This window comes from Mesorhizobium sp. M0701, from assembly GCF_040320365.1.
Lineage (GTDB): Bacteria > Pseudomonadota > Alphaproteobacteria > Rhizobiales > Rhizobiaceae > Mesorhizobium.
Genome location: NZ_JAMYPO010000037.1, coordinates 1 through 53,894, shown reverse-complemented (window position 1 = coordinate 53,894; position 53,894 = coordinate 1). Strand labels below are relative to the sequence as shown.

The following is a 53,894-nucleotide window of genomic DNA, read 5'->3' as shown; positions in this document are numbered from 1 at the left end:
AGGCGATGGCCGAGGCAATGATGGCGGACGAGGCGCTGCAGCTCGGCGCGGCAATCGACTTCATCGTCGAGAACCGGCTCGACGGCAATCTGCGCAATCATGACTGGTCGGGATTCGCCAAGGGCTACAACGGCGCCGGCTATCGCAAAAACTCCTACGATACCAGGCTTGCCGAGGCCTATCGCAAATGGTCGCGCATCAAGGACACGCCCTGGCCGTCTGCCGGTCCGGCGTCATCCGCGGTCGTCCCTGCAGCCCCGCCAGAGCCCGCTAAGCCAATCGCCGTTCCACAAGCGACCGCTACGCCCTCTGTGCCTCCTGTGCCTGCCGCCAGGCCCGGCTTCTGGGCAGCGCCGATCGCCGCCATCCTCAAACTATCAGCCATCCTCAAACTGTTTGGAAGGAAATGACATGTGGACCCGGATCAAGAGCTTTTTCCGCGACAGCGAGACAATATTCTGGGCGCGGCTTCAGGCGGCCATCGGCGTCATCGCGGCCATCGTTACCTATGTCGACCCGCAGGTTCTTTCGCCGATCATCCCGGGGGAATGGTTCCCCTGGTTCCTCGTCATCAACGGCGTTTTGACCGAGTTCCTTCGCCGTCGCCGCGCGGAGGATCTGTGATGGCAGCGCTTCTCAGCATTCTCAGCGCCATCCTCGGCAACAAGGTCGTCATGACGGTATTCGCCGCTGTGGCCGGCGGCATCGGCCTTTATGTTGCGGGCGGCATCAACCGGGCGAAGAAGGAGGCGGTCAAACAGGCCGAGGCAAAAGTCGCGGCCGCCGAAGACCGCCTGGAAATGAGGCGCGAGGCCGCCGCCGAAGAGCGCAAGGCCGCCGGCATGGCCGATGCGGCAGCAAGAGCGGAGGCTGCGAAATGGGCAAAGCGCTGATCCTCTGCGTGGTGCTCGCCGGCTGCACGACAACCGCACCGGCCGGCAATCCGCGCCAGGTCTGGTGCGACCACAACCAGCCGCGCCGGCCATCGGCGGCCGTGGTCGCCGCCATGACCCGGCCAGAGCTCGACGAGATGAACGCCTTCAACGGGCAGGGCGCCAGATGGTGCGGTTGGACGCCATGATGCACGAATTGCTCGATGTTCTGGGCATCAAGGCACCGGTGTTGGTCGCCGGCTTGTCCGGCGGCATTTTGCGGGCCTTGTCGCGCCATCGCTACAAAGTCCGCGAAATGGTGGCCTCGCCGATCTGCGGCGCGCTGGCGGCGGCCTATCTGACGCTGCCGGTCGTGCATTATTTCCGCGCCGCCGGCCTGCCCATCCCTTCTCCGGACGACGACACCACGACGCTGGCCGCGGCTTTTCTGATTGGCGTCTCGGCGATGTGGATTTCGGACATCGTCTTCGAGGTTATCGTGCGCCGGTTCGGGCCGGTGAAGGAGGAATAAGCCGCCCAAGCCCGACGAAATAGTGACGTTCGGTTGGAGCCCGCCGCGCCGCAAGGTGCGGCGGGCTTTTTGCATTTTCCCTCGCATTCTGTACGATCTGCCTCTGCGCGACGGCGGCTCGATCCGGCGCTGCCCGAGCAAGATGCGGGTTAGGCATGGGAGATGGTGTCATGCTTGCCAAGGTCCTGACACAAGCGGCGGTCCTGACAGCCGGGGCGCTTCTGTTTGCCGCGACGGCCCACGCCCGGCCGGACAGCCGCGCGATGACGTGCGAACAGGCACAGCTTCTGATCCAGAGGCGTCGCTCGGTGGTGCTGACCACCGGCCAGAACACCTACGACCGTTACGTCCGCCAATTCGGCAATGAATGCGACTGGCCGCAGGTGCCGCGCGCCGCTTATATCAAGACGCGTGACGGTCAATGTCCGGTCTATCGCTGCCAGGATCCGGTCTTCGACCTCCCGGACTGAAAGCAAGGGTTTTTCATCCGGCCGCCGATGCAGAATGCGGAAGGCGGTGGCTCATTCCTCGTCGAAAGCACCACGTTCCCGTTCGAGATCGCGCGAAATGACGCGTTCATCGGTGTCGTCCGGCAAGGCCTCGTCGCTTTCCTGGTAAGCGTTATCGTCGTCCTCCTCCGGCAGTTCGCCGCTTTTCTCGACGTCATAGCGAATATCGCCGTTTTGCGGCACGCCGTTAGGGAGGATTCTCCCGCTCCGGATGGCATCCCAGTCCTGCTGCTGGATCGTCGGGCTCTCCGTCTCGTCGTCGGTTCGTTCTTTCCTGCGCGGTTCCATCGCCGGTTCTCCATAATGTCAGCGGCCCTGAATTGGCTCAGTGGTTGAACTCATAAGTCTGGCGGCCGGTTCCGTGCCGCTGCGGTCCGGGCGCATTGCCGCACGACGGAACCAATCGCGCCTGCCCGCCTTCACATTCAGAAGATACTGGCGCGAAAGGAGCTCGATATGAGACCGCTCATTTTCTTGCCGTATATGCTAGGTGCGCTGCTGCTGGCGGTGCCGGCGGCCGCGCAGCCGGGCGAACAGGCGCAATCCGACCGCTGCAAAGTCGAGCTGCCGGACCAGAACAGCGAGCAGCAGAAGCCGGCCGGCAACAATTTGTCCGATACGCTCGAGCCATGCGGTGGGGTCCTGAAGCCCCCGCCAACGGGCGATCAGGGCATGGCGGCGCCACCGCCGGACGAGGGCAGGACCCCGGTGATCAAGCCCGGCGAGGTGCCGCCACAGCCGCCAAAGCATTAGCAGCGACGAGCGGCAACTTCGCGCCGCTTGCGCCGGCAGGTTTGTTGCACTCGCTTAGGAACATTAGCTTGTCCTAAATGTTATTTCAGACGCAGTAGATATCACCCCCCTCCGGTATCGCTGCTGATCGGGAAACCGATCGGCCCGCGTCTTGCGACGCGGGCCACCGCAGTTCATTCGCAGTCCATTCGCCGCACCGCACGGGCACTTCACCGCTGTTCGATTAGCCGCCACTTACGGAACAACAAGGTGGCGTGGGCGTTTGCCTAGAGGGTTCGCCGCTTCGACCGGAATGCCGCGTCGCAATTGTAAGGGCGAGGCCCGTAAAAACAGGAGTAGACGATGAAAATCCACCTTGTTCCTGCTGCGGCGGGATTGGCGTTGCTTGCCGGCGTCGGCGTGGCCACCGCGGACCAGGTGATTGTCACGCCCGAACAGCAGACGGTCATCCGCGAATACGTCCACAAGCACCCGCTTGCGTCGATCAGTCTTCTGGGGGTGGAGCTCAATATCGGTTCCACGTTGCCCGATACGGTCGAGCTGCAACCGATCGATGTTCCAGACGTGCGGTACAGATACGTCGTCGTCGGCAATCGCACCGTGCTCGTCGACCCAGGCACCCGCAAGATCGTGCAGGTCATCGAGTGATCGGCGTTGCCAAACCGCGAACCGGGTTTGGAAAGGTCACGGTCTAATAACCAAATCAGAGCTCCATCCCGAGCGATCGGGATGGAGCCCTTATCGTCTCGAAACAAGGAAAGGAGCCATTCCCATGCTGCCGCATGTCGAGCCGGTCAACGTGGCCGCCGCCGTCGACAAACTGCTTGCTGAACGAGGCGATGGCCTGCTGTCGATGAAGGCGGCGATAGCACTGTTGCGCGAACGCACCGGAACCGAGCGCTCGGACGCGGACCTTGAAGGGCTGATCATCAAGAAGGCGGCGCTCCTCGGCGTTGCTGTCCTGTGTGACAGAGAGGTTCAATAACGGTGTTGCCTGCCGCTCATGACGCGGGTCGAAATTTCAGCTAGAACAAGGTTGCTTACGCATGAACCGAGCCGACGGAGGTATCAGTGACGGACAGGCAGGAACGGATTCGCCAGCGGGCACACGCGATCTGGGAACAGGCAGGCAGGCCCGATGGGGCACATCAGCAGCATTGGGATCAGGCTACCGCCGAAATCGACGCGGAAACCGCCGCGCCGGGGACCGCCAGCCGACCGAAGCCGAAAGCACGCCAGCCTAAGCCGGCCGCCGCCAAGGAGGAAACCAAATCCAAGGCGCGACCACGCAAAGCGTGAACTCGAGCGGATTTGATTCCATCGCTGGATCTCGCCGTTCGGTTGGACGGGACCAGTCCTAACCGGTCCCGCTGCCGTAAGCCCACCCGCGATTGTAAACCCGATTGTCGCGGCTAACTACTTACCGCAATTGTTGTCGTTGACAGTCGGTGAAACCGTCCCGGCAGGCTTGTTGGACGCATCGGGTTGAGCTCCTTGCGGGGTTGCAGGGCAGTTTTCATCCGCATTGGAGTTCGTGGCACCCGTCGTACCCGTCGTGCTGCTGGTCGTGCCAGGGTCAATACCGTTCGGCTTGGGCTGGACGACGATGCTCTTCTCGCTGCCAGGCGCATTGTTGTCCGAGCCGGCGTTCTGGGCCATCGCCGCGGTCGCCAGACCGGCTGCAAGTATGGAGGCTGTCAGGATTTTCGTAAGCATGCTGATCTCCATCATTCGGTTATCATCATGTGGCGACTACGGAGAAAACAACCCGGGTGATGGAAGGTTCCTGCAAAAATGACGCAGCACGGTGAAGCAAACCCGCGCAGCGCGGACCTTCTCGGTCCATTGTTCTATTGCCGTATGTAGGTTTGATGTTGTGGTTTGCAGATTAGGAATTCGCCTTCTTTTGGCCGCCGACCGTCGCGACGTTCATCTGTTACGGCGCCGTCAGCTCACACTCGCATCGCTTCAATCGGTAGAGGCCATCCCAAAGTAAAACTTTCGGAAAATTTCACTACAAATTTCACGCGGCTGTTCTTTGAAAATATACCATGGAGCCAGCGAGTTGATCGGCAAAGAAACCGATTATATCCTTGCAAATTAGTAGGTATGCAACCGGCGATCTCGCGGGCTGTTCAGCGCAACTACAGCAAGGAGAGTGTTATGACCACCATAATCAAAACAATCACCGATGCGGTGGCAGGCGGCGCAGTTATTTTCATGCTCTCGATGCCCGTGAATGCGGCGGACGGAATTGCCGTTGGTGTTGGAACATCCATCGGCGGCAACGGCGGCATCAAAGCCGGCCTCGGCGCGACGGTTGGCGGTCGCGGCGGCATCAACACCGGTGCCGGCGCAACGGTTGGCGGCAGCGGCGGCATCAAGGCAGGCCTCGGTGCCTCGGTGGGCGGCAGCGGCGGCATCAACGCCGGTGTCGGCGCGACGGTTGGCGGTTCCAGTGGCATCGCCGCGGACGCCGGCGCATCGGTCGGGGGCAGAAGCGGCATCAACGGCGGTGCCGGCGCGACGATCGGCGGTCCCAGTGGCATCGCGGCGGGCGCCGGGGTAGGTATCGGCAGCGGCGTTAACGCAGGTGCCGGGGTCAGGGTCGGCAGTGGCATCAATGTCGGCGCCGGTGTCGGGATCGGTGGTGGAAGCAATCCGTCCAACCCGGGCAGCCCGTCCAATCCCAGCAATCCCAACAATCCCAGCTTGCCCCAGGTCGTTGCCGACATGTCGGGCGACAAGTTGGCCAGGATGAAGAAGCGCTGCGTTGACGTGCTCAGCAGCGCAGGCACTTACGACAGCGATCTGCGCCAATTGTGCCTGCTGATCGCCCGCCGCTAAGGCGAATACATCGGAAGAAATGTCGGACCGGGCCGAGAGGCCTTCGTCCACCAAACCTCCTGCAGTCCAAAGCCCGCCATTGCGGCGGGCTTTTTTGCCGAGCACGTGGCGGCAGCATGGCGGGGGCTCACACGAGCACGCGCCTCAGTGTGTTTGACGGCCAGGATCCGGCGAAGCGGACGCTCCGTCTTCCAAGGCGTCCCAGCCCACGGCGGGGCTGCTTTGCATCAGCTGAGGGCACGCAAACTCCGCCAGATCGGTTTCCGCGAAGCCGTCGAACTCGATAGCCGCCCCGTAGAGCTGGGCTGCTTGCATGACGAGCCATTCGATGTCTTCGCGCGCAACATTCTCGGCGAGGTTCTGCAGTCGCGCGGCTTCGGCGACAGCAGTCAGATTGATGGCAATCCCGGACCGCAATGTAGCCCGAACTCGGGAACTGACGTCTTCGTGCAGGCGAACCGAAAATCCGTAGCGCATGGAAAAACCTTCCCTTCAGGAGCGGTTTGTCCCTCGTGTTCCACGATGCGCCCAGGATTCGCGACTGGCAAGCGAAATTCCTTAAAACTCGTTTTATGTCAAATAGTTAGCGTATTTTGTTGATTGCCCATTTGATGCTTGTTCCGCTTCATCGGACTTCTGCATGACTCGCTGATCTGAAGGCCTTGACGCATTCTGCTCACGTACCTAACTATACAGAAAATTAGGAACATACTAACTCAGCTGCATTTAGGCTGGTATGACTGGAGGCCCGAGATGTCCGAACTGGAACGCCCGGAACGATTGCAGATCATGCTGACCGCCGATGAACTGGCGGCGTTGGAGAACTGGCGCTTCGACAAGCGCATGCCGAGCCGGTCGGCCGCGGTACGGGAACTTTTGAGGCGAGGCCTCACAGCCGATGGTTTCCTGACGGCAGCGCATGGGACCAAGTCGCGCGACTTCGGCATCCTGCCGCATTCTGCAGATGGTGACGGGGCAGTCGAGGGGTCTTCCAGCAGCGAACAGTGACATCTCCAGCGACCCCGTTTGCCCGCCGCACCTCGTATGGCCTTCATGGCCTCTGGGTACCATCAAGCAGCTTGGTCTATCTGTGTGGCCCTCCGCGGTCGGTTGACAGAGCTGGCGTTGCAGATACATTGCACAGGACTATACAGGTGCAATGAACAGGTATGCCTATGGTCCGCCGCGTGGTCCCATCGTCTCCCGGTACGGGCAAGCCCGAACAGATCGCCACGGTTCTCGAACATGAAATCCGCTCCGGTGTTCTGGGCTTCGGCGACCGGTTGCAAAGCGAGAACGAGCTCGTCCAGCGTTTCTCCGTCAGCCGCAACACCGTTCGCAAGGGCCTCGAGGAACTGTCCAGCCGCGGGCTGATCACCACCAAGGTCGGCATCGGCTCTTTCGTCACCTTCGATGGCAAGCCCGTTGATGACTCAATCGGTTGGTCGCGGGCGCTCGCCAACGCCGGCGCAAATGCCGAGACGCGGACGCTGCGGCTCGAGGTGATCGAGGACCCCGATCTTGCCGCACTGCTTGGTATAGAAAACCCGTTTTTCATCGCTGTCGATCGGGTGCGCACCAATGCCAGCGACGGCCACGCTATCTCCATTGAGCGCAGCCGCCTGCCATTGTCACCCGAACTGGAGGACGTGCCGTTGCGCGGCCTGCGCGAAGGCTCACTCCACCAGACGCTGCGCGGCGCCGGCCTCATTCCCGACCATGGCGAGGAATGGGTCGGCATTGAAATGCTCAACGCCGACGATGCCGCAATCCTCGGCTGCCCGCAAGGCACGCCGTTCCTGCGTGGTCGCCGGTTAACCCGCGCCGCCGATGACCGGCCGATCGAATATGTGACCAGCCTGCTCAACCCGGCGCATTTTGCGCTGCATATGAGGTTCTGAGAGATGCCGGACGACACCGGGAGCATAACCGATCGGGCTATGGGAGCGCTTGTGGGCGGGGCACTGGGAGATGCGCTGGGAATGCCGACGCAGCTTTTGTCGCCGGCGCGGATTGCCGAACTCTACGGTCATGTCGAGGACTTCATTGCTCCTTTCCCCGACCATCCGGTGTCGAAGGGACTCCCGGCCGGGACGATCACCGACGACACAGAACAGGCGCTTCTGCTTGGCCGTATCCTGGTCGAATCCGGTAACCGGTTCGACCATGCGAGGTGGGTCAGCGCGCTGCTCGACTGGGAACGCGATGTCAAGGCGCGCGGCAGCTACGATCTGCTGGGACCATCAACCAAACGCGCCATCGACGCGATCAATAACGGTATGCCAGCCGAGGAAGCGGGACGCAGCGGCGACACAAATGGTGCAGCCATGCGCATCGCGCCGGTCGGCATCATGATGCCGCCAGAGCCGCTTGACGCATTGGTCGGCAAAGTGGCCGAAACTTGCAGGGCGACGCACAACACGTCAATCGCAATCGCTTCGGCCGCAGCGGTCGCTGCCGCCATCAGTCGCGGCATCGCTGGCGGTGACTGGCGCGCCGCTTCCGACAGAGCCATCGCCGGGGCGAGGCACGGGGCAACGCTCGGCTATTGGGTGACCGGCGGTGACATCGCCGCGCGCATTGGGTGGGCGCAGAAGCTCGTACGCGGCAAGGAGACGAGTGACGCGATCCGGCTGATCACCGATCTGGTCGGCACCGGCGTCGCCAGTCAGGAGTCCGTTCCGGCTGCATTCGCGGTGCTGGAAGTCGCCGGCGGCGATCCCTGGCAAGCGGCAGTCATCAGCGCCAATCTCGGTGGCGACACCGACACGATCGGCGCCATCGCGGCCGGCATGGCCGGTGCCTGCACCGGCTTTTCCCGATTGCCACAGAAACACATCGCCCGGATCAAAGGCCTAGACATTGGGCGGGTGCGCGCGCTCGCCGCCGACTTGGTCGCCCTGCGGGCGGCGAAGAGCAGGTCCGGCAAGGATGCGGCAGCATGAGCGGGCGTCTCGTCCATATCGGCAGCGCGGTGGTCGACTATGTCTACCGCATCGATGCCTTGCCGGCACCGGGCACGGAGAAGACCGCGTCAAGCTATGCACAAGTCGCTGGCGGCGGCTTCAACATGATGGTCGCGGCCAGCCGCACCGGCATGAAGGTGGTGTTCGGCGGCCAGCTCGGCAGCGGACCCAATGGCGACTTCCTGCGCGCGGCCTTAGCAACTGAGGGAATCGAGACACTCACGCCGCCATCGGCGGTTATGGACAGTGGCAATTGCGTCGCCATGATCTCGAGCGATGCCGAGCGCACCTTCGTCTCATGGCCTGGTGCGGAGAGTGTGCTCAGCCTTGACATGATGGCGCTCATCTCGGTCGCACCGGGCGACTGGGTGTTCACCTCCGGCTATACGCTTAGCTATCCGGGAAGCCGAGAGGCGCTTGTCGACTGGATCGAGGTGCTGCCGGCGGAAATTCCTTTAGTCGTCGATCCGACGCCGATCATCTCAGACATTCCGCGCACCATTCTCGACCGGGTGCTGGCGCGCACGAGCTGGCTGAGCTGCAACGCCACCGAAGCGGCTGAGATCGCCGGCACCGGCGATGTAGAGGCTATTGCTGCCCGGCTGCTGGCCAGCCACTGCCCCAACGCGGCAGGCGTTGTCGTCCGCGCTGGCGCAAAAGGCTGCTTCGTGCGGCTGGCCGACGGCACCGCCCAAGATGTGCCCGGGTTCAAGGTCGCGGCGGTAGACACTAACGGCGCCGGCGACACTCATATCGGCGCCTTAGTCAGCGCGCTGTCGCACGGCGTGTCGCCGTTCGAAGCGGCGCGTTACGCCAATGCGGCGGCGGCGCTCTCGGTCACCCGCCATGGCGGGTCGTCGGCGCCGAACGACCAGGAGATCCAGCGATTCCTCAGCCATGACGATCGACCGACGACCGTGCATGGCCGGAAGCAAGAGGCCCATTTGTGACAGCCTAATGGGATAACAAGCCCGCCAACCGGGCAATAATGAGAGGAACGAACATGCGCATGCCCAAACTGACTGCTTTTCTGACGGCAACCGCTGTCTTCGCTTCGGCGCTTACGCTGGCCGCCAGGGCCGACGAGGTGCACGTACTCAACTGGAAGGGCTATGGCGCCGACGAGCCGTGGGCCATAGCCGCCTTCGAAAAGGCAACCGGCAACAAGGTCGTCAACGACTTCTTCAATTCCGAACAGGAAATGCTGACCAAGCTCAGGACCAATCCCGGCCTTTACGATGTCGTCATGATCAATGCCGCCTTCAACGATCAGGCGATGGCGGAAAAGCTCATTCAGCCGATCGACACGTCCAAGCTGCCGAACTATGCCGACATCAGCAAGGACAAGGCCGGATCATCGATGCTTGTCCATGACGGCAAGGTCTATGGGGTGCCGTGGGTTTGGGGGCTGACGGCGCTCGCCATCAACGACAAGTCATTCGACAAGCCGCCGACCAGCATCGCCGAAATGTGGGATCCCGCCCACAAGGGCCGCGTTACCATCCGTGACGATGCCGTCGAGGCCGTGCAGTTCGGCGCCATCGCTACCGGCCAGAACATCAACGACGTCAAGGACATGGAGGCGGTCAAGGCGAAGCTGACCTCGCTGATGCCGCAGATCAAGACGTTCTGGAGCTCGGAGAACGACTGGAACCAGATGGTTGCCTCCAACCAGATCGACATCGGCACCTATTGGAGCGGCTCGGCCGACCGCGCCAAGACGCATTTCAAGCTGCCGGTCTCGCTGGTCATTCCCCAGGAGGGTGCCGTCGCCTGGCTTGACGCCTTTTCCATTCCGGTTGGTTCCAAGAACGTCGCCGGGGCGCAAGCCTTCATCAACTACATGATCGACCCGAAGTTCTATGTCGAATGGGTCACCAAGGTCGGAGCCCCGGTATCCGCCAACACCAAGGCTGTAGAAGCACTTCCCGGGGATGCGTTCAACCGCAAGGTGATGGGTGACCCGGCAGTCGCCAAGCGCATTCAGTTCCAGGCGCCGATCACAGACGCCCAGCGCGAAACCTATCTGTCGCTCTGGCAGCAGCTCAAGGTCGACGTGAAGTAACAGCAGAAGCCGGGATCAGCCGACCAAACATGTCGGCTGATGCTTCCCCATCCTGGGAGGAGGATGTCATGGCAGCACAGGTTGCGGCCGCGTCGCGCAGCGGATTGAGATCGGCCTTGCCGCTGCTGGCGCCTGCCTATCTCTGGCTGACGGTTGCGATCTTCCTGCCGCTCTCAGCCATGGTCTTCTTCTCCTTCATGACCGACCTGCCGCTGTCGGGAAAGCCGTGGGCATTCACGCTTGAAAACTATGCCGCCTTCTTTTCACAAAGCCTTTATCTGACATTGCTTTTGGCCTCGCTGCGCCTCGGCCTCGAGGTGACGCTGTGGTGCATCGTCATCGGTTATCCCGCCGCTTATGTGCTGGCCAAGGTGCTGAAAGGCCGCAGCCGAGAGGCGATTTTCCTGCTCGTCATCCTGCCGTTCTGGTCGAACGGGCTGGTGCGCATCTTCTCCTGGGCGATGGTGCTGCGTGAAGGAGGCATTCTCGACACCGCGCTCAACGCCGTGCTGCCGTTCAAGATCAACATCGACCTGATGTATTCTTATCCGGCTGTCATCATCGGGCTGGTGCACTCCTACGTGCCTTACATGGTGCTGACCTGCTACTTGACCCTGCAGGCCATCGATGACTCGCTGATCGAGGCCGGGCGCTCGCTCGGCGCCTCGCGGCTGCAGGTGCTGAAGCGGCTCATCATTCCGCTGTCGATGCCGGGGCTAGTGGCGGGCGCAGCCCTCATCTTCGTCCCGGTCGTTGGCTCGTTCATGGAGCCGCGCATCCTTGGCGGCCGTATCGGCACCTTTTATGGCACTGTCATCGAGGACCAGTTCGTCGCCGTGTTCAACTGGCCGCTGGGTGCTGCGCTCTCCTTCATCCTGCTGGCCGTCGTGCTGGTCATCCTGGCGGTTGCCTCGCCGGTGCTGAGGAGGGCTACGTGATGGCGACGACACGGGTCCTCGAATGGCTCGGCCGCCTCTACATCTGGCTATTGCTTGCCTTCCTCTATGTGCCCATCATCATTATGGCTCTAATGTCTTTCAACGTTTCGCCCTTCTACCAGCTGCCGTTCGAATGGACGACGGAATGGTATGCTTCGCTGTGGCAGAACGACCAGCTCATCTCAGCAACCTGGAACAGCCTCGAGATCGCTGTCATCACCACCATCATTTGCGTGGTGCTTGGCTCGGCGGCGTCACTGGCGCTCTACCGTTATGAGTTTCGCGGCAAGAAATTCCTGCAGGCGCTGCTGTTTCCGCCAATCGCCATTCCGTGGCTGATTACCGGCACGGCGATGCTGATCTTCTTCTTCGGCGTCGGCATCGGGCGCGGCCTGTTCGCCATCCTGCTCGGCCACGTCGCGCTTGCACTGCCCTATGTCATCGTCGTGGTGTCGGCGCGACTGCAGACCTTCGCGCCCGAGTTGGAAGAGGCGGCGCGCTCGCTCGGCGCCAATCAATGGCAGGTGACGAACCGCGTCACGCTGCCCTGGATCATGCCGGGCGTCATCGCCGGAGGGCTGTTCGCCTTCGCCGTGTCCTTCGACCAGTTCGTCGTATCCTACTTCCTGTCGACGCCCGGTCAGACGACGCTGCCGGTCGAAATCTACGCCGCGATCCGCAAGGGATTCACACCAGAGATCAATGCAGTCTCGACAATCATCATTGTCGTGTCGATGGCACTGATGCTGCTGACGGCGCGCTCCTTCAAATTCGGCGGAGAGAAGTAATGGCTGGCGTCCAAGTAGCGAACGTGTCGCGCGCTTTCGGTGCCCATAAAGCGCTGGACGATGTGTCTATCGATTTCGCCGATGGCGGCTTCTATGCCCTGCTCGGGCCGTCAGGCAGCGGCAAGACCACGCTGCTGCGACAAATCGCGGGCTTCGACTTTCCCGATTCCGGCCGCATCACCATAGGTGGTGAGAGCGTCGAACGGGTGCCGGTCGAAAAACGGCGCATCGGCATGGTGTTCCAGAACTACGCCCTGTTTCCCAACATGAGCGTTGCCGGCAATGTCGCCTTTGGCCTGTCGGTGCGCGGCGAGCCCAAGGCGGTGATTGCCAGCGAGGTACAGCGCGCACTCGACCTCGTGCAACTCGGCAGGCTCGGCGGCCGCCGGCCGCATCAGCTGTCCGGCGGCCAGCGCCAACGGGTTGCGCTCGCTCGCGCGATCGTCATCCGGCCGCGCGTGCTGTTGCTTGACGAGCCACTCGGCGCGCTGGACAAGGCGCTGCGCGTCGACATGCAGATCGAGCTCAAGCGCATCCAGCGCGAGATCGGCATCACCACCATCTTCGTCACCCACGACCAGGAAGAAGCGCTGACGATGAGCGACCGCATCGGCATTCTGCGCGATGGCAAGCTGGTGCAGGAAGGCTCGCCCGAGGAGATCTACGATCGGCCGAAGAGCGAGTTTGCCGCCACTTTCCTGGGCGACGCCAACATCCTTCGCGGCGACAGCACGGGCAACGGCATCCGACTGCCTGACGGAACGGGGATTGCCGCAGGCGCGGGGGCTACGCTTGTCGCCGGCATGAAGGCGAGCTGCGCCGTGCGGCCCGAACGAATCCGCATCGCCACCAATGCCGGCGTTCCGGACCGAGCCCATGCCAACATGCTCACGGGGCGGGTCTCCAAGCGTATCTTCGCCGGCAACAACAGCACGTATTTTGTCGATCGCGATGGCCAGACAATCAAGGTCATCGTGCAGAACACCGGCATCGAAAAGCTGGCGGAAGGACAAGAGGTGGTGCTGCGCTGGTCGCTGGAGAGTACGGTGCTGATCGCCGCGAGCTAGCAGATTCAATCCTTCAGTCTTGCCAGACGCCCCGCAGTCGGGGAAAGCATGGTTGGGCAAACTCCGAAGCGGAATACTCGATGCCCCTTGAATTGAATGCCGGCGACCAGTCGATGCTGCATGGCGAGCAAGGCTCGGCAGCCGCTGCCGCCATGAAGATCCTGATTGCCTTTTCGAAGGCGGTCGGGGCGCGCAAGTTGCTGGACATTGCCGGTGCCCATATCGACGGCTGCCTCTATCACGGCCAGGCCAGCCTCGATTTCGTCGAAAGGCTGATCGAGGGCGGCGGCCGCGTTCGGGTGCCGACGACGCTGAATGTCGGCTCGTTCGATCTGATCCATCCCGGGCTGGTGAAGATGACGGCCGCGGAAGAAGTGCCGGCGCGCCGTCTGATGAAGGCGCATCTGGAACTCGGCTGCCAGGCGACCTTCACCTGCGCGCCCTATCAGACGCGGTTCCGGCCAGGGTTTGGCGAGCAGATCGCCTGGGGTGAATCCAACGCCATCGTCTTTGCCAATTCGGTGATCGGCGCGCGGACCAACCGCTATGGCGATTTCGTCGATTTGTGCTGCGCAATGACCGGGCGCGCGCCGGCATGGGGGCTGCACCTGAGTGAAAATCGACGAGGCCAGGTCCTGTTCGAGCTGACCGACGCTGCCTTAGAGCCAACCGACGCTCTGTTTGTCGGGGTTGGGCTGATCATCGGGCAAAGGGCTCGCGACCGCATTCCGGTGATATCGGGCCTGCCGCAGCCGCGCGACGAGGACCAATTGAAGGCGCTGGGGGCGGCGGCGGCAACGACGGGTGCCGTGGCGCTGTTTCATGCCGTCGGCATCACGCCGGAGGCGAAGACGCCGGATGAGGCGTTGCACGGCCTGGCGCCGGAGGAAAAAATCCGGATCTCTCGCGCTGACATCCACCATGCGCTGGCCAGGCTGTCGAGCGTCCCCGATGGCGTGCAGCTTGCAGCCGTGTCGTTAGGCACGCCGCATTTCTCCTATGACGAGTGGATGCGCCTGTTGCCGCTGCTGCGCGAAGTCGGTCCAGGCAAGGGTGTCCCAATCTATGTCAACACAGGGCGCGCGACGCTGACGCGGCTGCAGGAGGAAGGCGCACTGGCCGGCATGGAAGCCTTCGGCCTCGTTCCGGTCACCGACACCTGCACCTATGTCACGTCGATCCTCGAGCGTCTCGATGGCGTGGTGATGACCAATTCGGGCAAATGGGCGCATTACGCACCTGGCAATATCGGTGTCTCGGTGGCCTTCGGTGACATGGAAGACTGCGTCCGCTCGGCTGCGGCCGGCCGCGTCGTGCGAGGCGCGCCATGAAGACGCCGGCCAGAACCGGTACATTCCACCTTTCCGGCTCGGCACAAGGCCCAGCGCTGGTGCTTTCGCAGGCGCTCAGCTTCTGGGGCGGGATCGACGTCGAAACGGGCGACATCATCGACCATTCGCATCCGGACCTGGGCGGCAATATCGCCGGCAAGATCCTGGTGATGCCGAGCGGGCGAGGGTCGTCGTCCTCGTCTTCGGTTCTGGCCGAAGCGATCCGCAGAGGCACGGCGCCGGCCGGCATTATCCTGGAGCGGCCGGACCCGATCCTTGCCGTCGGCGCCATCGTTGCCGAATTCCTCTACGAAATCAGCATGCCGCTGGTTGTCTGCGACATGTCAGGCATTGTCTCCGGCGACCGGATCGCAATCGGTCTGGGCCAAGATGCGCAAGCGATGGTGAGCAAGCTCTAGCCGGCCATCAGTCCCGCCGTGCCCCGCCGCCAGTAGGCTGCGGCCAGTGTTTCGTTGCGGCCGAGCGCCAGCGTGCCGCGCCAGTGTTCGCGCACCGTCCTGGCGGCAGTCGCTTCCGCCGCGAACCGGCCGAATGCCGAACCGGCCGGCCATGCGACCAACCTTACCCACAGGAGCGAAATGGCATGGTCGGCCGTGATAGCGGGCAGATGCGCTGGTTTCGATCGGGCAGCATGGCGGTTATGCTGCCGCTGGCGCTGTCTGTCCTTGCGCCGTCTTGCGGGTTCAAGGCGCTGGCCGGCGAGACGGTCGTCGCCGGCGGCGGAGACGAAGGCGCTGTTGGTATTGGGCGGCGCATCTATGATCGGCTTCGGCCCTCCGTTCAGATCTCCGGAATGCTTTCCCTGAAGATCACCTGCAGCCTTGGCTGGTGCAATTCGTAAGGCAAGCCCCTGACCGCATGGCTCAAGGTGTTGAGCGCTTCACGGGCTTCGACGCGCGGGTTCTGGTCGATGACCGCGTCGAGCGTGCCGTCGAGCAGAAGCTCCTTGGTGCCCTCCGTTACCTCATGGCCGAGAAAGACCGTCGACAGCGCGCGCCCGCGCTCCTTGAGTGCGCGGGCGATGCCGGTGTTGCCGGCGCCGACATTGTAGATGGCGGCCAGGTCCGGGTGCCGATCCAGCAGGGCGGAAGCCTCCGAATAGGCCTTTTCCCGATCGTCGAGCATTTCGCGCATCTCGACGATCTGCAGATTGGGCGATTCTTCCGTCAGTATGTGGCGGAAGCCCATCTCGCGCTCCTCGTGGCCGCGATAGGAGAGCGAACCGGCGAACAGCGCGACCTTGCCCGGACGCCCGGCACCCATGAAGCGGTTGAGAAGGTAGCCGGCGAGCCGGCCGGCGGCGCGGTTGTCGATGCCGATATAGGCAACCCTCGGCACATGCAGGATGTCGGAAGCGATGGTGACGACCTTGACGCCGCTGGCCGAAAGCGAGCGGATCGCCTCGCGGACCGTCGGATGGTCGAGCGCGATCACGCCGACGCCTTGCGTCTGCCCGTGCAGTTCCTGCAGCAGACGCGCAAGCCGGTCCGGATTGAAGCCTTCGATGGTAGCGACGCGGACGTCGAGGTCCGGCCGCGCCTGCGCCTGCGCCTCGATCTGGCGGTGCAGCATCTTGATGAAGGAATTGGTGCCGGCGGGCAGGGCGAAATCGAGCCGTATTACCTCACCGCGCAGCGCGTTGAGCGAGCTCGGATTATTCGAATTTTCAGCGATATAGCCAAGCCGCTGCGCCGTTTCGAGCACGACCTCGCGGGTGCGCGCCCGAACCCCGGCGCGGTTGTTGAGCACACGGTCGACCGTGGCGGCCGAAACGCCGGCCTCCCGGGCTATGTCTGTCAGGGTGGACCGCACTGTCGATCACCTCATTCCAAAACGCGCCAGGGGCGCATCGAGATCACGCATTTCATGGGTCCACCGTCGGAGAGCGGCTTCATCGCCGTCCGCGATTCTGATGGGAAATGATGTAACCGGCCTTGGCCGATGCGCTAGCCGCTGCGCTACACCAAAATGCCCAAGCAGACCAAAGCGGGGAGGTGGGCAGCCGGGCTCCCTCAAATTCAAGCACCGGCTTCAGTGTGAGAGCCTTGATAAACGCCATCCTTCCCCTCCCATGAGATGTTATGAGGTGTATTGATTATTTATGATGTTGACAGGCTTCGTATAGTGACGTCAATATCCATCATAAGGGCCGTGGAGGAACAAGGCCCTGAGGGAGGAGTTCCAATGTCGAATTTGATCCGCGTGTCGCGGCGCCGTTTGCTGGCGTCCGGTGGAAAGGCGGCAGTCCTTGTTGCTGCCGCGGGTATCGCACCGAAATTCATTCGCCCGAGCCGTGCCTATGCGGCCGATGCCCTGGCGCCCGGCATGATCGGTGGCCCGACGGGCTTCGACGGCTCGGAACGCTATCAATATGGCGCCGACACGCCCGAGGGTCGCGCCATCGAGGCAGCCAAGGCGATGAAGGGCGCCGGCAAGGCGCCGGCCAAGATCGTGCTTGGCCTGTCCGACGGCTCGATCGGCCAGCTAACCCAGCCGTTTCCGGCCGGCGCGCCGTCGATCAAGGATCTCTGGGAGAAGGAAACCGGCATTCCGTTGGAAATCGTCGGTGTGCCAAACGGCCAGGAATTCACCAAGACGATGCAGGACATCTCCACCAAGGGTGGGGCGTATGACATCTACGCGGTCGAATGGAACCGCCTTGGCGACCTCGCCGAAACCGGCGGCATCCTCAAGCTCGACGACTTCGTCGCGCAATACAAGCCGGAATGGGACGATCCCGAGCGCGGCTATGTCGACGGCGCCAAGGGCGTCTCGCTGCTCAATCAGTATCGCGGCTCGACCTATGGCGTGTCACTGGATGGCGACTTCCAGACCTGGGTCTACCGTACCGATCTGTTCGGCGACGCAAACGAGAAGAAGGCCTTCTCCGACAAATACGGTTATGAACTGGCGGCGCCGAAGACGTGGAAGCAGCATGACGATATCGCGGCCTTCTTTCAGCGCCCGGACAAGGGCCTGTTCGGCTCGACCGATCTGCGCAACCAGGGCTGGGGCTACACCAACTGGTATCAGCGTTATGTCTCAATGGCTTCGCCCAATCAGTTCTTGTTCGACGATGCCGGCAAGCCGCTGATCAATTCTGAGCAAGGTATCGCGGCGACCAGCGAGTACATCGCTTCGCTTTCGCACCATTCGCCGGATGCGATCTCCTGGGGCTGGCCGGAGCAGTACGGCAATTTCGCCAAGGGCGGCGCGGCCATGACCTGCGCCTTCTCCAATCTGCCGAAATTCCTCGACAATGCCGGCAACAAGGATTCAGCTGTCACCGGCAAGATCGGCTCGATGCTGCCGCCCGGCCGCGAAATCGACGGCAAGCTGGTCAGCCGGTCGGTGCTGTGGCTCAATCTGTCGGCGTCGGTGTCCTCGCAAGCCAAGAATCCGGAGGCCTGCTACCTGTTCCTGCAGTGGCTGGGCTCAAGCCGCATCTACGCCTGGATGACTGCCAATCCGGGCGGCTACTTCGATCCGTTCCGGCTATCGGATTTCTCGGATCCGCTGGTTCGCCAGACCTATCACGCCTACCACATGGACGTGGTGCGAGAGACGGTCGCCCGCACCGTGCCCACCATCAACTATCCCGGCGCTACCGCCTTCCACAACGCGCTGGACGAGAACCTCGTCGCCGCGCTGACCAAGGCCAAGACAGCCGAGCAGGCGATGGCCGACACCGAGGCCGAGTGGAAGAAGATTGCCCGCCGCACCGGCGAGGAGAAGCTTCTCGAAGCCATCAAGACCAACAAGGAGGCCTGGCCGACCGTCCTCGATCCGATCGCCTGATCCTTCCAGGATCCTACCAAGAAGGGGAGGAGCGGTCGCTCTTCCCCTCGGCAACGAAGGGCCCAGCAAAGCCGCAAGATGAAGCGTTCAGTTCCTTTCGAGATATTCCGCTATGCCGCGATCCTTGCGGCGATGGCGGTGACGCTGGTGCCGATCCTGTGGATGGTGTCGATGGCGTTCAAGCCGATCGCCGAATGGTCGGCGACCGGCGCCGACCTGACATGGTGGCCGAAGAACCCGACACTCAGCAATTTCCGCTTCGTCTTCGGTGAATCGACCAACAATCTGATCGTCGCCCTCGACCGCACAGCTTTGAAGCCGATCCTGTCGTCGCTGCTGTCGGCCACATTCGGTACGGCAATCGCCATGTCGGCGGGCACCGCGGCGGCCTACGGGCTGTCGCGCTTCGGCTCGGGCCAGAACCTGCCGCTGGCGCTGATCCAGCTTCGCCTGTTTCCGCCGATGGCGGTCATGACCCCGGTGATGATCATGTGGGCCTTCCTCAATTTCACCGACAGCTGGTGGGGGCTGTCGTTGATCTACGGCATCGTCACGCTGCCTTTCGCCTTCTGGCTGATGAAGACCTTCTTCGACGACATGCCGCGCGAGATCGAGGAGGCGGCACTGGTCGAGGGCTGTTCGCGGTGGCGCGTCTTCATCCGCATCACGCTGCCGATGATGCGCGCGCCGCTGGCCAGTGCCGCGCTGTTCGTCTTCATCCTCAACTGGTCGGACTATCTGATTGCGCTGCTTCTGACGACGCGCGAATGGGTGACGGTCCCTGTCTACATGGCCTCGCTGTCCTCCTCGATGACCGGCCAACTCTACGGCGCCAAGGCAGCCCTCGGCCTGATAGCCGCAGTGCCGCCTGTCATCATGGGCATCGCCATCCAGCGCCATCTGGTGCGCGGGCTGACCTTCGGGGCGCTCAAGCAATGAGCGCGGTGACTGCGACGATTTCGGAGGGCGACATGCAAGCCTCCAAAGCGGCGTCGGTGCTGCCGGACGAGGGCGCAAAGCTCGGCTTCCGGCTGACGCTGCCGGCGCAGATCCTGGTGCTGTTCATCGCCGTCTTCCCGCTCCTGATGCAGCTCTACATCAGCCTGACCGACTGGTCGCCGCTGTCGGGCACCGGCTGGTGGAACGCCTGGTCGATGTGGAACAGTTTCGCCAACTACACCGACCTTGCCGCCGATGCGCGCTTCTGGAGTGCGCTGAAGCGCACGGCCATCGTCATGATCGTCTGCGTGCCGGCGGAGTTCCTGCTCGGCTTGGCGCTCGCGACACTGTTTGCCGACGAGTTCCCCGGCAAGCGGATCTTCTACTCGATCCTCTTGATGCCGATGATGGTGGTGCCGGCGGTGGCCGGCTACATGTTCTTCATGCTGTTTCAGTCAGGCGGCCCGGTCAACGACATCCTGTCGGCGATCTCAGGCTTTCCCGTCACCATCGCCTGGCTGTCGGACCCGACGCTGGCGCTCATCGCCGTCATGGTCGCCGATATCTGGCAGTGGACGCCGCTGATGTTCCTGATCCTGCTTGCCGGCCTGGTCGGCGTGACTGAGGACCAGATCAAGGCGGCGACGCTGCTCGGTGCCAACCCTAGGCAGCGCTTCATCACCATCGTGCTGCCGAAGATGAAGACGATCATCGTCATCGCGCTGGCGATCAGGGTGATCGAGAACTTCAAGATATTCGACACGCTTTACATCATGACCGGCGGCGGTCCCGGCGTCGCTACCGAAACCATCTCCGTCTACATCTACAAGCTCACCACCCAGGACCTGATCTGGGGCTATGTGGCGGCAATCGCGCTGGCCATACTGATCGTGCTGTCCATCGCTGCGGTGTTTGCCATGAAACGCATGGCCCGGGTACGCGAGGTGGCGGCATGAGCACCATCCACCTGCAGAACCTGGTCAAGAAATTCGGCGACTTCACCGCGCTGAAGACGATGGACCTGGCCATTGCCGACGGCGAGTTCATGGCGCTGCTCGGACCCTCGGGCTGCGGCAAGTCGACGACGATGAACATGATCGCCGGCATGGAAGGGCCGACCAGCGGCAAGATCCTGTTTGGCGAGCGCGACATGGCCGGCGTGCCGATGGGGCGGCGCGGCGTCGGCTTCGTCTTCCAGAACTATGCGATCTTCACTCATATGAGCGTGCGGCAGAACCTCGCCTACGGGCCGAAAATGCGCGGCGCACCAAAGGCCGAGATCGGCCGCCGTGTCGGCGCCATTGCCGAGATGCTGCAACTGACGCCGCTGCTCGACCGCAAGGCGGACAGACTGTCGGTCAACATATTGCAGCGGGTGGCGATCGGCCGTTCGGCGATCATGGAGCCGGCGATCTTCCTGCTCGACGAGCCGCTGTCCAATGTCGATGCCGCCTTCCGGGCGGTGATGCGGACCGAATTGAAGCAGTTGCAGCGGCAGTTCCGGCAGACCATGGTCTACGTCACCCACGACCAGCTCGAAGCGATGACCATGGCCGACCGCATCGCGGTGATGGACCACGGCGTGCTGCAGCAGGTCGGCACGCCGCTCGAGGTCTATAACAATCCGGCCAATGTCTTCGTCGCCCGCTTTATCGGCGCGCCGGGCATGAACCTGCTCAAGGGCAGGCCGGCGGAAAGCGACCGTGGTCTGGTCATCGATCTCGGCCCGCTCGGCGTGACACCGCCGCTGCCGGTCGAGATCGCCGATGCCGTACGCAGGATGCGCGGCGAGGTGTTTTATGGCTTTCGACCGGAGCAGGTGACGCTGGCTGAAGGTGGCCGTGGCCTGTCCATGCCGGTGAGTTTCGTCGAGCGGATCGGCGCGCGCACCATCATCCACCTTGGCGACGGCGAGACTGCGGTGAAGGCGGTGTTCGACAATGATGTCGGGCTGGCGATCGGGCAGACAGCTGTCGTCGCGCCGGCGGCGGAGGCGGTGCGCGTCTTCGACGCCGCCACCGGTCTTGCATTGAGAGCAGGTTGAGATGGCCGATATCGTTTTCCATAATGTGACAAAACGCTACGGCAACACGCTGGCCGTCGACGATGCGTCATTCGCGGTCGACGACAACGAGTTCTTCTGCTTCTTCGGGCCGCCGCTGTCGGGCAAGTCGACGATACTGCGTCTGGTGCTCGGGCTGGAAACCCCGGACGCGGGCGAGATCCTGATCGGCGGAAAGCCGGTCAACACAGTGTCGCCGGCCGACCGCAACGTCGCCATGGTGTTCCAGAATTTGGCGCTGTTTCCGCATATGAGCGCGCGCGACAACATCCGCTTTCCGCTGGTCGAACGCCGGGTCGCCGAAGCCGAGATCGAAAAGCGCGTCGCCGACGTCGCGGCCAAGCTGCATATCGGCCATATCCTGCACAAGCCGCCGGCACAGCTTTCCGGAGGTGAGCGGCAGCGCGTGGCGATTGCCCGCGCGCTGGTGCGCGACCCCACCGCCTATCTGATGGACGACCCGATTTCGGCGCTCGACGCTCGGCTGCGCGAGGAGACGCGGGTCGAGCTTAAGCGCATCCAGCGCGAGCTCGGCAAGACGCTGATCTATGTCACGCACGATCAGGAAGAAGCGATGTCGGTCGCCGACCGAATGGCCATTCTGGAGAACGGCAAGATCAGGCAGATCGGCGCGCCGGCCGAGATCTATGACCGGCCGGCCAGCACCTATGTGGCGCGGCTGCTCGGGTCGCCGATGATGAACATATTGAAGTCGGTGCACGGCGCTGAAGGCGTGGAGGCGGCGGAAGGCACAGTCCGTATCGCGGACAAGGCTGCGCCGGCCGATGCCGTCGAGATCGGGCTCAGGCCGGAAGACATCAAGGTCAGGTCTTGGTCGGGTGGAATGCCGGAGGGGGGCGCGGGCCGCCCGGCGCGAGTGTTCGAGGTCGAGCCGCTCGGCGGCTACACCGTGGTGACGCTCGCCGCCGGAAAGACGCGTCTGCGGGCGCTGTTACGCGGCCAGCCGGACATCAGGCCGGACGCGATGGTGGTGATATCCTGCGAGCCGGGCAGGGTGCATTATTTCGGACAGAGCGGGGGAGCCTTGGCGCGATGACGGCGGCTGCAAGGAACTAGCTTCGGGAGGAACATATGGCAAGCCAAGAAATGGTGGGCAACGGCTTCGAGCCGGACGTTAAAGTCCGCACCAGAGAATACAGGATCGGCTGCGTTGGCGCCGGCATGATCATGGCCGAATGTCACCTTGCCGCCTACAAGGAAGCCGGTTTTCCGGTGGTGGCGATTGCCTCGCGGACCAAGGCCAGCGCCGAGAAGGTCGCCAAGCGCTGGGATATACCGACCGTCCACGACACGCCGGAACAATTGATCGAGGACGAAAATGTCGAGATCATCGATCTTGCCTTTCCGCCGGACCAGCAGCCGGCGCTGATCCGTCATGCGCTGAAGCAGAAGCATATCAAGGCTATCCTGGCGCAGAAGCCACTGGCGCTGTCGCTCAATGAAGCCGTCAAGCTGCGCGACGAGGCGGCCAGGGCCGGCAAGGTCCTCTCGGTCAACCAGAACATGCGCTACGACCAATCGATGCGCGTCTTGAAGCAGATCATCGAGAGCGGCGCGCTCGGCGACATCGTCTTCGCGCAGATCGACATGCATGCGATCCCGCACTGGCAGAGCTTCCTCGAGGACTATGACCGGCTGACGCTCGCCAATATGAGCGTCCACCATCTCGACGTACTGCGCTTTCTGTTCGGCGATCCCCTGGAGATCACCACCCTGACCCGCAAGGACCCGCGCACCCGCTTCGATCATTCGGACGGCATCACCGTGTCGACGATAAAGTTCCCGTCGGGCGTGCTCGCCGTATCGCTTGAGGATGTCTGGTCCGGTCCGCGCCAGGAGGGCTACAAGGACGACCAGCACATCAATTGGCGCGTCGACGGCACCAAGGGCGTCGCCAAGGGCACCATCGGCTGGCCGACTGGCGCTGCCTCGACGCTGACCTATGCCTCGACCGAGACCACCGGTGGTGAATGGGTGACGCCAAGCTGGGACACGATGTGGTTCCCGCATGCTTTCATCGGCGTCATGGAGCAACTCCAGCACGCGGTTAAGACGGGCGAGCCGCCGGCGCTCTCGGTCGCCGACAACGTCAAGACCATGGCGCTGGTCGAAGCCGGCTATCGCTCGATCGACATGGGCCGGACAGTCAAACTTTCCGAAATATCAACTGACTGAATTACTTACAGGGAGGACTTCACACCATGATGCAGGCAGGTATCTTCACGGGTTATTTCCCGTATGGCCTCAAGGAAACCGCGCAGAAGATCCGTGCGCTCGATTTCAACACCGTGCAGCTCGACCTACATTTCAGGGATATCGACCTTTCCGCCGGACAGATCACCAAGGACAAGGCCAAGACTGTCCGCGATACGTTCCGCGACCACAATCTGCCGATCTGCTGCGTATCGGGCTACACCAACATCATCCATCCGGATATGGCCGAGCGCGAGCGGCGCGTCGGTTATTTGAAGGAGATCATCCGCAATGCGCGCCATTTCGGCACCCCTTACGTGATCTCGGAAACCGGTACCTACAACACCGAGTCCGACTGGGTGCATCACCCGAAGAACAAGACCGAGGAAGGTTTTGAGGAATGCCGCAAGGTCATCGCCGACCTTGCCCAGACCGCCTATGACCACGGCGCGGTCTTCCTGCTCGAAACCTATGTCAACAATGTCGTCGGTTCGGTCGAGGAGACGGTGAGGATGTTCGCGCAGGTCGACCACCCAGGCCTCGGCCTGCTGATGGACCCGACCAACTATTTCGAAACGCACAACATCGACAGGATGGACCAGATCCTGAACCAGGTGTTCGACACATTGGCCGACAAGATCAAGATTGCCCACGCCAAGGACGTCAAGCGTTCCGGCGGCGACAAGTCGGAAAAACACGCAGACATCGGCGACGAGGACGCGCTGGAGAGCCACACCTTCCGCGGCGTCGGCGAGATCGAGCTGCCGGCCCCCGGCCTCGGTTCGCTGAATTACGACCTCTATCTCAAGCGGCTGGCCGAAAAGCATCCGAACATCCCGGTCATCATCGAGCATCTTTCGGAAGACGACGTGCCCCGTGCCAAGAAATTCCTCGACGGAAAATTCCGCGCCAACGGACTGTGATGGCGCGGTTCGGCTACGAAACAAGGGAGGAAGAGAAATGTTGAAATTCGCGTTGAAAATCGCTGCCGCGGCGACGGTTCTCGCCGGTGTGGCGCTGGGTACACCGGCGCTGGCGCAGGACGCCCAGAAGACGTTCTACCTGCTGTCGCATGGCGGCCCGTCGGATGCCTTCTGGATCGACTGGAATGCCGGCGCGACCAAGGCCTGCGACCAGCTCAAGGTGACCTGCAAGATCTCGTTCAGCGGCGGCGACATGGCGGCGCAGAAGGAGGCCTTCAACTCGGCCCTTGCCGCCAAACCGGACGGCATCGCCACCACCTCGGCGCAGCCCGGCCTGTGGACCGAGGAGGTCAAGGCAGCCAAGGCGGCCGGCATCCCGATCGTGTTCTTCAATACCGACGATCCGGCAACCGGCCGGCAGGCCTATGTCGGCGCCGACCTTAAGGAAGCCGGTGTCATCTGGGCGAAATATCTGGTCGACCACAAGATGGTGAAGCAGGGCGACAAAGTGTTCCTGCCGGTCGAAGTGCCGGGCGCCAGCTACCAGCAGCTCGAGACCGAAGGCATCGCCAGCGTCTTCGATCCGCTCGGCATCAAATATGATGTGGTCGATTGCGGCACCGATCCGGCCGGCATCATCGCCAAGATGACCGACTACATGGTCGCCAACAACCCGCCGGCGATCATCGCGCTCGGCGATTCCGTCGCGGCCAGCGTCAAGCGGGTGTTCGACGGCGCCGGCGTGCCGCCCGGCAAAATCCCGGTCGTCGGCTGGGGCAATTCGAAGGAAACGGCCGAGTCAGTGAAGTCTGGGTTCATCAACGCGGCTGCCTGGCAGTTCCCGTCAGCGCAGGGCTTCATGCCGGTGGCGCTGCTCGGGTTGGCCGCCGCTGGCGAACCGATCGGCTACGACATCCACACGTTCAGCCTCTACGACGCGTCGAGCGTCGAACCGATCCTGAAACTCTACAACAAGTGATTGAAATTGACGCTCGCCGCGCAGGCGGCGGGCGTCACCTTGAAATATGGTCGAAACAGTCATGACAATTGCCGCAGAAGAGGAAATGCCGCGTGCCAAACGCAGGTCGAGCCTGATGCGCTCGCCGCAGTTCTCTTCGCTCGTCATCCTGATTGTCCTGCTGGCGGTGTTCGGGATCGCCGACGCCAATTTCCTGTCGCCGCTCAACATCTCCAACATGATGGCGTTCCTGCCCGAGCTCGGCATCATCGCGCTCGGCATGACGCTGCTTCTGACGGCGGGCGAGTTCGACCTTTCGGTCGGTGCCGTGTTCGGGCTAGCGCCGGTCGTGGTCATGCTGCTGGTGCAGAACGGCGGGTTTGATATTGGCGTCGCGCTGTTGGCCGGCCTGCTGCTCTGCATAGCGATCGGTGCGATCAACGGCCTGATCGTCACCAAGATCGGCATCTCCTCCTTCCTGGTGACACTGTCGATGTTGCTCGTCGTGCGTGGGGCAGCGCTTTACATCACCCAAGGCTTTCCGCTGAAATCCTGGAACCAGCCAGGCTTCTTCGTGACGCTGCTGGCCGGCAGCTTCAATATCGGAACGTTCCGTTTCTATACCTCGCTGTGGTGGTTCATCGGCCTGTCGCTACTGGCGATCTATGTGCTGCACTACGCCAAGCTCGGCAACTGGATCAGCGCTATCGGCTCGAACCGTAACGCCGCCGTAGCGCGCGGTGTGCCGGCCGATGCGGTCAAGATCTGGCTGTTCATCCTGACCTCGGTGCTGGCCGGTCTCGCCGGCATGATCAGCGCCTTTCGCATCTCTGCCGCCTCGCCGGTGGCAGGCACCGGGTACGAGCTCGAAGTGATCGCCATGGTGGTGGTCGGCGGCACCGCGCTGACCGGTGGACGCGGCACCATTTTAGGCACCATCGTCGGCGCGCTGATGCTGCGCAGCATCCGCAACGGCATCGTGCTGATCGGCGTGCCTGGGCTCGCCTATAACATCTTCGTCGGCGTCATCATCCTTGCCATGCTCATCCTGCACGCTTTGCTGCAGAAGAACGCCGCCAGGAGCTGACGATGGAAGTGCTTCGGCTGCAGAACCTGCAAAAATCCTTCGGCAGCGTCCGCGCCCTGAAGAACGCGTCCTTCGCGCTCAATGAGGGCGAAGTGGTGGCCTTGCTCGGCGACAACGGCGCCGGCAAATCGACGCTGATCAAGGCGATCTCCGGGGTCTTTCCCGTCGATCGCGGCGAGATCTATGTGCGCGGCCAGAAGGTCTCCATCGGCTCGACACGCGATGCGATGGATCTCGGCATCGAGACCATCCACCAGGACACCTCGCTGGCGCCCGATCTCAGCATCGCGCGCAATCTTTTCCTCGGCCGCGAGCCGGTCAATCTCAAATGGCTTGGCGTGTTCGCGCCGCTCGATCTCGCTCGATTGCGCGATGCTGCGTCGGCTCTATTGAAGCGCGTCGGCATCTCGAAGAAACTCGACGCCGATGCGCTGGTCAGCACGCTGTCAGGCGGCGAGCGTCAGTCGATCGCCATCTCGCGCGCCATGCAGTTCGCCGCCAAGGTCATCATCCTCGACGAGCCGACCAACAATCTCGGCGTCGAGGAAACGCACGGCGTGCTGCGCTTCGTCAAGGAAGTGCGCGACGCCGGTCACTCGGTGCTTTTGATCACCCACAACATCCATCACGTCTTCCAGGTCGCCGATCGCATCATCGTCATGCGCCGCGGCGAGATCGTCGCCGAGCAGACGGTCGCCGACACCGACCTGCTGACCGTGGAAAGCATCATCACCGGCGCCGACATGTCGGCCCTGCTCAAGGAGACGAGAGCGAAGTGAAGGACGGGAGCAAAGTGAAAGAACTGGCCGTCACATGGTAGAGCTTTACGGCAAGACGCTGTCGCGCCGGCAGGTCTCGGAACGGTCCGGCATGCTGTCGCAGTTCGCCGGCGTGCGGCTGATGACGCTCGGCGACGGCGTCGAGCGCGGCATCCGCATGCTCGAATTCCGCACCGGCTCCGGCCTGCGCTTCACCGCGCTGGTCGACCGGGCGCTCGATATCGCCGATTGCGATTTCAGGGGCCAGGCGATCGGCTGGCACTCGCCGAGCGGTTTTCGCCATCCCGGCCTGCACGAGTATGAAGGCGAGGAGGGATTGGCGTGGGCGCGGTCGTTTTCCGGCCTTCTGCTGACCTGCGGCCTCGACCATATATTGTTCATGAACGAAGTACCGGCCGATACCTACAACTACCCGCCGAAGACGACGGTGCGCCATTCGCTGCACGGCCGCGTCAGCACCATTCCGGCGCGGCTGACCGGCTATGGCGAGACCTGGGACGGCGACCGCTGCGTGTTGTGGGCCGAAGGCATCGTCCAGCAATCGACTGTATTCGGCGAGGATCTGCACCTGCTGCGGCGGATCGAGGCCGATGTCGGCGGCAACGAGATCCGGCTTTCGGACCGTGTCGTCAATCACGGTTTCAACCGTACGCCGCATATGTATTTCTACCACATCAATGTCAGCCATCCGGTGCTCGACGAGGGCGCGCGCTACCTGGCGCCGATCCGCGACGTCGTCTGGGCAAGCCATGCCGGCGAGCGCTATGAAGTGCAGAAGGTTGGGTACCGCACGGTGCCGGCGCCGCAACCGGGATTCAAGGAACAGGTCTGGCAGCACGAACTCGGCGCCGACAGCACCGGCGAAGTCCCTGTGGCGGTGGTCAACGACAGGCTCGGCCTCGGCTTCGAGGTGGTCACGCGCAAGGACCAGTTGCCCTGCGCCTATCAATGGCAGAATTTCCAGGCCGGGCAGTACGCGCTTGGGATCGAGCCCTCGACGCATCATGTGCTGGGAAATCTGGCGGCGCGCGAACGCGGCGAGATGATCTGGCTGGAGCACGGCGAGAGCCGCTCCTACGATGCCGTGTTCCGGGTTCTCGACGGCGCCGGCGAGATCGCCGCCGCCGAGAGCCGGATCGCGGCAATCGCCAGGCAGCCGCAGCAGGATTATCCCCAGCCGTCGGGCCGTTTTCCTGTTCTTGGAGGCAGGTCGTGATAATGGCGAAGATGATACGGGACACCAGTTGGGAGGCTGGTTCCGGCTGGAGCGGGGAGGGCTCGCGGCCGATCGGGAATTGGAGGTCACAATGGCTGGCACGGTAAAGCGCGATTACAGCCTGGTCGGCGAAAGCACGCGCAGGGCGATCGAAACCGGGCTTGCCTCGGCGGAGTGGTACCACACGGATGTTCCCCGCAAGGCGATCAAGGAGTTGATGCAGCGCTCAGACGGCCCGGCGATCCGCGACACGATCATCTGGATCGTCGCCATCCTCGGCTCGGCCGCCGGCGCCATCTATTTCTGGGGTACCTGGTGGTGCGTGCCGTTCTTCTTCGTCTACGGCGTGCTCTACGGCTCGTCCAGCGACTCGCGCTGGCACGAATGCGGCCATGGCACTGCCTTCCGCACGCGCTGGATGAACGATGTCGTCTACCAGATCGCCAGCTTCATGCTGATGCGCAACCCGGTGACCTGGCGCTGGAGCCATGCCCGCCACCACACCGACACCATCATCGTCGGCCGCGACGCCGAGATCGCCGTGATGCGCCCGCCGGACCTTTTGCGTGCGGCGCTGGCTTTCACCGGCATCCTCGATTTTCGCTATTCGCTTCCGGCACTGGTACGCCAGGCGTTCGGCAAGCTGACGCCCGACGAGAAAAGCTACGTTCCCGAGATGGAACAGCACAAGGCCGTCATCGCGGCGCGCTGGCACATCGCCGTCTACATCGCCACGATAGCACTCGCCCTCACCATGCAGTCGTGGGTGCCGGTGGTGCTCATCGGCGTGCCGCGCCTCTACGGCACCTGGCACATGGTGATGACCGGCCTGCTGCAACACATCGGTCTGGCCGACAACGTCGTCGATCACCGGCTCAACACCCGTACCGTGTACATGAACCCGATCAGCCGGTTCATCTACTGGAACATGAACTACCACGTCGAGCACCACATGTTTCCGATGGTGCCCTATCACGCGCTGCCCAGGCTGCATGAATTGATCAAGCACGATCTGCCGGAACCGAACCCGTCGATATGGCATGCCTATCGCGAGGTCTGGCCTGTCCTGCTCAGGCAGCTCAAATACGAGGATTATTTCCTCAAGCGCGAACTGCCGCCAACCGCACGGCCCTATCGTGGCGAATTCCACGAAGTGAACATGTCGGCAGCGGCTGAGTAGGTACTGCGCACCAGCGCAACGCAGAAATTTCGGGAGAAGCAGAGATGGCCGATTGGGTCGAAGCGTGCGCCGTGGACGATGTCGAAGAGGAAGATGTCATCCGCTTCGACCATGGCGGCCGCACCTTCGCGATCTACCGTTCGCCGGACGATGAATTCTTCGCCACCGACGGGTTTTGTACGCATGAGAAGGCGCATCTGGCCGATGGGCTTGTCATGGACGACATCATCGAATGCCCAAAGCACAATGGCCGCTTCAATTACAAGACCGGCCAGGCCAAAGGGGCTCCCGTCTGTGTCAATCTGCAGACCTATGCGGTCAAGGTGGAAGCTGGCAAGGTGATGATCCAGATCGCCTGACCGGCCTTCTGTCACGTAGCAAAGGGAACCAAAATCCATGAGCCGGAAAAGACCGACCGTCGCAGACCTGCGTGCCATGAAGGGCAAGCGGCAGCTGACGATGCTGCGCGTGCTGACGATGGACGAGGCCGAGGCCGCCGAACGCGCCGGCGTCGATATCGTCTCGGTGCCGCCGGAGCTGGTGCTCAATCCGCAATACCGCGATGCGGCACCCAGCCTGTTCACCATGCCGGGTGAGAATTTCTTCGAAATCGGCACCGCCGATGATTTCGTCCGCTGGGCGTTCCGGCTCTACAAGGCCAGCGCCGATGCCGTCTATTGCAGCGCCGGCTATGCCACCATCAAGCGAATGGCCGACGATGCCATTCCGGTGATCGGCCATGTCGGCCTCATCCCGTCACGCGCCACCTGGACCGGCGGCTTCAAGGCTGTCGGCAAGACCGCCGACACCGCCATGCAGGTGTTCGAGGCGGTGAAGCAACTGGAGGCCGCCGGCGCGATCGGCGCCGAGATCGAAGTGGTGCCGGTGGAAGTGGCCAAGGCGATCTCGGAACGGACGTCGCTGATCATGCTGTCGATGGGAGCGGGCACCGGCTGTGACGCGCAGTATCTGTTCGCCGACGACATTCTTGGCCAGAACCGTGGCCACATGCCGCGCCATTCCAAGGTCTATCGCAATTTCGCCGCCGAATACGATCGCCTGCAGGCCGAACGCATCGCCGCCTTTTCCGAATATGTCGCCGATGTGAACAGCCTGGCGTATCCCGAAGACAGGCACGTCGTGCACATGGACCCGGACCAGCTCAGCCTGTTCCTGGAGAAGATCGAAGCCGCATGAGATACGCCGGCTGCGGCACGAAGCATCATCGCGGATCGTAAAAGGCCGGTTCGGCGCCAGGGCCAGGTCATCGCATGGCGGCTGCGATGCCACACGAAAGTTTGTTGGTCCAGGTCTGGACGGCACCGGCCGGATGCTGTTGAAACCGGTGGGTCATCGGTTTGCCGGACAATTGTGCGGTTGCCGATGGAGCGGGTGAAAATTCCCCTTCGGACAGTTCTTTGCATGACCGCCATTCCCGAAAACAAAGCCTTGCCCGAAACCGCGCCGGCGGCGCGGCAAGCTCGGCGGGTGGCGCTGATCGTCGCCGTCGCCTTTTTCATGCAGCTTCTGGATTCGACCATCATCTCGACCTCGCTGCCGCAGATGGGAGAATCCTTCGGCGTGCCGGCGGTGGCGATGAGCATCGGCATCACCGTCTATATGCTGACCATGGCGGTGTTCGTGCCGCTGTCCGGCTGGCTTGCCGACCGTTTTGGCGCGCGCAACATCTTCCTCGTGGCGATCGCCCTGTTCACGCTGGCCTCGCTCGTTTGCGGCATCTCGCAGAACCTGGCCGAGTTCGTCGCCGCGCGCGCGGTGCAGGGCCTGGGCAGCGCGCTGATGACGCCGGTCGGCCGCATCCTGGTGCTGCGCAATGCGCCGAAATCCGAGCTTCTCAACGCCACGGCGCTGATCACCTGGCCGGCGCTGTTTGCGCCGGTGGTCGGGCCGGTGCTTGGCGGCTTCATCACCACTTATCTCTCCTGGCACTGGAATTTCTTCATCAACATTCCGCTTGGGATTGCCGGTTTGACGCTGGTCGCCCGCTTCATTCCCAGCGACCGCGAAGCTGGGGCCAAGCCGCTCGATTGGCCGGGCTTCCTGCTGACCTCGGTGGGGCTCGCCGCGATGCTCTATGGCCTCGAGCGCATCGCGCATCCGCAGGAGGGTGTGTTGCCGACCGTGGCACTGCTCGGCATGGGCATTTTGGTCGGCTGGCTGGCGGTGCGGCATCTGCGACGCGCCAACCATCCGCTGCTCGATCTCACAGCTTTCAAGGTGCAGACCTTTGCCATCTCGACGCTGTCGGCCGGCACGATCTTCCGCATCGCCATCAACGCCACGCCGTTCCTGCTGCCGCTTTTGTTCCAGGTCGGCTTCGGCCTGAGCCCGGTCGATGCTGGCATGATGATCCTGGCCTATTTTCTTGGCAATCTCGGTATGAAGGCGGTGACGACGCCGACGCTGAGGCGCTTCGGTTTCCGTTCGGTGCTGATCGTCAACGGGGTGATCGCCTCTTTGTCGATCATGGCCTGCGCGGCGCTTTCGCCGCAGACGCCGCAAGCGTTGGTGGTGGTGCTGATGCTGATCGCCGGCCTTTCGCGCTCGATGCAGTTCACCGCGCTCAACACACTGGCCTTCGCCGATGTGGCCTCACCGCAGCGTAGTTCGGCGGCGACGTTGTCCAGCATGCTGCAGCAGATAGCGATGCTGTTCGGCGTGGCGGTGGCGGCGGCACTGCTCAACCTGTCACAGATCGCCAGGGGCGCGGCAGCGCTCGATCTCGTCGACTTCCGCCTTGCCTTCCTGGCGATCGGCGCAATCGGGCTCGTCGCCTCGTGTCGCTTCCTGGCGTTGCCGAAGGCTGCCGGCGCCGAGGTCTCGGGCCATGTTTTGCGGATTTGACGCGGGAATCCAGCGGCAATCGCGGACATAAATTATGCCTGCTTCGCTCGTTCCGGAGCAAACCTTTGCCAGCGGTCCGATCGGCGCGATCAATTGCAAAACAGCTTGAGTTCCTGGCATTGCGCCAGCCTCGCCAATCGGCGCGTCCAACCGCAGAATTTCCTCGCAAGCCGGCCTGCAATGCGCGGATTCATTTGACGAATTGGTCTTGAGCCGATTAGCTTTCGTTCCGATGGCCGCAGAGGGAGCAGGGCGTAGCCATCGCGGGTGAAAGCGGGCAATGAACGCGACCGGCTGGCTAAACTGGAGAAGCCTGAACCAGGAGGGCATTGTCTTTGCCATCGCGGTTGTGCTGTTCATTGCCGCCGCCATCGGACTGCCCGGGTTTATCAACTCGAACAATCTCGTTGCCATCGTGCGCTCGGTCTCGGTGCTGGGCATATTGGCGCTCGGCATGGCGGTCGTCATCATCGGCAGGGGCATCGATCTCTCGGCGGTGGCGATCATGGCGATGTCGGTCGCGTGGTATCTGCAACTGCTGAATTCGGGGATGTTCGACGGGCTGGCCTTCGCCTATGTGCTCGCCGGTGTTCTCGCCATCGGGCTGTTGAACGGAATCCTGGTCGCCTACGCCGAGGTCCCGGCGATCTTCGTGACGCTGGCGACCGCATCCTTCGTCTTCGGCTATGTGCGTTCACAACTGATCACGCAGGACGCCGTGCCGGTGCCGCCCGGCCATTGGGTCGAGCTTCTGGGCGGGCTGCGTTTCCTCGACATCCCGATCGAGGTGTTTGTCTTCGCCGGGCTGGCTTTCGCCTTCTTCCTGTTCCTGCGCTACACCAAATGGGGCCGCTACGTCTATTTCGCCGGTGACAACCCGGTCGCCGCGCGCAACATCGGCATTCCAGTGCGCCCGATGCTGGTGCTGCGCTACGTGCTGTCGGCCCTGGTCTCGCTGGTGGCCGGCCTGCTCACCGCCGCCAGCCTGCATTCGATCAACACCCGCATCGTCAATTCCACGCTGCTCTACGACATCGTGCTGGTGGCGGTGATCGGCGGCATCGGTCTGTCGGGCGGGCGGGGCGGGGTGCGCAACGTGCTGGTGGGTGCCGCGCTGATTGGCATCCTGCTCAACGCGATGACCATCATCGACATTCCGCTGCTCTATCAGAACCTGATCAAGGCCGCGATCCTGCTGGCGGCGATCATCGTCGATGGGTTCATCAATCCGCGCGACGAGCAGACCGCGCAGCAAGGCGATATTTAGACTGACGCGAACGGTTGGGGCCGGCCGCGAACGACAACGACCAAACCAGAGGATGTGACATGAAAATCATCAGGACGTTTATGGCTGCCGCGGCAGCGCTTGCCGCCTCCGCATTCGTGGCGCCAGGCTTCGCGGCCGAAGATCCGGGTCCGGGCGCCTATTCGCAAGCACTCAAGGGCAAGCGCGTGATGCTGGTCCCGATGGCGATGGGCTTCGACCTGGCACAGGGCTGGGCGCATTACCTGAAGACGGAGGTCGAGGCCTGGGGCGGCGTGTTCGAGACGCGTGACCCGAACTGGGTGGTCGATGCCGGCGCGCAGGCGATAACCGACGCGATCTCGTCGGACGCCAGGCCGGACGTGCTGATCATCCACTCGCCCGACCTCAACTCCTATGCCAAGCTGATGAAGAAGGCGCAGGCGGCCGGCACCTATGTGCTTTTGGTCGACAATCCGGCGAACTTCCCGGCCGATGCCTTTGTCGGCAGCGACTGGGATCGCCTCGGCCAGCTGGAAGCCGAAGCGGCGATCAAGGGTTGTGGGCCGAACTCGTCCAAGAAGATCGGGCTGGTGCAGGGCGACCAGGCCAACTCATCGAGCCTGTACCAGTATGCCGGCATCATGAAGGTGCTGGACAAGAACCCCGACTTCAAGGTCGTGGCCAAGCCGGACTCCAACTGGGATGCGACGACCTCGCGCAACGTGACGACGACGATGCTGCAGCAGAACCCCGACATCTGCGCCATCATCGATTTCTGGGACGGCGACGCGACCGGCGCATCGGCTGCGATCCGCGATGCCAAGCTCGAAGGCAAAGTCTTTCTAGTCACCACCGGCGGTGGCGAAAAGACTGCCGACTGCGACAAGCTGCAGGACGGCACCTATGGCGCGGTGGTGATGACCGACCTTGCCCGCCAGTCGGGCGACATGAACGCCGTCATCAAGTTCCTGTTGCAGAGTGGCCAGCCGGCCGGCACCTCGCACACCTACATCTATACGCTGGAGAAGGCGACAACCAAGGCCGACCTCAAGCCAGACAGCTGCTGGGACTTGAAGGCACTGCAAGCCCAAGCTGCGGCCAAGTAAACCGCGGGTCCGTTGCAAGCATCGACGAGGTGGCCGGACCGGGTTCGGCCGCCTCTTTCTCTCTTGAGTGGCAGCAGCAACCGATGTCCTTTCGCGAACGCCTTCAATCCTGGCGCTACAATCTCGTGCCCGACCACCTCGTCGGCGAGATCCTAAGCAAACGCTGGACCGACAACGCCATTCCTTTCCTGGCGCTGGTGGCGACGCTCAGCGTGTTCGGTTCGATCATCCCCGGCTTCTTCAAGCCGATGTCGCTGCAGGAATCGACCCGCCAGCTCGGCGAGTTCTCGCTGGTCGTCAGCGGCATGACGGTGGTCATGCTGGGCGGCGGCATCGACCTTTCGGTCGGCTCGATCTTCGCGCTGTCCTGTTTTTCCGCCGTGTTCGTCTTCTTCATCCTCGAACAGTCGGTGTGGCTGGCGCTGGCCGCCTCGATCGTCACCGGCCTGCTGTTCGGCGCGATCAATGGCTATCTGATCGGCTATTTCCGCCTGCGCGCTTTCCTGACGACACTGGTCACCTTCATTTTCGGGCGGGCGCTGTTCGACATATTGGTCACCACCTATGCCGCCGACGTGCAGCTTTCCGATGCCACATCGGATGTGCTGGACTTCATCGGCGACGATACCTTCTGGGGCCTGTCGGTTGCGGTGTGGGCGGCGATTATCCTGGCCATCATTACCCACGTCGCGCTGACGCGCTCGCGGCCCGGCTGGCACGTGCAGGCGGTAGGCGGGTCGCGGCGCTCGGCCCACAATGCCGGCATCCGCGTGCGCCGCACCGTGTTCATGACTTATGTGTTCTCCGGCTTCTGCGCCTCGCTCGGCGGCTTTCTCATCGCCTGCCGGCTGAGCGGGGCAGGGCCGGGAACCGGCCTCAACCTTGAGGTCATGGCGTTGACGGCGGCGGTCGTCGGCGGCGTCAGCCTGGGCGGCGGCCGCGGTTCGGTGATCAAGGGGCTGATGGGCGCGATCATCGTGCTGACGATGACCAACGGGCTGATCCGGCTGGGCTATGGCACCGGCACCAACCAGATGGTGCTGGGCATCATGCTGGCCGTCGCTGTCACCATCGACATTCGCTGGCTGAAGAACCGCCACAAGGTTCTGGACGAGGTCTATGTCGCACCGGTCTACCTGAAGATGGGGGCAACGCAGTCGGCGGCACCGGGTTCGGGCACCCCTTACGAACTCGACAACCGATTGTCGGAGGCCGACCATATCGGGCTCGGCGAGCTGGAAGGGCCGGAAGACGTCATCCTCGACCGCGACGACCATCTCTATTGCGGCACCAGGCATGGCGAGATCGTCCGCTTCTTCGCGCCGGACTACAAACGCTCGGAGGTCTTTGCCCATATTGGCGGCTTTCCGCTCGGCCTGGCCTTCGACAAGACAGGCAATCTGATCAGCTGCGTTGGCGCGATGGGGCTTTATTCGGTCTCGCCGCAGCGCGAGGTGAAGCGGCTTTCGGCGGAAACGTCACGCTCCTGGACTTCGATCGTCGACGATGCGCGGCTGCGCGACCCCAATGATTGCGACATCGCGCCGGACGGCCGCATCTACTTCACCGATTCCACCAAGCGCTATGACGCGCACGACTGGGCGCTGGATTCGATCGAGAACCGCGCCACCGGGCGGCTGCTTGTCTATGATCCGAAGGACGGTTCGACCAAGACATTGCTCGACGGCTACCGCTATACCAACGGCGTGTGCATGGCGCATGACGGCAAGTCGCTGTTTTTTGCCGAAAGCTGGGCCTGCCGCGTGCATCGCTATTGGCTGGTGGGGCCGAAAGCAGGCACCGCCGAATGCGTCATCCGCGACATGCCGGGCTACCCCGACAACATCAACCGAGCGTCAGACGGCAATTACTGGATGGCCTGGCTCGGCATGCGCACGCCGAGCTTCGACCTGTCGCTGCGCCATCCCGACATGCGCAAGCGCATGACGCGCCGGCTGCCGCAGGACGAATGGCTGCTCCCCAACATCAACACCGGCGGTGTGGTGAAATTCAACGAGAAGGGCGGCATCGTCGAGGCGATGGGCGACCTGTCGGGCGCCGCGCATCCGATGGTGACTTCGATGCGCGAGCACAAGGGTTTTCTGTTCGTCGGCGGCATCCTCAACAACCGCATCGGCCGCTACCGGATTGCCGGCGCCGACCCGAACTGGACCAGCCCCGCTTCTTACTGGGGTGCCAAGCCATGATGCTGGACCCGATCCTCGACATCTTTCGCGGCAAGGCGGTTACCATCCCGCCGCTCGACGGTGCCTTCAGGCCGAACACGCTGCTGGACGATGTTGCGGCCTTCGCCGAACTGCCCGAGCCCGACAATCTGCTGGTCGCCGACGGCCGGCTGCTGGCGTCCAGCGGCAATGCCGTCTACGCGCTCGCCGCCGGTGGCGCGCCTGTTCTGGTCGAGACATTTCCGGCCGCCGTCACCGCGCTCGCGCGCTCGCCCGCCGGCGAACTGACGGTCGGGCTCGAAAGCGGCAGGCTGCTGATTGCAGGCAAGGAGGCCGCCCTGCCGGCCGAGATCCGCTGCATAACAGCACTCGCCTACGCAGAAGATGGCACACTTTGGCTGGCCAATGGCTCGGCCGAACACGCGCCGTCGGAATGGGCCGCCGATCTGATGAAGAAGGGTGCGTCGGGTTCGCTGTGGAAGCGCGATCCGGCAGGCAGCGAATTCCGCAAGCTCGCCGGTGACATCGCCTTTCCCTATGGGCTGCATCCAACCGGCAAGGACGTGTTGGTCGGCGAGAGCTGGCGGCACCAACTCGTCCGCTTCGACGGCGCGACAGGCAGCCGCTCGACGGTGCTGGCGCATCTGCCCGGCTATCCCGCGCGGCTATCGCCCGCCGCCGATGGCGGTGCCTGGCTGGCGCTGTTTGCGCCCCGCAACCGTTTGATCGAATTCGTGCTGCAGGAAAAGCACTATCGAAACGACATGCTGGCGCAAGTGTCGCCGCAACACTGGATCGCGCCGGCACTCGCCTCCAACCGCAGCTTCCTCGAGCCGCTGCAATGCGGCGGCATCCGCACCATGGGCATCCACAAGCCATGGTCGCCGAGCCGCTCCTACGGGCTGGTGGTCAGGCTCGATCGGGACATGCGGCCGCAGTACAGCCTGCACAGCCGCGCCAACGGCACGCGCCACGGCATCTGCAGCGTGGCGGAGACAGACGGTCGCCTGTTCATTGCCTCGAAAGGCGGCGATTGCCTGCTGGCCATCGATCTGGCTTCAGGAGGGCATCGCTGATGGAACCGATCGTCCGCCTGGAAAACGTGACCAAGACCTATCGCGGTGTGCCTGCGGTGAAGAATGTCAGCTTCGAGCTGCGCAAGGGTGAGATCCACGCGCTGCTCGGCGAGAACGGTGCAGGAAAATCGACGCTGACCAAGATCATCGCCGGCGTTGTCGACGCGACATCGGGAAAGATGTTCCACAAGGGTCAGGAGATCGCCTACGCCTCGCCGCATGCGGCACTTGAAGCCGGCATCGCCATGGTGTTCCAGGAAACCAGCCTGGTGCCGTCGATGACGGTGGCGCAGAACCTCTACCTCGGCACGGAGCGCTTTCTCAACCGGCTGCGCGGCACCTATATCTCGGCGCAGCAGTTCCTGCAGTCGCTGAATTTTCCCGTCGACCCCAATGCCATGGTGGCGACGCTGGGCGCGGCCAAGCGGCAGATGGTCGAGATCGCGCGCGCCGTCCACCACAATGCCGAGATCATCATCTTCGACGAGCCGACGGCGACGCTGACGCCAGAGGAAAAGCGGCACTTCTTCGCGCTGATCCGCCGGCTCAAGGCAAGGGGCGTGTCGATCGTCTTCATCAGCCATGCGCTTGAAGAAGCGCTTGATATCGCCGACCGCATCACCATCCTGCGCGACGGCGAGCTGGTGATCACCGACGACACCGCAGCCTTCGATCGCGACAGGATCGTCGCGGCGATGGTCGGACGGACGCTGTCGGGACAGCTCTACAGCCAGCGCGACGAGGCCAGGCTGCGCAGGGCCGGCAGGAAGGTGCTGTCGGTACAGGACATCTCGATGAGCAATGTCGTGCGCAACAATTCCTTCTCGATCTTCGAGGGCCAGATCACCGGCGTGTTCGGGCTGATCGGCTCGGGCCGCACCGAGACGTTCAAGATCGTCTCCGGCATCTACAAGCGCGACTTCCTGCGCGGCGGCAGCATTGAACTGCACGACCGGCCGGTGCGCTATCTCGTCCCCAGCGAGGCGGTGGCGGACGGCATCGTCTATGTCACCGAAGACCGCAAGAGCGAGGGGATTTTCGAGACGATGGACGTCGCCGAGAACCTGTTCGGCGGCTTCCTGGCGGCAGGGCGGGAAAAGGGCTGGGTGATCAATGCGCAGGAGATGCGGGCGCTGTCTGCCGAATGGACCAGGACGCTGAACGTCAAGGCGATCAACGATAATGCGCGCGTGGTCGAGCTTTCCGGAGGCAACCAGCAGAAGGTGGTGATCGGCAAGGGGCTGGTGCAGAAGCCGCGCATCGTCATCTTCGACGAGCCGACGCGCGGCGTCGATGTCGGCGCCATCGCCGAGATCCACCAGATCATCAACCGGCTGGCCGATGAAGGCCTCGCAGTCGTCGTCATCTCGTCCTACCTGCCGGAGATTATGAACCTGTCCGACCGCATCCTGGTCTGCCGGCAGGGCCGCATCGTCGAGGAGTTCTCGCCGGCGGAGGCGACGGAGGAGAAGATCATGTACGCGGCCGTGCATTAGGTTCCCGGGCGATGCGTACTTCGACAATTGGCCGAGTCGCCAGTCCATTCGTCATCCTGGGGCGAAGCAAGGAGCGCAGCGACGCGGCGCAGACCCCAGGATCCATGCCGCGACTTTCGAGTGCTGCAGCGGTGCAGAATTCTGTTTCGCTGCGTTCTTCGGCTAAGGTCACGGCATGGATCCCAGGGTCTCCGCGACGGAGCTTCGCTCCTGCTTCGCCCAGGGATGACGAAGGTGAGGGGCCTCGGCCAGCCTTACGGTCTTGCCTCAGCGCGTCAATTGCTGGTTCATCCAAGGCGGTTAGTCGCCTTTTTTCCCGACCTGATTCAACGACCTCGCATAACGATCCAAACGAAAGGACCAAGCCATGGCCACGACGAAACTTCTGACCGATGCCGAGGTCGAGGCGATTCCCGCCGTGAAGGCTGTGTTCGACGACATCCGCGCGACGCGCAAATCCGATTTCGTCAACAATTTCTGGCGCGGGCTGGCCAATGATCCGGTCTCGCTGAAGCGGGTGTGGGAACAGCTCAAGGCGGTGATGGTCGCGGACAGCGCCATCGACCCGCTGACCAAGGAGATGATCTACATCGCCGTCTCCACTGCCAATGGCTGCTCCTATTGCGTCCACTCGCACACCGCCGCAGCGCGGGCCAAAGGCATGACCGACGCGCAGCATGGCGAGTTGGTGTCGATCATCGGGCTGGCCGGGCAAACCAACCAGATGGTGACGGCGCTGCAGATCCCGGTCGATCCGGAGTTCGAGGTGAGGTGAGGCGCGGCGCCTTCCCTTCTCCCCTTGTGGGAGAAGGTGGCCGAGCGAAGCTCGGTCGGATGAGGGGTGCTGGACGGATCGCGGCCTTGGAGACGTAAGTGCTTCAAATCGCTTGAATTTTCTCCGCCGAGTTTCTTCCAGCACCCCTCATCCGTCTCGGCGCTACGCGCCGATCCACCTTCTCCCACAAGGGGAGAAGGGATGCGCGCTACACCGGCCGATATACCTTCGCCGCCGTGTTCCAGAAGATATCCGCCTCTGCCGCCGTGCCGTGCTTGCCCACCGCTTCCCGGTGCGCCCTGATCAGCTCGGCATGGCTGGTCCACAGCTTCTCGATCGGGAAGTTCGAGCCGAACATCAGATGATTGCTGCCGAGGATGTCGATGGCATTGTCGACGATATAGGCGATCAGCGCCGGGTCGTTGCGGTGGACGAAGGTGCCGAGGCCGGACAGCTTTGCATAGAGGTTGGGCGCCGCTGACAGCGTGCGCAGGCCGGACTTCCACGCCTCGGTGGTCTCCGGCTCCATGTCGGTCAGCATGCCGGCGTGGGTGAGGATGAAATTCGTCTCGGAGTTGTCGCCGACGAGCGTCAGCCCGTCCTTCATCTGGGCGGGGAAAAGCTGCAGGTCGAAGGACAGGCCGTAATCCTTCAGCCGCGCGACATTGGCCCGCACCTTGGGATCGATGACCTGATCGGCCGAGGCGGCGAAGCGGAAGGCCGGCGTTCCGTGCCAGTGCAGCTGCATGCGCACGCCGCGCAGCAGCGGATACTTGATCAGCCGGTCGATCTGGGGCCTGATATCGTCCACCGTCATGTCGGCATAGCCGACGATGGCGTGCGGCCAGCCGGTTTCTTCCGCGGTCTTCTGCAGGAACGCGACCTCGTTCTCGAAATCCTCCTTCGCCCAATTGGTCTGTACGTAGACCGCCTTCTCGACGCCCGAACCTTGCTGGTCGGCGAGGAATTCCTCGATCGGATAGTCGCGGCGGATCGGCTCGTAGGGGCCAAAGATGCGCGGCACCATCGGTCCCCGCAGCCAGGGCTGGTCCTCTCGGCGCCAGATGTGGAAATGCGCGTCGATCGCCTTCTGCATCACAAAACCCTCTTCCAGATTGCCGCGGCCGCCGGGGCGGGGCGGGCGAGCGACAGGATGAAATCGGTGAGGCCGGCGATCGAGGAGCCGTCGACCAGATCGTCGAGCACCGGCAGGATGGCGCGAAGTGCTGCCGTGGCCGGCCGGAAGCGCGGGTCGCCGGCCAACGGCGTCGCCAGCGAAAGCCGAAAGGCGCGCGCGCTCAGCCGGCGCATCGCCGTCTCCAGCTCGGCATGGTCGCCGCGCTCCAGCGCATCGGACAGGATGACGATTGCCGCCCCGCGCGCAAAAGCGGAGAAGCGCGGCACCGATAGAAACGCGAGCAGCGTCGGTCCCATGCGGGTGCCGCCGTCCCAGTCGTCGACCTGGGCAGCGGCGCGGGCCAGCGCCTGGTCGCGGTCGCGAATGCGCAGCGCCGAGGTGATACGGGTCAGCCGTGTGCCGAAAGTGAAGATTTCCGCCCGGTCGGCGCCTTGCACCGCCGCGTGTGCCAGCTTGAGATAGTCTGATGTGTAGAGCTTCATCGAGCCGGACACGTCGATCAGCATGAGAAGCTTGCGCGGCACTGTCTGCCGCCGGCGCAGCAGCGGCGAGGGGATATCGCCGTCGGCACTGACGATTTCGCGCAGCGAGCGGCGCAGGTCGAGCTTGCCGCGGGCATTCGTGCGCACGGTGCGGAAGGAGCGGCGCGCGGGCAAAGCGGTGGCGAGCTTGCGGCGGAAGGCGGCAAGCCCGTCGCTATCGCGATGGAACTCGCGGACGCTCAACTGTTCGCTCGCCGAAGACAGTTCGCCGCCTTCCTCCTGGCGGATCACTTCGATTCCCTCTTGGCTCGTTCCGCCATCGTCCTTGACGCGCGTTTCCTCGTCGGCCTCGCCTTCGACCACGGCAGCGGTGCTGCCATAGAAATGGCTCCGGAAATGCGCCTCGAACTCGTCGCGGCGGTCGGGCGGCGGCGCCAGCGTGGCAAGAGCCGCCTCGTGGATGTCGGCCATCGAACGGGGACCGAGCAACGTCACCGCTTGCATGAAGCCGGAGACCTGCTCGGGTGCTATGACAAAGCCGTAGCGGCGCAGAAGGCGGGCAAAGCCGAGCAAGGGTGCTGCTCCTTGAGGCAGGCCCGCCGCGCTCACGCCAGCGCCTCCTCGACAATCTTGCCGAGCTCGGGCGCGATGCAGGAAAGGTCCTCCTCGTCCTTGATCAGCACGCCAATGGCCCGGCGAAATGCTTCCGGCCACGGACTGCCGCCCTTTTCGAGGATGGTCGCGGCATTGGCCCATTCGACCGCCTCGGCGATGCCTGGTGGCTTGGCCAGCGGACGGGCGCGAATGTCGCGCACGGCCGAGGCAACGGCGCGGGCCGTGGCCTCGGCGACATCGCCGGTGCGCAGCATGATGATCTCGGCTTCGCGCCCGGCGTCGGGATAGGTGATCCAGTGATAAACGCAGCGTCGCCGCAGCGCTTCGGCCAGTTCACGGGTGCGGTTCGAGGTCAGGATGACGATCGGCTGCGCCGTCGCGCGGATGGTGCCGCGCTCGGGAATGCTGATCTGGAAATCGGACAGGAACTCCAGCAGCAGCGCTTCGAATTCATGGTCCGAGCGGTCGATCTCGTCGACCAGCAGCACGCGCTTTTCCGGTGCCTTCAGCACCTGCAGCAGCGGCCGCGCGATGAGAAAACGGTCGTCGTAGATGTCGACCTCGTGCTCGCCGGCATGGCGGATGGCGAGCAGCTGGCGCTGGTAGTTCCACTCGTAGAGCGCGTGTGCGGCGTCGATGCCCTCATAGCATTGCAGCCGCACCAGATCGCGTCCGAGCACCTCGGCTATCGCCTTCGCCGCTTCCGTCTTGCCGACGCCGGGCGCGCCTTCGAGCAGCAGCGGCTTGCCCAGCCGGATCGCCAGGAAGATGGCGGTGGCCAGGCTCTCATCGGCGAGATAGTGCGACGCGGCGAGGCGGGACGCCACCGCCTCCGGCGAGGTCGCGACGGTCTCGGCACTTCTCTTGGGCATTTCCAGCACTCAGTTCGGGGCTTGCGCCTTCAGCGCCCGCAGGATGCGCTCCGGCGTGATCGGCAGCGTGTCGATGCGCACACCGACCGCGTCGAAGACGGCATTGGCGACCGCCGGGATCTGCGGGTTGGCGCACATTTCGCCCGGCCCCTTGGCGCCATACGGCCCGTCCGCCGAGGGCCGTTCCAGCACGATGATCTCGGTTTGCGCGAGATCGCCAGGACCCGGCATCAGATATTGGTTGAAGTCGGTGCCGCCATGGTCGCGGTTGGGATAATAGGGCTCGGTCGTTTCGTAGAGCGCATGGCTGATGCCCATCCACGAGCCGCCGACGAGTTGCTGCTCGACCATTTTCGGGTTCAGCGCGCGGCCGATCTCGAACACGTTCTTCACCGTCAGCACGGTGACCTCGCCGGTCTCGTCGTCGACTTCGACCTCGGCCACTGTGCAGGCGTGCGCGTAGCAGGTCGAGGGCTTCATCGCGCCGGTTTCCTTTTCGGGATAGGAGCGCGGGATCAAAAACATGCCGCGGCCGGAAATCGAACGGCCGCGCTTGAAATGCGCCGACAGCGCGACATCGAAGATCGAGATCGATTTCTGCGGCGCGCCCTTGACCAGGATGTTGCCCTGGCCATCGGTCTCGAGGTCCGAGGCATTCACCTCCAGCTCCTCGGCCGCCACTTCCAGCATCACCTGGCGGGCTTCCCTGGCCGCCTGGATGACGGCGTTGCCGGCGCGGTGCGTGCCGCGCGAGGCGAAGGTGCCCATGCAATGCGGGCCGGTGTCGGTGTCGGCGGTGTCGACGACGACGCGGTCGGTCGGCACGCCGATCGTCTCGGCGCAGATCTGCGCCATGATCTGCTTCATGCCCTGGCCGAGGTCGACGCTCGACAGCGTGACCATGAAATTGCCGGTCGGCGTCGAATGGACCAGCGCCTGGGTCGGGTCGCCGCCGAGATTCATGCCGGTCGGATAATTGATCGCGGCGACGCCGCGTCCGCGCCTGATCGCCATCTCAAGCTCCCTTCGCGTAAGACGACATCGCCATGAATTTTTCCGCTACCGGCCAGTTGGCGGCGCGCGAGGCTTCCTGCATGCACTCGATCAGCGCAGCACCCTCGGTCGGCTGCCGATGTGCTTTCATGTCGCCATCGCGATAGGCGTTGATGAAACGGAATTCGAGCGGGTCCATGCCGATCAGCCGGGCGAGCTTGTCCATCTGTACCTCTAGCGCGAAATCGCCAATGGTGACGCCGAAGCCACGCATCGCCGAGGACGGGGTGCGGTTGGTGTAGACGCAGTAGGTGTCGATCCAGACATTCGGGATCGTATACGGGCCGGGATAATGCCCGGCGCCCTTCTGCGCGCCGTAGGGCGAATGGCGCGAATAGGCGCCGGCGTCGGTGTAGCCGGTCACTTTGCGCGCGACGATGCGGCCGTCGTTCATGACGCCGTCCTTGATGACGACTTTCTCGGCGGCGCGCGGCGAGGAAATCTGCATCTCTTCCTCGCGGCTGTAGATAAAACAGACCGGTCGTCCTGTTATTTTGGCGCCAAGGATGGCAATCGGCTCGACGATGACGTCGACCTTGCCGCCAAAGCCGCCGCCGACAGTGCCGCCGACGAAATGCAGCTTGTTGCCGGGCATCTGCAGGATGATCGAGGCGTTATCGAGGGTGAAGAACATCGCCTGCGTGTTGGTGTAGCAGGTGAAGCGGTCGTTGCCCTCCGGCGCGACGATGCAGCCGGTCGTTTCGGTCGGCGCATGCTCGATCGGTGAAGACTGGTAGGTCTGTTCGAGCACGTGGTCGGCCTCGGCGAAGCCTGCCTCGACATCGCCGAAGCGCACCTTGCGGCATTCGCCGCTATCGTAGAGGTAATAATTCCGGCCGTGATATTCGTTGACGATCGGCGCGCCGGGCTTCAGCGCTTCGTCCATGTCGAAGACAGCCGGCAGCACTTCGTAGTCGACCTTGACCTTGGCGGCGGCTTCCTGGGCGGCGCGCTCGGTCTCGGCCAGCACCGCCACCACCGCCTCGCCCTTCCAGCGCACCTTGCCGTCGGCCAGCACCGTCTCGTCCTCCGGCCCGATCTGGATCAGGATCAGGATGGTGTAGACATTGTGCGGCACATCCTTGGCGGTCAGCACCTTGACGACGCCGGGGTGCTTTTCCGCCTCTGACGTATCGATGCTGCGGATGCGGGCGTGATGATGCGGGCTGCGCACCATCTTCAGGTGCAGCATGCCGGGAAAATTGCGGTCGGCGAAATAGGCGGTCTTGCCGGTGACATGGCCGGGCGAATCCGAACGCGGCCGCGGCTGGCCGATCTCGTGCAGATCGTCCTTGCGCTGGTCGGCAAAGTAGCTCTTGCGGAGTTCCATCTTTTTGACTCCCCTCAAGCCGCGTTCTGCGAATTGGAGCGCGCGGCGCTCAGCACCGCCTGGATGATCGGTTCGTAGCCGGTGCAGCGGCAAATATTGCCGGACAGTGCCTCGACCACATCCTCGCGGCTGGGGTTCGGCGTGTGATCCAGCAGCACCTTGGCGGCCATGATCATGCCCGGCGTGCAGAAACCGCATTGGGTGGCGAAAGCATCGAGGAAAGCGCGTTGCAGCGGATGCAGCACGCCGCCTTCCGCCAGTCCCGAGGTGGTGGTGACGGTTGCGCCATTGCAGGTCTCGGCCAGCGTCAGGCAGGACAGCCTGAGCTCGCCGTCGATGATGACCGAGCAGGCGCCGCAAGTGCCTTGATGGCAGCCGCCTTTTGGCGAGGTGTCGCCGATCTTGTCGCGCAGCGCATGAAGCAGCGTCGTGCCGCTGTCGATGAATTCGGCCTTTTCGGCACCATTGAGCGTGAACTGAACCGGGACCTTTGCCATCTTTTTACTCCTTGCGCCGCAGCCAGGCGGACATATGCGCCACGGTCTTTCAGGCGAGCAGCAGCCGGCCGAGATGGACCGGCAGGACTTCGTTGCGATACCAGGCGCTGGCGATCGGATCGGTTGGCGGCGAAGTGCCGTGGCGGGCAGCGGCCAGTGCCGGTGCGATGCCGTCGCTGCTGAGTTTGCGGCCAATCAAGGCTTTCTCCGCCGCCCTGGCACGGATCGGCCGGTCGGCCATGCAGCCGAACGCGATCCGCGCTGACGACACGGTGCCGTCCGGCGCCTGTTCCAGCACGGTGGCGATGCTCAGCACCGAGACGCCCTTTGGCTTGACCCGCGACACTTTCAGGAAGCGAAAGCCGCCTTCGGTCGGAAGCGTGAAGCCGACCGCGGTAACGACGGCGTGGTTGCTTTCGCGTTTCGCCAGGAAGGTTTCGATCGGCAGCTCGCCGTCGCCGGTGCTGACCGTTGCGTCCAGAGCCAGCAGCGCAACGGTGAAATCGCCGTAAGGCGTTGGCGCGAAGAGATTGCCGCCGACGCTCGCCATGTTGCGGATCGCCGGGCCGCCGACGGCGCGCGCGGCGTGGGCTAGCGGGGCGAGATCCGGATGGCGGGCGATCGCCGCCATGGTCACCGAGGCGCCGATGCGGACCTCGCCGCCGGAAATGTGGATGACCGACAGCGCCGGTTCGGTCGACCTGACGAAACCGGAGATCGACACGTCGCCTTCATTGGCGGCGCGCACGACCAGTGTGCCGCCACCGAGGTAGCGGGTGCCGGCGGCTTTCAGCGCCGCGCCGGCGTCCTTCACCGTCGCGAAAGTCTGCAGTGCAAGCGCCATGGAACGCTCCCTTTACGCCTGGCTCCGGCCGGCAAAATGGGCCTTCAGGGCGTTGAAGCCGCCCTGGAAGACGTTGGCGCCCATGCCTTCGGCCAGCTTGTCGGCTTCCTCTGGAGCGGCGTCGAAGCTGGCGGTCCATTCGGCATAGGTGCGGTCGCCGTCGGTAACCCGCCGCAATTGCAATGTCGCCTTGTGGTTGGTGAGCGGCTGCGGCGTCTCCAGGATGGCGTAGCTGACGAGGAAGTTCTCGTCGGAGAAATCGAGCAGCTTTTCGCGCAGGCGGGCGCCGCTGGCGAGCTGGAAATTGCGCACGCAGCCGATCGTGCCGGCATCCTTGCCGTCCTCGATATGGCTTTCGATCATGCGCGGGTGCCAGGTCGGCAGGCCGTTGAAGTCGCGTATGCGCGCCCAGACCTTTTCGACCGGTGCGTCGATGACGCTGGAGATGGTGACTTTCGCCATATGATCGTTCCCTTGCAAATCAGCTGCTTGGGAGGGTAGGGCGGCAGGCTCGGCAGCGCTTATCAATGCGTCTTGAACGCCTATCAAATAGTCTGAAAAACGGGCGCTCAGCTGATCGCCCGCGCCGCTTCGCGGTAAAGCGTCGGCGGGACGCCGACATGGTCGCGGAAGAAGCGCGAGAAATTGCCTTGCGTGGTGAAGCCCAGATTGCAGGCGACCGAGATCAGCGGCTCCTGCGACCACTGCAACTGCCGCACGGCTTCCTCCATGCGCAGCGTGTTCCAATAGACGTTGGGCGTCAGATTGGTCTGTTCCTTGAACAGGGCGAAGAAATGCGGCCGCGACAGGCCGACGCTGCGCGCCACGTCGTCGAAGCAGATACGCTCGCAGACATTGGCTTTCATCAGCTGGATCGCCTTGCGGACGCGGAAATCCTGCATGGTGCTGACGCGGGTGCGCACGGTCTGCGGTGCGGAGGCATCGGCGGCATCGAGCACGCTGTCGATGAAGCGCTCGATCTCGTAATTGGCGATGTCGTCGATGCTCTCATTGTCGCTGAGATGGTCGAGGAGGTTGGCCGCTGCCTTGTGCAGCCAAGGCTCGAGCGTGATCGCCGGGGCGGAGAACAGCGGCGCGGCGGAAGGCAGCTCGCGGCGTTTCCGTGCCCAGTCCGGATCGATGTAAAAGGCGAGGAACAGGCCGGGCGTGCCGTCGCGGGACAGAGCGTGGCTGTGCGGCTGGAAGGAATTGATGCCGGCGGCGGTGCCCGGTCCAAGCCGCACCGTCTCGCGGCCGATGGTCATCTCGCCGGCGGTGCCTTCCAGCCAGATGATGATATGCGCCTCGACGTGGGCATGGGTGACGAAGTCGCTGGCGACGTTCAGGACAGAAACATGTCCGAACCGGCCCCAGTAGAGCCTGATCGCTTCCGTCATGGGTATATCCTCCCGCAGGCGACTGGCCTCCCTTCGCCTGCTGCGAGCGATTGTGCGGCGCAGTTCGGGCTTGCGTCAAGACGGATGTGCACGTCCGGGCGCCGGCCATGCGCCGCACCGGCGGATTATCAGACCCGGCGATAGGAGGAAGGCGAGCGTTTCCAGGCCAGTATGGCTAGTCCGACGCGGTAGGCCGGCGACCAGCGCCGGCGAGGCCTCGAGGCCGGCAATTCAACCGGCGAACGATCTATGATTCAGCGTCGGGATGCGGCCGAGATTCAGTCGTTGCGCCTGAAATTGCGGATGCGGTCGAACAGCACGGCGAGCAGGATGGCGCCGCCGATGAACACGCCTTGCCAGAAGGCATTGATGCCGAGCAGGCCGAGGCTGTTGCGGATGACCTCGATCAGCGCCGCGCCGACGACCGCGCCGAAGGCTGTGCCCATGCCGCCGGCCAGGTTGGCGCCACCGATGACGGTGGCGGCGATCACCTGAAGCTCCATGCCGTTGCCGAGATTGGTGGTGACCGCGCCCAGCCAGCCGGTCTGGATGATGCCGGCAAGGCCAGCCGCCATTGCCGAGATCATGTAGACGACGACCTTGATCTGGCGCACCGGAACGCCGGTCAGCGTTGCCGCATGCTCGTTGCCGCCGATGGCGAAGATGTGCCGGCCGAATTTCGTCCAGCGCAGCACAAAGCCGGTAATCAACGCCAGCACGATCATGTAAAGCACCGGATTGGCGATGCCGAACACCCAGGCGCCGCCGCCCAGCGCCAGCAGCTTGTCGTGATCCGGCCCGAACTGGAAGACGACGGTGTTGTTGGAGGCGACCATGGCTAGGCTGCGCGCAATCGACAGCATGCCGAGCGTCACCACGAAGGGCGGGAAGCCGAGATAGGCGATCAGAACCCCGTTGAAGGCGCCGATGATCAGCGCTGTGGCGATCGCAGCGCCAATGCCGATCTCGATGCCGTAGCCGGCATGCATGGTGACGGCCAGCACCATCGAGCACAGGCAAAGCACCGAGCCGACCGACAGGTCGATACCGCCGGTGATGATGACGAAGGTCATGCCGAGCGCCACGATGGCGACGAAGGTGACGTTGCGGGTGATGTTGTAGAGGTTCTTGGTCGTGGCAAAGGAATCCGTTGCCACCGACAGGAACAGGCAGGCGAGGATGACCGCGATCACCACCCAGAAGGTCTGGCTGGCAAACACCTTGCTCAGCAAGGTGTGCTGCTTGTGCGCGATCGTCTGATCAAGGGTGACTGCCATTATCGACCTTTTTTACTCATGGTTGAGGCGTCAATCATACCTGTTCGATGGCGCCGGTGATGAGCCCGGTGACTTCTTCCGGCGAACTCGATGCGATCGTCTTGTCGGCGACCTTGCGGCCGCGCCGCATGACGATGACGCGGTCGGCGACGTCAAAGACGTCGGGCATGCGGTGGCTGATCAGCACGACGGCGATGCCCTGGTCGCGCAAATGGCGGATCAGGTTCAGCACCTCGGCGACCTGGCGCACCGAGATCGCCGCCGTCGGCTCGTCCATCAGCACGATCTTGGCCTGCGAAAGCATGGTGCGGGCGATCGCCACCGCCTGCCGCTGGCCGCCCGACATTTGCTTGACCAGGTCGCGCGGGCGCGTTTCGGATTTCAACTCGGCGAAGATCTGGCCGGCACGCTTGTACATCGCGGCATAGTCGAGGATGCGAAGCGGCCCGAGGCCGCGGCGCAATTCACGGCCGAGATAGACGTTGGCGGCGGCCGTCAGATTGTTGCACAGTGCCAGGTCCTGATGGACGATTTCGATGCCGTGCTGGCGCGCCTCGACCGGCTTGTGCAGGATCAGCTCCTTGCCGTCCATCTGCATCGTGCCATGGCTCGGCGGGAAATTGCCGGCGATCATCTTGACCAGCGTCGACTTGCCGGCGCCGTTGTCGCCCATCAGGCCGACAACCTGTCCGGCCTCGATCGACAACGAAACGTCGTTGACCGCCTGGATGGCGCCAAAATGCTTCGAGATGTTGGTGAGTTCGAGAACCGCCACCAGTCTTCTTGCCTCCCCGTGCTTTGCGGCCTGCGGTTCTGCCGCGGCCATTCGCTCTCCCCAGTTCCTCCCGGAAGCAGCGATTTTGCCCATTTACGCATATGCCTCCTTGGCGTCAACCACGGCTTCTTTCGAAAAATCAGTTTTGTAGGACAAATAGCATTGACGTCGGTGACAAGGCGATATTAGCTAAGTGTCGGAGGAGCTTGCGCCGAGCCACCGGGTTGCCGGAAGGATCGGTGAGGGTTTGTCGGTCAGGGATCTGGTAACCAGCGATGTCTGTCGGTGCCGGTCTGAGACTGAATATGAAAATGCTTATCGACCTGGCTTGGCGACACGAGTGCGACGTCCTCTGTCATCTTGCTCCGGGTCGATCTGTGTGTGGCGGGCACGCCGTGTCCGTTTGTTTCAAAGGGAGGACTGACATGAGAAAATCACTATTGCTCGCTGCCGCCGCCGTCATGGCGCTGGGTGCCGGGCCGGCCATGGCCAAGAAACAGCTCGTCATCGTCGTGAAGGGGCTCGACAATCCATTCTTCGAGGCCATCCACCAGGGTTGCGAGAAGTGGAACAAGGAAAACGCCAGTTCGGAATATGAGTGCTTCTACACCGGACCGGCATCGACCTCGGATGAGGCCGGTGAAGCCCAGATCGTCCAGGACATGCTGAGCAAGCCCGATACGGTGGCAATGGCGATTTCGCCATCGAACGCGCCGCTGATCGCGCAGACGATCAAAAGCGCCAATCCGTCGATCCCGATCATGACCCTCGACGCCGACCTCAGCAAGGAAGATGCGGCGCTGCGCAAGACCTACCTCGGCACCGACAATTACCTGATGGGTCACAAGATCGGCGAATACATCAAGAAGGCCAAGCCGAATGGCGGCAAGATCTGCACCATCGAAGGCAATCCGGCCGCCGACAACATCCTGCGCCGCGCGCAGGGCATGCGTGACGCGCTGTCGGGCAAGGACGGCCTCGCGGCGCTGGCGGGCGAAGGCGGCTGGACGGAAGTTGCCGGCTGCCCGGTGTTCACCAATGACGACGGCGCCAAGGGCGTGCAGGCGATGACCGACATCCTCGCCGCCAATCCCGATCTCGACGCCTTCGGCATCATGGGCGGCTGGCCGCTGTTCGGCGCTCCGCAGCCCTACCGCGACCTGTTCAAGCCGATGGCCGACAAGATCGCCAGCAACGCCTTCGTCATCGGCGCCGCCGACACGATCGGCGACGAGGTGGCGATTGCCCGTGACGGGCTGGTGACCGCGCTGGTTGGCCAGCGGCCGTTCGAGATGGGCTACAAGGCGCCCTCGGTGATGATCGACCTGGTCGACGGCAAGCCGGTCGCCGATCCGGTGTTCACCGGCCTCGACGAATGCACCAAGGACACCGTCGACACCTGCATCCAAAAGTAGGTCGGCAATTTCGGGGCGCCCTTCGACGGGTGCCCCGTTCGCACTGTCCATACAAAACGCACGAGGCGACGCTGCTTTGGAGCGTAGGCCGCTGCTTTGCCGTGCCCTGAGTTCAGGCTTTCGACAAGCAGTTGCCGGGGAATACCAATGCCGGACGCGACATCAAAAAAGCGACCCGCCAAATTCAAGGCAGAGCCTGAGCGGCCGGCCGGCGTTCGGCGTGCCGACGCAGCACACTTTCCCGGCTCGAGCGTGCATGCGTCGCTGGCCAACGAAATCGGGCTGAGGATCGTGCGCGGCGACTATCCGCCAGGAACCATCCTGCCCAACGAAGCCAAATGGTCCGAGACCTTCGACGTCAGCCGCTCGGCGGTGCGCGAAGCCATAAAAATGCTGATGGCGAAGAGCCTGCTGGCGTCACGCCCGAAGATCGGCAGCTGGGTCGAGCCGAAGGAGCGCTGGAACCTGCTCGATCGCGACGTGCTGGCCTGGTATGCGACCTCGCCGGACCGCGAGGTGTTCCTCAGGACCGTGCAGGAATTCCGCCACATCATCGAGCCGGAGGCCAGCGCCTTTGCCGCCATGCGACGCACCGACGAGCAGATGGCCGAGATCAGCCAGGCCTGCCGCGAGATGGGCGAGGCGACCAACCTGCAGGAGCGCACCCGCGCCGACACGCGGTTCCACCTCGCCATCCTGCGGGCCTCGGGCAACGATCTGCTGGTGCCGCTCGGCGTGCTGATCGAATCGGCGCTCGACCATTTGTTCCAGTTCGTCACCCGCGAGACCAGCGATCAGCGGCGGGCGCAGGCACTGCACGAGGCAATCGAGAAGAACATCCGCCTGCAGCGGCCCGCCGCAGCCCGCGCCGCGGTGCACAGGCTTCTCGCCAACACCGACGACGTTATCGGCCGGTCGCGGCGGTGATTTATACCGCAAAGTCCGGCGCCGCCCCTCATCCTGCTGCAGCCCTTCTCCCCGTATAGTGGCGGGGAGAAGGGGCTGGCCGCGATCTTGGCACACTCTTTTGCAATGGAAATAGTTGGCGAAATCATCAGCGAAAGCGTCCTTCTCCCCGTCACTATACGGGGAGAAGTGCCCGGTAGGGCGATGAGGGGCGGCGCGGGCGTTGATTGAAAAATAGTGCGCCGTGCGCATTGCCCATGCGCTTAGATCGTCTGCATTTTTCGCATCCTTGGCCGGCATGACGTCGACACCGTTGAGCTTTGTGCGACCGGGGGCGTATTTTGTTCTTGCTTTGTGCCGGCAGCTATGCTACTAATTTCGTTATGGTGCCAATTGGCTCCAACGACCCGCCCACCGAGGCGGTTTTTTTGTTTTTGGCTTCTTCCGATCGGAAGTGCGCGTGCTTTGGTGCACAGACTTCTCGCCAATACCGACGTTATCGGCCGGTTTCGGCGCTGATTCGATCGTTTCTCGGCCAACTGCGTGTAAGTCGGGTCAACCAGCAACGAAGGTCGATCATTCCCGTCAGTCGCAAATCGCAAATTTAGGAGATTAGAGCCTTTCACGTTTTGATGGAAGCGTAGCCGGCGTTTGCGAAGTAGTTGTTGCATTCGGTTGCCTCGATCGTTTCAACGAGG

60 protein-coding genes (1 of these 60 running past the window's edge) are annotated in these 53,894 nt (G+C 63.2%); 44 read left to right on the top strand and 16 right to left on the bottom strand.

Translation table 11 applies throughout. The features are described from left to right. From NKI24_RS27085 to NKI24_RS27060, 6 genes are all read left to right on the top strand, one after another. On the top strand, positions 1–410 hold the 3' portion of the coding sequence (locus NKI24_RS27085; protein ID WP_352452707.1) for an N-acetylmuramidase family protein. 388 nt of this gene lie to the left of the window's left edge; the window shows 410 of its 798 coding nt (coding positions 389–798); its start codon lies off the left edge, out of view; it ends in the stop codon at positions 408–410. 1 nt (position 411) lies between these two features. Next, positions 412–624, top strand: a complete 213-nt coding sequence (locus tag NKI24_RS27080) for a hypothetical protein (RefSeq protein ID WP_352452708.1) — start codon at positions 412–414, stop codon at positions 622–624. Further along, a complete protein-coding gene (locus tag NKI24_RS27075; protein WP_352452709.1) occupies positions 624–893 on the top strand; it encodes a hypothetical protein in 270 nt (89 codons plus the stop codon). Before NKI24_RS27080 ends, NKI24_RS27075 begins: the two co-directional genes overlap by 1 nt. Beyond that, complete coding sequence (locus NKI24_RS27070) at positions 878–1,081, top strand: hypothetical protein (protein ID WP_352452710.1); 204 nt, start codon at positions 878–880, stop codon at positions 1,079–1,081. The genes NKI24_RS27075 and NKI24_RS27070 overlap by 16 nt, the downstream gene beginning before the upstream one ends. Further along, positions 1,081–1,404 (top strand): hypothetical protein, encoded by a 324-nt coding sequence (locus tag NKI24_RS27065; RefSeq protein WP_036245970.1) that lies wholly within the window; start codon positions 1,081–1,083, stop codon positions 1,402–1,404. The genes NKI24_RS27070 and NKI24_RS27065 overlap by 1 nt, the downstream gene beginning before the upstream one ends. Positions 1,405–1,574: 170 nt before the next feature. Further along, positions 1,575–1,874, top strand: a complete 300-nt coding sequence (locus NKI24_RS27060) for a hypothetical protein (RefSeq protein ID WP_352749783.1) — start codon at positions 1,575–1,577, stop codon at positions 1,872–1,874. Positions 1,875–1,925: 51 nt separating this feature from the next. Here NKI24_RS27060 and NKI24_RS27055 read toward each other — a convergent pair whose 3' ends face one another. Continuing rightward, complete coding sequence (locus tag NKI24_RS27055) at positions 1,926–2,201, bottom strand: hypothetical protein (protein ID WP_352452712.1); 276 nt, start codon at positions 2,199–2,201, stop codon at positions 1,926–1,928. A 168-nt stretch (positions 2,202–2,369) separates the two neighbouring features. On the opposite strand from NKI24_RS27055, the gene NKI24_RS27050 reads away from it, so the two are divergent. The 4 genes from NKI24_RS27050 to NKI24_RS27035 all read left to right on the top strand — a co-directional run bounded on the left by NKI24_RS27050 (position 2,370) and on the right by NKI24_RS27035 (position 3,965). Continuing rightward, positions 2,370–2,666: a hypothetical protein gene (locus NKI24_RS27050; RefSeq protein WP_352749781.1), complete on the top strand. Its 297-nt coding sequence runs from the start codon at positions 2,370–2,372 to the stop codon at positions 2,664–2,666. Positions 2,667–3,008: 342 nt separating this feature from the next. After that, a complete protein-coding gene (locus NKI24_RS27045) occupies positions 3,009–3,314 on the top strand; it encodes a DUF1236 domain-containing protein (RefSeq protein WP_023675766.1) in 306 nt (101 codons plus the stop codon). A 124-nt stretch (positions 3,315–3,438) separates the two neighbouring features. Further along, positions 3,439–3,651 carry a hypothetical protein gene (locus tag NKI24_RS27040; protein WP_352452715.1) on the top strand — a complete coding sequence of 71 codons (213 nt, stop codon included), beginning with the start codon at positions 3,439–3,441 and terminating at the stop codon, positions 3,649–3,651. Between the two features lie 86 nt (positions 3,652–3,737). Then, a complete protein-coding gene (locus tag NKI24_RS27035) occupies positions 3,738–3,965 on the top strand; it encodes a DUF2934 domain-containing protein (protein ID WP_352452716.1) in 228 nt (75 codons plus the stop codon). A gap of 117 nt (positions 3,966–4,082) precedes the next feature. Here the strand turns inward: NKI24_RS27035 and NKI24_RS27030 are convergent, their stop codons facing one another. Continuing rightward, entirely contained in the window at positions 4,083–4,397 is a 315-nt protein-coding gene (locus NKI24_RS27030; RefSeq protein WP_352708981.1) for a hypothetical protein, read from the bottom strand. A gap of 432 nt (positions 4,398–4,829) precedes the next feature. Between NKI24_RS27030 and NKI24_RS27025 the strand changes: the two genes are divergently transcribed. After that, on the top strand, positions 4,830–5,513 hold the full coding sequence (locus NKI24_RS27025) for a hypothetical protein (protein WP_352749778.1): 684 nt from the start codon (positions 4,830–4,832) through the stop codon (positions 5,511–5,513). A gap of 144 nt (positions 5,514–5,657) precedes the next feature. Here the strand turns inward: NKI24_RS27025 and NKI24_RS27020 are convergent, their stop codons facing one another. Beyond that, a complete protein-coding gene (locus NKI24_RS27020; protein ID WP_352452718.1) occupies positions 5,658–5,990 on the bottom strand; it encodes a hypothetical protein in 333 nt (110 codons plus the stop codon). Between the two features lie 276 nt (positions 5,991–6,266). On the opposite strand from NKI24_RS27020, the gene NKI24_RS27015 reads away from it, so the two are divergent. The 10 genes from NKI24_RS27015 to NKI24_RS26970 all read left to right on the top strand — a co-directional run bounded on the left by NKI24_RS27015 (position 6,267) and on the right by NKI24_RS26970 (position 15,087). After that, positions 6,267–6,521, top strand: a complete 255-nt coding sequence (locus NKI24_RS27015) for a hypothetical protein (RefSeq protein WP_352452719.1) — start codon at positions 6,267–6,269, stop codon at positions 6,519–6,521. A gap of 167 nt (positions 6,522–6,688) precedes the next feature. Continuing rightward, the gene (locus NKI24_RS27010; protein WP_352452745.1) at positions 6,689–7,414 is read left to right on the top strand and encodes a GntR family transcriptional regulator; all 726 of its coding nucleotides are present in this window, start codon (positions 6,689–6,691) and stop codon (positions 7,412–7,414) included. Between the two features lie 3 nt (positions 7,415–7,417). Beyond that, the gene (locus tag NKI24_RS27005; protein ID WP_352749661.1) at positions 7,418–8,458 is read left to right on the top strand and encodes an ADP-ribosylglycohydrolase family protein; all 1,041 of its coding nucleotides are present in this window, start codon (positions 7,418–7,420) and stop codon (positions 8,456–8,458) included. Next, a complete protein-coding gene (locus tag NKI24_RS27000; protein ID WP_352749775.1) occupies positions 8,455–9,429 on the top strand; it encodes a PfkB family carbohydrate kinase in 975 nt (324 codons plus the stop codon). Before NKI24_RS27005 ends, NKI24_RS27000 begins: the two co-directional genes overlap by 4 nt. A gap of 53 nt (positions 9,430–9,482) precedes the next feature. Beyond that, the gene (locus NKI24_RS26995) at positions 9,483–10,544 is read left to right on the top strand and encodes an ABC transporter substrate-binding protein (RefSeq protein WP_352749655.1); all 1,062 of its coding nucleotides are present in this window, start codon (positions 9,483–9,485) and stop codon (positions 10,542–10,544) included. A gap of 68 nt (positions 10,545–10,612) precedes the next feature. Continuing rightward, the gene (locus tag NKI24_RS26990; protein ID WP_352749772.1) at positions 10,613–11,482 is read left to right on the top strand and encodes an ABC transporter permease; all 870 of its coding nucleotides are present in this window, start codon (positions 10,613–10,615) and stop codon (positions 11,480–11,482) included. After that, entirely contained in the window at positions 11,482–12,270 is a 789-nt protein-coding gene (locus tag NKI24_RS26985; protein ID WP_352749652.1) for an ABC transporter permease, read from the top strand. The genes NKI24_RS26990 and NKI24_RS26985 overlap by 1 nt, the downstream gene beginning before the upstream one ends. Next, a complete protein-coding gene (locus NKI24_RS26980; RefSeq protein ID WP_352452725.1) occupies positions 12,270–13,337 on the top strand; it encodes an ABC transporter ATP-binding protein in 1,068 nt (355 codons plus the stop codon). Before NKI24_RS26985 ends, NKI24_RS26980 begins: the two co-directional genes overlap by 1 nt. An 80-nt stretch (positions 13,338–13,417) precedes the next feature. Beyond that, positions 13,418–14,668, top strand: coding sequence for an aconitase X (locus tag NKI24_RS26975; protein WP_352749769.1), 1,251 nt, complete (start codon positions 13,418–13,420; stop codon positions 14,666–14,668). Further along, entirely contained in the window at positions 14,665–15,087 is a 423-nt protein-coding gene (locus tag NKI24_RS26970; RefSeq protein ID WP_352708556.1) for an aconitase X swivel domain-containing protein, read from the top strand. The genes NKI24_RS26975 and NKI24_RS26970 overlap by 4 nt, the downstream gene beginning before the upstream one ends. Here the strand turns inward: NKI24_RS26970 and NKI24_RS26965 are convergent. Together NKI24_RS26965 and NKI24_RS26960 are read right to left on the bottom strand one after the other, a co-directional pair. Continuing rightward, the gene (locus tag NKI24_RS26965) at positions 15,084–15,248 is read right to left on the bottom strand and encodes a hypothetical protein (protein WP_352749767.1); all 165 of its coding nucleotides are present in this window, start codon (positions 15,246–15,248) and stop codon (positions 15,084–15,086) included. The two genes, NKI24_RS26970 and NKI24_RS26965, sit on opposite strands and share 4 nt — an antisense overlap. Positions 15,249–15,469: 221 nt before the next feature. Then, positions 15,470–16,501 carry a LacI family DNA-binding transcriptional regulator gene (locus tag NKI24_RS26960; RefSeq protein WP_352700173.1) on the bottom strand — a complete coding sequence of 344 codons (1,032 nt, stop codon included), beginning with the start codon at positions 16,499–16,501 and terminating at the stop codon, positions 15,470–15,472. 372 nt (positions 16,502–16,873) lie between these two features. Between NKI24_RS26960 and NKI24_RS26955 the strand changes: the two genes are divergently transcribed. The 21 genes from NKI24_RS26955 to NKI24_RS26855 all read left to right on the top strand — a co-directional run bounded on the left by NKI24_RS26955 (position 16,874) and on the right by NKI24_RS26855 (position 40,595). Continuing rightward, positions 16,874–18,487, top strand: a complete 1,614-nt coding sequence (locus tag NKI24_RS26955; protein WP_352749765.1) for an extracellular solute-binding protein — start codon at positions 16,874–16,876, stop codon at positions 18,485–18,487. A gap of 78 nt (positions 18,488–18,565) precedes the next feature. After that, positions 18,566–19,426 (top strand): carbohydrate ABC transporter permease, encoded by an 861-nt coding sequence (locus NKI24_RS26950; protein ID WP_352541114.1) that lies wholly within the window; start codon positions 18,566–18,568, stop codon positions 19,424–19,426. Continuing rightward, positions 19,423–20,382, top strand: a complete 960-nt coding sequence (locus tag NKI24_RS26945) for a carbohydrate ABC transporter permease (protein WP_352749763.1) — start codon at positions 19,423–19,425, stop codon at positions 20,380–20,382. The genes NKI24_RS26950 and NKI24_RS26945 overlap by 4 nt, the downstream gene beginning before the upstream one ends. Continuing rightward, positions 20,379–21,470: an ABC transporter ATP-binding protein gene (locus NKI24_RS26940; protein WP_352686258.1), complete on the top strand. Its 1,092-nt coding sequence runs from the start codon at positions 20,379–20,381 to the stop codon at positions 21,468–21,470. Before NKI24_RS26945 ends, NKI24_RS26940 begins: the two co-directional genes overlap by 4 nt. A gap of 1 nt (position 21,471) precedes the next feature. Then, complete coding sequence (locus NKI24_RS26935; RefSeq protein ID WP_352749760.1) at positions 21,472–22,545, top strand: ABC transporter ATP-binding protein; 1,074 nt, start codon at positions 21,472–21,474, stop codon at positions 22,543–22,545. Between the two features lie 50 nt (positions 22,546–22,595). Next, a complete protein-coding gene (locus NKI24_RS26930) occupies positions 22,596–23,684 on the top strand; it encodes a Gfo/Idh/MocA family protein (protein WP_352749809.1) in 1,089 nt (362 codons plus the stop codon). A 26-nt stretch (positions 23,685–23,710) separates the two neighbouring features. Beyond that, positions 23,711–24,625: a sugar phosphate isomerase/epimerase family protein gene (locus tag NKI24_RS26925; RefSeq protein ID WP_352749758.1), complete on the top strand. Its 915-nt coding sequence runs from the start codon at positions 23,711–23,713 to the stop codon at positions 24,623–24,625. 37 nt (positions 24,626–24,662) lie between these two features. Further along, complete coding sequence (locus NKI24_RS26920) at positions 24,663–25,604, top strand: sugar ABC transporter substrate-binding protein (RefSeq protein WP_352749756.1); 942 nt, start codon at positions 24,663–24,665, stop codon at positions 25,602–25,604. 61 nt (positions 25,605–25,665) lie between these two features. After that, complete coding sequence (locus tag NKI24_RS26915; RefSeq protein ID WP_352749754.1) at positions 25,666–26,670, top strand: ABC transporter permease; 1,005 nt, start codon at positions 25,666–25,668, stop codon at positions 26,668–26,670. Beyond that, on the top strand, positions 26,667–27,449 hold the full coding sequence (locus NKI24_RS26910) for an ATP-binding cassette domain-containing protein (protein WP_352749807.1): 783 nt from the start codon (positions 26,667–26,669) through the stop codon (positions 27,447–27,449). The genes NKI24_RS26915 and NKI24_RS26910 overlap by 4 nt, the downstream gene beginning before the upstream one ends. Before the next feature lie 34 nt (positions 27,450–27,483). Beyond that, the gene (locus NKI24_RS26905) at positions 27,484–28,665 is read left to right on the top strand and encodes an aldose 1-epimerase family protein (protein ID WP_352749752.1); all 1,182 of its coding nucleotides are present in this window, start codon (positions 27,484–27,486) and stop codon (positions 28,663–28,665) included. Positions 28,666–28,756: 91 nt separating this feature from the next. Beyond that, positions 28,757–29,845, top strand: coding sequence for a fatty acid desaturase family protein (locus NKI24_RS26900; protein ID WP_352541109.1), 1,089 nt, complete (start codon positions 28,757–28,759; stop codon positions 29,843–29,845). A gap of 44 nt (positions 29,846–29,889) precedes the next feature. Next, positions 29,890–30,204: a MocE family 2Fe-2S type ferredoxin gene (locus tag NKI24_RS26895; protein WP_352465283.1), complete on the top strand. Its 315-nt coding sequence runs from the start codon at positions 29,890–29,892 to the stop codon at positions 30,202–30,204. 37 nt (positions 30,205–30,241) lie between these two features. Then, the gene (locus NKI24_RS26890) at positions 30,242–31,042 is read left to right on the top strand and encodes a 3-methyl-2-oxobutanoate hydroxymethyltransferase (protein ID WP_023675787.1); all 801 of its coding nucleotides are present in this window, start codon (positions 30,242–30,244) and stop codon (positions 31,040–31,042) included. 225 nt (positions 31,043–31,267) lie between these two features. Beyond that, a complete protein-coding gene (locus tag NKI24_RS26885) occupies positions 31,268–32,710 on the top strand; it encodes a DHA2 family efflux MFS transporter permease subunit (protein ID WP_352749749.1) in 1,443 nt (480 codons plus the stop codon). Between the two features lie 280 nt (positions 32,711–32,990). Next, entirely contained in the window at positions 32,991–33,977 is a 987-nt protein-coding gene (locus NKI24_RS26880) for an ABC transporter permease (protein WP_352749747.1), read from the top strand. Positions 33,978–34,036: 59 nt separating this feature from the next. Then, entirely contained in the window at positions 34,037–35,062 is a 1,026-nt protein-coding gene (locus NKI24_RS26875; RefSeq protein ID WP_352458300.1) for a sugar ABC transporter substrate-binding protein, read from the top strand. Positions 35,063–35,145: 83 nt separating this feature from the next. Beyond that, the gene (locus NKI24_RS26870; RefSeq protein WP_352749744.1) at positions 35,146–37,269 is read left to right on the top strand and encodes an ABC transporter permease; all 2,124 of its coding nucleotides are present in this window, start codon (positions 35,146–35,148) and stop codon (positions 37,267–37,269) included. Next, positions 37,266–38,324 carry an SMP-30/gluconolactonase/LRE family protein gene (locus tag NKI24_RS26865; RefSeq protein WP_352749742.1) on the top strand — a complete coding sequence of 353 codons (1,059 nt, stop codon included), beginning with the start codon at positions 37,266–37,268 and terminating at the stop codon, positions 38,322–38,324. Before NKI24_RS26870 ends, NKI24_RS26865 begins: the two co-directional genes overlap by 4 nt. Further along, the gene (locus tag NKI24_RS26860; protein WP_352452743.1) at positions 38,324–39,820 is read left to right on the top strand and encodes a sugar ABC transporter ATP-binding protein; all 1,497 of its coding nucleotides are present in this window, start codon (positions 38,324–38,326) and stop codon (positions 39,818–39,820) included. The genes NKI24_RS26865 and NKI24_RS26860 overlap by 1 nt, the downstream gene beginning before the upstream one ends. A 367-nt stretch (positions 39,821–40,187) precedes the next feature. After that, positions 40,188–40,595 (top strand): carboxymuconolactone decarboxylase family protein, encoded by a 408-nt coding sequence (locus tag NKI24_RS26855; protein WP_352453751.1) that lies wholly within the window; start codon positions 40,188–40,190, stop codon positions 40,593–40,595. A 208-nt stretch (positions 40,596–40,803) separates the two neighbouring features. Here NKI24_RS26855 and NKI24_RS26850 read toward each other — a convergent pair whose 3' ends face one another. From NKI24_RS26850 to NKI24_RS26800, 11 genes are all read right to left on the bottom strand, one after another. Then, complete coding sequence (locus NKI24_RS26850; RefSeq protein WP_352453752.1) at positions 40,804–41,691, bottom strand: amidohydrolase family protein; 888 nt, start codon at positions 41,689–41,691, stop codon at positions 40,804–40,806. After that, on the bottom strand, positions 41,691–42,824 hold the full coding sequence (locus NKI24_RS26845) for a vWA domain-containing protein (RefSeq protein WP_352453753.1): 1,134 nt from the start codon (positions 42,822–42,824) through the stop codon (positions 41,691–41,693). The genes NKI24_RS26850 and NKI24_RS26845 overlap by 1 nt, the downstream gene beginning before the upstream one ends. Continuing rightward, positions 42,821–43,702, bottom strand: a complete 882-nt coding sequence (locus NKI24_RS26840; RefSeq protein ID WP_352749739.1) for an AAA family ATPase — start codon at positions 43,700–43,702, stop codon at positions 42,821–42,823. The genes NKI24_RS26845 and NKI24_RS26840 overlap by 4 nt, the downstream gene beginning before the upstream one ends. A gap of 9 nt (positions 43,703–43,711) precedes the next feature. After that, positions 43,712–44,716 (bottom strand): xanthine dehydrogenase family protein molybdopterin-binding subunit, encoded by a 1,005-nt coding sequence (locus tag NKI24_RS26835; protein WP_352571738.1) that lies wholly within the window; start codon positions 44,714–44,716, stop codon positions 43,712–43,714. 1 nt (position 44,717) lies between these two features. Further along, positions 44,718–46,085 carry a xanthine dehydrogenase family protein molybdopterin-binding subunit gene (locus NKI24_RS26830; protein WP_352749737.1) on the bottom strand — a complete coding sequence of 456 codons (1,368 nt, stop codon included), beginning with the start codon at positions 46,083–46,085 and terminating at the stop codon, positions 44,718–44,720. A 14-nt stretch (positions 46,086–46,099) separates the two neighbouring features. Then, positions 46,100–46,582, bottom strand: coding sequence for a (2Fe-2S)-binding protein (locus NKI24_RS26825; RefSeq protein WP_352453757.1), 483 nt, complete (start codon positions 46,580–46,582; stop codon positions 46,100–46,102). 49 nt (positions 46,583–46,631) lie between these two features. Next, positions 46,632–47,426 (bottom strand): FAD binding domain-containing protein, encoded by a 795-nt coding sequence (locus NKI24_RS26820; RefSeq protein ID WP_352453758.1) that lies wholly within the window; start codon positions 47,424–47,426, stop codon positions 46,632–46,634. Between the two features lie 12 nt (positions 47,427–47,438). Next, a complete protein-coding gene (locus NKI24_RS26815; RefSeq protein ID WP_352453759.1) occupies positions 47,439–47,888 on the bottom strand; it encodes an SRPBCC family protein in 450 nt (149 codons plus the stop codon). A 107-nt stretch (positions 47,889–47,995) separates the two neighbouring features. Continuing rightward, positions 47,996–48,823 (bottom strand): helix-turn-helix domain-containing protein, encoded by an 828-nt coding sequence (locus NKI24_RS26810; protein ID WP_352453760.1) that lies wholly within the window; start codon positions 48,821–48,823, stop codon positions 47,996–47,998. A gap of 278 nt (positions 48,824–49,101) precedes the next feature. Continuing rightward, complete coding sequence (locus tag NKI24_RS26805; RefSeq protein WP_352453761.1) at positions 49,102–50,100, bottom strand: ABC transporter permease; 999 nt, start codon at positions 50,098–50,100, stop codon at positions 49,102–49,104. 34 nt (positions 50,101–50,134) lie between these two features. After that, positions 50,135–50,875 (bottom strand): ATP-binding cassette domain-containing protein, encoded by a 741-nt coding sequence (locus NKI24_RS26800; RefSeq protein ID WP_023675804.1) that lies wholly within the window; start codon positions 50,873–50,875, stop codon positions 50,135–50,137. 425 nt (positions 50,876–51,300) lie between these two features. On the opposite strand from NKI24_RS26800, the gene NKI24_RS26795 reads away from it, so the two are divergent. Together NKI24_RS26795 and NKI24_RS26790 are read left to right on the top strand one after the other, a co-directional pair. Next, entirely contained in the window at positions 51,301–52,290 is a 990-nt protein-coding gene (locus tag NKI24_RS26795) for a sugar-binding protein (protein ID WP_023675805.1), read from the top strand. Between the two features lie 147 nt (positions 52,291–52,437). Beyond that, complete coding sequence (locus NKI24_RS26790) at positions 52,438–53,217, top strand: FadR/GntR family transcriptional regulator (RefSeq protein ID WP_352749733.1); 780 nt, start codon at positions 52,438–52,440, stop codon at positions 53,215–53,217. The last annotated feature ends 677 nt before the right edge of the window (positions 53,218–53,894 follow it).

Excerpts from the sequence above, each read along its gene's own strand:
- NKI24_RS27080 (WP_352452708.1), top strand. The coding sequence starts at position 412 with ATGTGGACCCGGATCAAGAGCTTTTTCCGCGACAGCGAGACAATATTC.
- NKI24_RS27075 (WP_352452709.1), top strand. The coding sequence starts at position 624 with ATGGCAGCGCTTCTCAGCATTCTCAGCGCCATCCTCGGCAACAAGGTC.
- NKI24_RS27070 (WP_352452710.1), top strand. The coding sequence starts at position 878 with ATGGGCAAAGCGCTGATCCTCTGCGTGGTGCTCGCCGGCTGCACGACA.
- NKI24_RS27065 (WP_036245970.1), top strand. The coding sequence starts at position 1,081 with ATGCACGAATTGCTCGATGTTCTGGGCATCAAGGCACCGGTGTTGGTC.
- NKI24_RS27060 (WP_352749783.1), top strand. The coding sequence starts at position 1,575 with ATGCTTGCCAAGGTCCTGACACAAGCGGCGGTCCTGACAGCCGGGGCG.
- NKI24_RS27055 (WP_352452712.1), bottom strand. The coding sequence starts at position 2,201 with ATGGAACCGCGCAGGAAAGAACGAACCGACGACGAGACGGAGAGCCCG.
- NKI24_RS27050 (WP_352749781.1), top strand. The coding sequence starts at position 2,370 with ATGAGACCGCTCATTTTCTTGCCGTATATGCTAGGTGCGCTGCTGCTG.
- NKI24_RS27045 (WP_023675766.1), top strand. The coding sequence starts at position 3,009 with ATGAAAATCCACCTTGTTCCTGCTGCGGCGGGATTGGCGTTGCTTGCC.
- NKI24_RS27040 (WP_352452715.1), top strand. The coding sequence starts at position 3,439 with ATGCTGCCGCATGTCGAGCCGGTCAACGTGGCCGCCGCCGTCGACAAA.
- NKI24_RS27030 (WP_352708981.1), bottom strand. The coding sequence starts at position 4,397 with ATGATGGAGATCAGCATGCTTACGAAAATCCTGACAGCCTCCATACTT.
- NKI24_RS27025 (WP_352749778.1), top strand. The coding sequence starts at position 4,830 with ATGACCACCATAATCAAAACAATCACCGATGCGGTGGCAGGCGGCGCA.
- NKI24_RS27020 (WP_352452718.1), bottom strand. The coding sequence starts at position 5,990 with ATGCGCTACGGATTTTCGGTTCGCCTGCACGAAGACGTCAGTTCCCGA.
- NKI24_RS27015 (WP_352452719.1), top strand. The coding sequence starts at position 6,267 with ATGTCCGAACTGGAACGCCCGGAACGATTGCAGATCATGCTGACCGCC.
- NKI24_RS27010 (WP_352452745.1), top strand. The coding sequence starts at position 6,689 with ATGGTCCGCCGCGTGGTCCCATCGTCTCCCGGTACGGGCAAGCCCGAA.
- NKI24_RS27005 (WP_352749661.1), top strand. The coding sequence starts at position 7,418 with ATGCCGGACGACACCGGGAGCATAACCGATCGGGCTATGGGAGCGCTT.
- NKI24_RS27000 (WP_352749775.1), top strand. The coding sequence starts at position 8,455 with ATGAGCGGGCGTCTCGTCCATATCGGCAGCGCGGTGGTCGACTATGTC.
- NKI24_RS26995 (WP_352749655.1), top strand. The coding sequence starts at position 9,483 with ATGCGCATGCCCAAACTGACTGCTTTTCTGACGGCAACCGCTGTCTTC.
- NKI24_RS26990 (WP_352749772.1), top strand. The coding sequence starts at position 10,613 with ATGGCAGCACAGGTTGCGGCCGCGTCGCGCAGCGGATTGAGATCGGCC.
- NKI24_RS26985 (WP_352749652.1), top strand. The coding sequence starts at position 11,482 with ATGGCGACGACACGGGTCCTCGAATGGCTCGGCCGCCTCTACATCTGG.
- NKI24_RS26980 (WP_352452725.1), top strand. The coding sequence starts at position 12,270 with ATGGCTGGCGTCCAAGTAGCGAACGTGTCGCGCGCTTTCGGTGCCCAT.
- NKI24_RS26975 (WP_352749769.1), top strand. The coding sequence starts at position 13,418 with ATGCCCCTTGAATTGAATGCCGGCGACCAGTCGATGCTGCATGGCGAG.
- NKI24_RS26970 (WP_352708556.1), top strand. The coding sequence starts at position 14,665 with ATGAAGACGCCGGCCAGAACCGGTACATTCCACCTTTCCGGCTCGGCA.
- NKI24_RS26955 (WP_352749765.1), top strand. The coding sequence starts at position 16,874 with ATGTCGAATTTGATCCGCGTGTCGCGGCGCCGTTTGCTGGCGTCCGGT.
- NKI24_RS26950 (WP_352541114.1), top strand. The coding sequence starts at position 18,566 with ATGAAGCGTTCAGTTCCTTTCGAGATATTCCGCTATGCCGCGATCCTT.
- NKI24_RS26945 (WP_352749763.1), top strand. The coding sequence starts at position 19,423 with ATGAGCGCGGTGACTGCGACGATTTCGGAGGGCGACATGCAAGCCTCC.
- NKI24_RS26940 (WP_352686258.1), top strand. The coding sequence starts at position 20,379 with ATGAGCACCATCCACCTGCAGAACCTGGTCAAGAAATTCGGCGACTTC.
- NKI24_RS26935 (WP_352749760.1), top strand. The coding sequence starts at position 21,472 with ATGGCCGATATCGTTTTCCATAATGTGACAAAACGCTACGGCAACACG.
- NKI24_RS26930 (WP_352749809.1), top strand. The coding sequence starts at position 22,596 with ATGGTGGGCAACGGCTTCGAGCCGGACGTTAAAGTCCGCACCAGAGAA.
- NKI24_RS26925 (WP_352749758.1), top strand. The coding sequence starts at position 23,711 with ATGATGCAGGCAGGTATCTTCACGGGTTATTTCCCGTATGGCCTCAAG.
- NKI24_RS26920 (WP_352749756.1), top strand. The coding sequence starts at position 24,663 with ATGTTGAAATTCGCGTTGAAAATCGCTGCCGCGGCGACGGTTCTCGCC.
- NKI24_RS26915 (WP_352749754.1), top strand. The coding sequence starts at position 25,666 with ATGACAATTGCCGCAGAAGAGGAAATGCCGCGTGCCAAACGCAGGTCG.
- NKI24_RS26905 (WP_352749752.1), top strand. The coding sequence starts at position 27,484 with ATGGTAGAGCTTTACGGCAAGACGCTGTCGCGCCGGCAGGTCTCGGAA.
- NKI24_RS26900 (WP_352541109.1), top strand. The coding sequence starts at position 28,757 with ATGGCTGGCACGGTAAAGCGCGATTACAGCCTGGTCGGCGAAAGCACG.
- NKI24_RS26895 (WP_352465283.1), top strand. The coding sequence starts at position 29,890 with ATGGCCGATTGGGTCGAAGCGTGCGCCGTGGACGATGTCGAAGAGGAA.
- NKI24_RS26890 (WP_023675787.1), top strand. The coding sequence starts at position 30,242 with ATGAGCCGGAAAAGACCGACCGTCGCAGACCTGCGTGCCATGAAGGGC.
- NKI24_RS26885 (WP_352749749.1), top strand. The coding sequence starts at position 31,268 with ATGACCGCCATTCCCGAAAACAAAGCCTTGCCCGAAACCGCGCCGGCG.
- NKI24_RS26880 (WP_352749747.1), top strand. The coding sequence starts at position 32,991 with ATGAACGCGACCGGCTGGCTAAACTGGAGAAGCCTGAACCAGGAGGGC.
- NKI24_RS26875 (WP_352458300.1), top strand. The coding sequence starts at position 34,037 with ATGAAAATCATCAGGACGTTTATGGCTGCCGCGGCAGCGCTTGCCGCC.
- NKI24_RS26870 (WP_352749744.1), top strand. The coding sequence starts at position 35,146 with ATGTCCTTTCGCGAACGCCTTCAATCCTGGCGCTACAATCTCGTGCCC.
- NKI24_RS26865 (WP_352749742.1), top strand. The coding sequence starts at position 37,266 with ATGATGCTGGACCCGATCCTCGACATCTTTCGCGGCAAGGCGGTTACC.
- NKI24_RS26860 (WP_352452743.1), top strand. The coding sequence starts at position 38,324 with ATGGAACCGATCGTCCGCCTGGAAAACGTGACCAAGACCTATCGCGGT.
- NKI24_RS26855 (WP_352453751.1), top strand. The coding sequence starts at position 40,188 with ATGGCCACGACGAAACTTCTGACCGATGCCGAGGTCGAGGCGATTCCC.
- NKI24_RS26850 (WP_352453752.1), bottom strand. The coding sequence starts at position 41,691 with ATGCAGAAGGCGATCGACGCGCATTTCCACATCTGGCGCCGAGAGGAC.
- NKI24_RS26840 (WP_352749739.1), bottom strand. The coding sequence starts at position 43,702 with ATGCCCAAGAGAAGTGCCGAGACCGTCGCGACCTCGCCGGAGGCGGTG.
- NKI24_RS26835 (WP_352571738.1), bottom strand. The coding sequence starts at position 44,716 with ATGGCGATCAGGCGCGGACGCGGCGTCGCCGCGATCAATTATCCGACC.
- NKI24_RS26830 (WP_352749737.1), bottom strand. The coding sequence starts at position 46,085 with ATGGAACTCCGCAAGAGCTACTTTGCCGACCAGCGCAAGGACGATCTG.
- NKI24_RS26825 (WP_352453757.1), bottom strand. The coding sequence starts at position 46,582 with ATGGCAAAGGTCCCGGTTCAGTTCACGCTCAATGGTGCCGAAAAGGCC.
- NKI24_RS26820 (WP_352453758.1), bottom strand. The coding sequence starts at position 47,426 with ATGGCGCTTGCACTGCAGACTTTCGCGACGGTGAAGGACGCCGGCGCG.
- NKI24_RS26815 (WP_352453759.1), bottom strand. The coding sequence starts at position 47,888 with ATGGCGAAAGTCACCATCTCCAGCGTCATCGACGCACCGGTCGAAAAG.
- NKI24_RS26810 (WP_352453760.1), bottom strand. The coding sequence starts at position 48,823 with ATGACGGAAGCGATCAGGCTCTACTGGGGCCGGTTCGGACATGTTTCT.
- NKI24_RS26805 (WP_352453761.1), bottom strand. The coding sequence starts at position 50,100 with ATGGCAGTCACCCTTGATCAGACGATCGCGCACAAGCAGCACACCTTG.
- NKI24_RS26795 (WP_023675805.1), top strand. The coding sequence starts at position 51,301 with ATGAGAAAATCACTATTGCTCGCTGCCGCCGCCGTCATGGCGCTGGGT.
- NKI24_RS26790 (WP_352749733.1), top strand. The coding sequence starts at position 52,438 with ATGCCGGACGCGACATCAAAAAAGCGACCCGCCAAATTCAAGGCAGAG.